46 protein-coding genes (1 of these 46 running past the window's edge) are annotated in these 57,671 nt (G+C 43.8%); 31 read left to right on the forward strand and 15 right to left on the reverse strand.

What is annotated here, in order from left to right; translation table 11 throughout:
- Positions 1-8: 8 nt before the first annotated feature.
- Positions 9-527, reverse strand: coding sequence for a DUF2911 domain-containing protein (locus BGP76_RS19420; RefSeq protein WP_119845891.1), 519 nt, complete (start codon positions 525-527; stop codon positions 9-11).
- 151 nt (positions 528-678) lie between these two features.
- Here BGP76_RS19420 and BGP76_RS19425 point away from each other — a divergent pair, with 151 nt between their 5' ends.
- From BGP76_RS19425 to BGP76_RS19475, 11 genes are all read left to right on the forward strand, one after another.
- A complete protein-coding gene (locus BGP76_RS19425; RefSeq protein ID WP_084190527.1) occupies positions 679-1,095 on the forward strand; it encodes a response regulator in 417 nt (138 codons plus the stop codon).
- A 51-nt stretch (positions 1,096-1,146) separates the two neighbouring features.
- Positions 1,147-1,716: a DUF3109 family protein gene (locus tag BGP76_RS19430; protein ID WP_073122743.1), complete on the forward strand. Its 570-nt coding sequence runs from the start codon at positions 1,147-1,149 to the stop codon at positions 1,714-1,716.
- A 7-nt stretch (positions 1,717-1,723) separates the two neighbouring features.
- A complete protein-coding gene (locus tag BGP76_RS19435) occupies positions 1,724-3,970 on the forward strand; it encodes an ATP-dependent helicase (RefSeq protein WP_073122742.1) in 2,247 nt (748 codons plus the stop codon).
- A gap of 91 nt (positions 3,971-4,061) precedes the next feature.
- A complete protein-coding gene (locus tag BGP76_RS19440) occupies positions 4,062-4,274 on the forward strand; it encodes a hypothetical protein (protein ID WP_147407527.1) in 213 nt (70 codons plus the stop codon).
- Positions 4,250-4,594 (forward strand): hypothetical protein, encoded by a 345-nt coding sequence (locus tag BGP76_RS19445; RefSeq protein WP_119845893.1) that lies wholly within the window; start codon positions 4,250-4,252, stop codon positions 4,592-4,594. The genes BGP76_RS19440 and BGP76_RS19445 overlap by 25 nt, the downstream gene beginning before the upstream one ends.
- A gap of 49 nt (positions 4,595-4,643) precedes the next feature.
- Positions 4,644-5,231, forward strand: a complete 588-nt coding sequence (locus tag BGP76_RS19450; protein ID WP_073122741.1) for a phospholipid scramblase-related protein — start codon at positions 4,644-4,646, stop codon at positions 5,229-5,231.
- Positions 5,232-5,812: 581 nt separating this feature from the next.
- Positions 5,813-6,484, forward strand: a complete 672-nt coding sequence (locus tag BGP76_RS19455) for a hypothetical protein (RefSeq protein ID WP_119845894.1) — start codon at positions 5,813-5,815, stop codon at positions 6,482-6,484.
- Between the two features lie 200 nt (positions 6,485-6,684).
- Positions 6,685-7,707, forward strand: a complete 1,023-nt coding sequence (locus BGP76_RS19460; RefSeq protein WP_119845895.1) for a YARHG domain-containing protein — start codon at positions 6,685-6,687, stop codon at positions 7,705-7,707.
- Positions 7,661-8,356 (forward strand): M15 family metallopeptidase, encoded by a 696-nt coding sequence (locus tag BGP76_RS19465; protein WP_119845896.1) that lies wholly within the window; start codon positions 7,661-7,663, stop codon positions 8,354-8,356. Before BGP76_RS19460 ends, BGP76_RS19465 begins: the two co-directional genes overlap by 47 nt.
- Entirely contained in the window at positions 8,322-8,972 is a 651-nt protein-coding gene (locus BGP76_RS19470; protein WP_221409911.1) for a DUF2306 domain-containing protein, read from the forward strand. The genes BGP76_RS19465 and BGP76_RS19470 overlap by 35 nt, the downstream gene beginning before the upstream one ends.
- A gap of 154 nt (positions 8,973-9,126) precedes the next feature.
- Positions 9,127-9,534 (forward strand): OsmC family protein, encoded by a 408-nt coding sequence (locus BGP76_RS19475; protein WP_119845990.1) that lies wholly within the window; start codon positions 9,127-9,129, stop codon positions 9,532-9,534.
- Positions 9,535-9,540: 6 nt separating this feature from the next.
- Here the strand turns inward: BGP76_RS19475 and BGP76_RS19480 are convergent, their stop codons facing one another.
- On the reverse strand, positions 9,541-11,211 hold the full coding sequence (locus BGP76_RS19480; protein WP_119845897.1) for an NAD(P)/FAD-dependent oxidoreductase: 1,671 nt from the start codon (positions 11,209-11,211) through the stop codon (positions 9,541-9,543).
- Positions 11,212-11,413: 202 nt separating this feature from the next.
- Positions 11,414-11,575, reverse strand: coding sequence for a DUF5522 domain-containing protein (locus tag BGP76_RS20370; protein ID WP_158584345.1), 162 nt, complete (start codon positions 11,573-11,575; stop codon positions 11,414-11,416).
- A gap of 94 nt (positions 11,576-11,669) precedes the next feature.
- On the opposite strand from BGP76_RS20370, the gene rocD reads away from it, so the two are divergent.
- Positions 11,670-12,908: an ornithine--oxo-acid transaminase gene (gene rocD, locus BGP76_RS19485; protein ID WP_185146859.1), complete on the forward strand. Its 1,239-nt coding sequence runs from the start codon at positions 11,670-11,672 to the stop codon at positions 12,906-12,908.
- A gap of 66 nt (positions 12,909-12,974) precedes the next feature.
- Complete coding sequence (locus BGP76_RS19490) at positions 12,975-13,163, forward strand: Lacal_2735 family protein (protein ID WP_119845899.1); 189 nt, start codon at positions 12,975-12,977, stop codon at positions 13,161-13,163.
- Here BGP76_RS19490 and BGP76_RS19495 read toward each other — a convergent pair.
- A complete protein-coding gene (locus BGP76_RS19495; RefSeq protein WP_158584346.1) occupies positions 13,160-15,073 on the reverse strand; it encodes an ATP-binding protein in 1,914 nt (637 codons plus the stop codon). The two genes, BGP76_RS19490 and BGP76_RS19495, sit on opposite strands and share 4 nt — an antisense overlap.
- Positions 15,074-15,558: 485 nt before the next feature.
- On the opposite strand from BGP76_RS19495, the gene BGP76_RS19500 reads away from it, so the two are divergent.
- The 5 genes from BGP76_RS19500 (at position 15,559) to BGP76_RS19520 (ending at position 20,740) form a co-directional block, all read left to right on the forward strand.
- A complete protein-coding gene (locus BGP76_RS19500) occupies positions 15,559-17,760 on the forward strand; it encodes an NADP-dependent isocitrate dehydrogenase (RefSeq protein WP_119845901.1) in 2,202 nt (733 codons plus the stop codon).
- 166 nt (positions 17,761-17,926) lie between these two features.
- A complete protein-coding gene (locus BGP76_RS19505; protein WP_099599777.1) occupies positions 17,927-18,394 on the forward strand; it encodes an NADH-quinone oxidoreductase subunit A in 468 nt (155 codons plus the stop codon).
- A 107-nt stretch (positions 18,395-18,501) separates the two neighbouring features.
- On the forward strand, positions 18,502-19,023 hold the full coding sequence (gene nuoB, locus BGP76_RS19510) for an NADH-quinone oxidoreductase subunit NuoB (RefSeq protein WP_099599776.1): 522 nt from the start codon (positions 18,502-18,504) through the stop codon (positions 19,021-19,023).
- A complete protein-coding gene (locus BGP76_RS19515; protein WP_119845902.1) occupies positions 19,023-19,526 on the forward strand; it encodes an NADH-quinone oxidoreductase subunit C in 504 nt (167 codons plus the stop codon). Before nuoB ends, BGP76_RS19515 begins: the two co-directional genes overlap by 1 nt.
- A complete protein-coding gene (locus tag BGP76_RS19520) occupies positions 19,523-20,740 on the forward strand; it encodes an NADH-quinone oxidoreductase subunit D (RefSeq protein WP_119845903.1) in 1,218 nt (405 codons plus the stop codon). Before BGP76_RS19515 ends, BGP76_RS19520 begins: the two co-directional genes overlap by 4 nt.
- Before the next feature lie 500 nt (positions 20,741-21,240).
- On the opposite strand, the gene BGP76_RS19525 is transcribed toward BGP76_RS19520, so the two are convergent.
- The 4 genes from BGP76_RS19525 to BGP76_RS19540 form a co-directional block, all read right to left on the reverse strand.
- Entirely contained in the window at positions 21,241-22,047 is an 807-nt protein-coding gene (locus BGP76_RS19525; protein ID WP_119845904.1) for a hypothetical protein, read from the reverse strand.
- Positions 22,048-22,655: 608 nt separating this feature from the next.
- Positions 22,656-24,194 (reverse strand): NAD(P)/FAD-dependent oxidoreductase, encoded by a 1,539-nt coding sequence (locus BGP76_RS19530; protein WP_158584347.1) that lies wholly within the window; start codon positions 24,192-24,194, stop codon positions 22,656-22,658.
- On the reverse strand, positions 24,184-24,579 hold the full coding sequence (locus BGP76_RS19535; protein ID WP_073122727.1) for a hypothetical protein: 396 nt from the start codon (positions 24,577-24,579) through the stop codon (positions 24,184-24,186). The genes BGP76_RS19530 and BGP76_RS19535 overlap by 11 nt, the downstream gene beginning before the upstream one ends.
- 283 nt (positions 24,580-24,862) lie before the next feature.
- Positions 24,863-27,196 (reverse strand): carbohydrate-binding protein, encoded by a 2,334-nt coding sequence (locus BGP76_RS19540; protein ID WP_119845906.1) that lies wholly within the window; start codon positions 27,194-27,196, stop codon positions 24,863-24,865.
- A gap of 449 nt (positions 27,197-27,645) precedes the next feature.
- Here BGP76_RS19540 and BGP76_RS19545 point away from each other — a divergent pair, with 449 nt between their 5' ends.
- Positions 27,646-29,169: an NAD(P)H-hydrate dehydratase gene (locus BGP76_RS19545; RefSeq protein ID WP_119845907.1), complete on the forward strand. Its 1,524-nt coding sequence runs from the start codon at positions 27,646-27,648 to the stop codon at positions 29,167-29,169.
- A 142-nt stretch (positions 29,170-29,311) separates the two neighbouring features.
- Positions 29,312-29,701 (forward strand): T9SS type A sorting domain-containing protein, encoded by a 390-nt coding sequence (locus BGP76_RS19550; RefSeq protein ID WP_073122724.1) that lies wholly within the window; start codon positions 29,312-29,314, stop codon positions 29,699-29,701.
- Between the two features lie 184 nt (positions 29,702-29,885).
- Here BGP76_RS19550 and BGP76_RS19555 read toward each other — a convergent pair whose 3' ends face one another.
- Positions 29,886-32,834, reverse strand: coding sequence for a DUF2723 domain-containing protein (locus BGP76_RS19555; protein WP_119845908.1), 2,949 nt, complete (start codon positions 32,832-32,834; stop codon positions 29,886-29,888).
- A gap of 196 nt (positions 32,835-33,030) precedes the next feature.
- Between BGP76_RS19555 and BGP76_RS19560 the strand changes: the two genes are divergently transcribed.
- The 5 genes from BGP76_RS19560 to BGP76_RS19580 all read left to right on the forward strand — a co-directional run bounded on the left by BGP76_RS19560 (position 33,031) and on the right by BGP76_RS19580 (position 42,301).
- Complete coding sequence (locus BGP76_RS19560; protein WP_119845909.1) at positions 33,031-35,520, forward strand: M1 family aminopeptidase; 2,490 nt, start codon at positions 33,031-33,033, stop codon at positions 35,518-35,520.
- A gap of 116 nt (positions 35,521-35,636) precedes the next feature.
- A complete protein-coding gene (locus BGP76_RS19565; RefSeq protein ID WP_073122722.1) occupies positions 35,637-36,167 on the forward strand; it encodes an RNA polymerase sigma-70 factor in 531 nt (176 codons plus the stop codon).
- 124 nt (positions 36,168-36,291) lie between these two features.
- Positions 36,292-37,236: a FecR family protein gene (locus BGP76_RS19570; protein WP_119845910.1), complete on the forward strand. Its 945-nt coding sequence runs from the start codon at positions 36,292-36,294 to the stop codon at positions 37,234-37,236.
- A gap of 73 nt (positions 37,237-37,309) precedes the next feature.
- Complete coding sequence (locus BGP76_RS19575) at positions 37,310-40,546, forward strand: SusC/RagA family TonB-linked outer membrane protein (RefSeq protein WP_221409912.1); 3,237 nt, start codon at positions 37,310-37,312, stop codon at positions 40,544-40,546.
- 6 nt (positions 40,547-40,552) lie between these two features.
- Positions 40,553-42,301: a RagB/SusD family nutrient uptake outer membrane protein gene (locus BGP76_RS19580; RefSeq protein WP_119845911.1), complete on the forward strand. Its 1,749-nt coding sequence runs from the start codon at positions 40,553-40,555 to the stop codon at positions 42,299-42,301.
- Between the two features lie 157 nt (positions 42,302-42,458).
- On the opposite strand, the gene BGP76_RS19585 is transcribed toward BGP76_RS19580, so the two are convergent.
- Positions 42,459-44,363 (reverse strand): metallophosphoesterase, encoded by a 1,905-nt coding sequence (locus BGP76_RS19585; RefSeq protein WP_221409913.1) that lies wholly within the window; start codon positions 44,361-44,363, stop codon positions 42,459-42,461.
- A 418-nt stretch (positions 44,364-44,781) separates the two neighbouring features.
- On the opposite strand from BGP76_RS19585, the gene BGP76_RS19590 reads away from it, so the two are divergent.
- Positions 44,782-45,309: a DUF1697 domain-containing protein gene (locus BGP76_RS19590; RefSeq protein ID WP_119845912.1), complete on the forward strand. Its 528-nt coding sequence runs from the start codon at positions 44,782-44,784 to the stop codon at positions 45,307-45,309.
- Between the two features lie 22 nt (positions 45,310-45,331).
- On the opposite strand, the gene BGP76_RS19595 is transcribed toward BGP76_RS19590, so the two are convergent.
- The 4 genes from BGP76_RS19595 to BGP76_RS19610 are packed head-to-tail and all read right to left on the reverse strand — an operon-like array spanning position 45,332 to position 48,609.
- Positions 45,332-46,045 carry a LytTR family DNA-binding domain-containing protein gene (locus tag BGP76_RS19595; RefSeq protein WP_119845913.1) on the reverse strand — a complete coding sequence of 238 codons (714 nt, stop codon included), beginning with the start codon at positions 46,043-46,045 and terminating at the stop codon, positions 45,332-45,334.
- On the reverse strand, positions 46,042-47,094 hold the full coding sequence (locus BGP76_RS19600; RefSeq protein ID WP_119845914.1) for a sensor histidine kinase: 1,053 nt from the start codon (positions 47,092-47,094) through the stop codon (positions 46,042-46,044). The genes BGP76_RS19595 and BGP76_RS19600 overlap by 4 nt, the downstream gene beginning before the upstream one ends.
- A gap of 39 nt (positions 47,095-47,133) precedes the next feature.
- A complete protein-coding gene (locus BGP76_RS19605; protein ID WP_073122714.1) occupies positions 47,134-47,691 on the reverse strand; it encodes a hypothetical protein in 558 nt (185 codons plus the stop codon).
- A 12-nt stretch (positions 47,692-47,703) separates the two neighbouring features.
- On the reverse strand, positions 47,704-48,609 hold the full coding sequence (locus BGP76_RS19610) for an alpha/beta fold hydrolase (protein WP_119845915.1): 906 nt from the start codon (positions 48,607-48,609) through the stop codon (positions 47,704-47,706).
- A gap of 254 nt (positions 48,610-48,863) precedes the next feature.
- On the opposite strand from BGP76_RS19610, the gene BGP76_RS19615 reads away from it, so the two are divergent.
- From BGP76_RS19615 to BGP76_RS19630, 4 genes are all read left to right on the forward strand, one after another.
- A complete protein-coding gene (locus tag BGP76_RS19615) occupies positions 48,864-50,021 on the forward strand; it encodes a J domain-containing protein (RefSeq protein ID WP_119845916.1) in 1,158 nt (385 codons plus the stop codon).
- A 61-nt stretch (positions 50,022-50,082) separates the two neighbouring features.
- Positions 50,083-51,636 carry a M1 family metallopeptidase gene (locus BGP76_RS19620; protein ID WP_119845917.1) on the forward strand — a complete coding sequence of 518 codons (1,554 nt, stop codon included), beginning with the start codon at positions 50,083-50,085 and terminating at the stop codon, positions 51,634-51,636.
- A 111-nt stretch (positions 51,637-51,747) separates the two neighbouring features.
- A complete protein-coding gene (locus tag BGP76_RS19625; protein ID WP_119845918.1) occupies positions 51,748-53,583 on the forward strand; it encodes a peptidase M61 in 1,836 nt (611 codons plus the stop codon).
- Between the two features lie 230 nt (positions 53,584-53,813).
- Positions 53,814-55,160, forward strand: coding sequence for a PhoH family protein (locus BGP76_RS19630; RefSeq protein WP_073122709.1), 1,347 nt, complete (start codon positions 53,814-53,816; stop codon positions 55,158-55,160).
- Between the two features lie 282 nt (positions 55,161-55,442).
- Here BGP76_RS19630 and BGP76_RS19635 read toward each other — a convergent pair whose 3' ends face one another.
- Entirely contained in the window at positions 55,443-57,167 is a 1,725-nt protein-coding gene (locus tag BGP76_RS19635) for a 7TM diverse intracellular signaling domain-containing protein (RefSeq protein ID WP_119845919.1), read from the reverse strand.
- A gap of 349 nt (positions 57,168-57,516) precedes the next feature.
- On the opposite strand from BGP76_RS19635, the gene BGP76_RS19640 reads away from it, so the two are divergent.
- Positions 57,517-57,671, forward strand: partial view of a LamG-like jellyroll fold domain-containing protein gene (locus BGP76_RS19640; RefSeq protein ID WP_119845920.1) — the beginning only. It continues 10,414 nt past the right edge of the window; the window shows 155 of its 10,569 coding nt (coding positions 1-155); the start codon lies at positions 57,517-57,519; its stop codon lies off the right edge, out of view.

A 57,671-nucleotide genomic window follows, 5' to 3' on the forward strand; every position in this document is an offset into this window, starting at 1 on the left:
TTCGAAGGTTACTCTACCGTGAATTCAACTTTGAGTTTGTCCCACGCGATGGTGACGACTCCTCGGTCTGAAACGTCAATGGTAAACAACTCGGAAAATGCTGCTGATGTAGGCATGACATCAAACCGGAGAACATCTTTGCCTTCTTTGTAGCTATAGGCTCCCCACTGGTTGGCATTGCTGTTGATGATGACAGTCCATTTGCCTTCTCTCGGGATAGTGAATAGGGAGTATTTTCCTTTTTTGAGTGCTTTGCCATTGATTTTAACATCCTCGGAGACCTCTATCGTAGTAGCTTCATTGGCACCAGTTCTCCAGACTTTGTCGTATTTGACCAGATCGCCCCAGATGACTCTGTCTTTTTTGGATGGGCTACTGTAGTTAATGGTGATTGTTTTGCCATTAACTTCTGCACTTGTCTTTTGGGGAGGACTGGCTCTCGGTTTGTCTTGTGCGACGAGAGAAGTTTGAGATAATAGGAGGATGATAGCAACTATTGACGAAAAATTGATTAATTTTTTTAACATGATAATGACTTTGGTGTAGATAGTAAGACGAATTAAAATAGTTTGGGTTGGATTTGCTCGATAAGTTAAAGAGAAAAACCCCAATAATGTATATTTGGGTTTTGGAACAAGACCAGCTCAGAACATAGATAAATAAAGCGCGAGATTGTAAATGAACAAGCCTGTAAAAATACTGATTATAGACGATGATGAAATCAACAATCTGATTTGTACCAAAGTAATCAAAGATTATAATCCAGCGATCATTGTAGAGTCACTCACGAGTTCGACCCGTGGATTGACCTATCTAGAAGAACGTGTCAAAGACAATCCGGAGGACCTACCTGATGTGATCTTATTGGATATCAACATGCCGACTATTAGTGGTTGGGATTTTATCCGCGAGTATCGCAAGATGATGACGGCTGTGGAAGCGGAGAAAATTAAGTTGTTCGTTTTGACTTCTTCACAGTACTACCAAGATGCAGAACTAGCAGATCAGTACCGCGAGGTACAAAAGCTGTTTACCAAACCCCTGACCTCAGAGATATTAGAAGAAGTAGATACCTACCTCGTTAAAAACGCCTAGTGAGGTGCTGCTCAATTATATAAGTTCGATTCTTTTTCAACCATTGGCATTATGATAATATTGGACAATGCGGTTCTTTCAGATGATTTGAAGGAAAGGCATTTTGTGTGTGACCTCAACAAATGTAAAGGCGCATGCTGTGTAGAAGGTGATCTAGGGGCTCCCTTGGACGAAGAAGAGCTTCCGCTGATAGAGGAAGTGATCGATGCAGTGAAGCCTTACTTGTCCAAAGAAGGACTGGAGGTGATCGAGAAAGAAGGAGCATATATCCTAGACGAAGAAGGAGATTATTCTACTACGACGATCGATGGGCGAGAGTGTGCTTTCGCGATCTACGATGAAAAGAATATCCTTAAATGCGCCATTGATCAAGCCTATCGTGATGGTAAGGTTACTTGGCAGAAACCTATTTCTTGTCATTTGTATCCCATACGCATCACCAAATATGACCACTACGATGCACTCAACTATGACCAGTGGGATATATGCGCCCCAGCATGCAATCTGGGCGAACAGCTCAAAGTGCCAGTGTACAAATTCCTCAAAGAGCCATTGGTAAGGAAGTACGGGACAGAATGGTATGGAAAATTAGAGCAAGAGATAGAAGAAGGTAAGGCGTAAACAATCCATGGAAGAGAATTATCTAGAAATACTAAACCCACCTCAGCGAGAAGCAGTACTGAAGACCGAAGGCCCTACGATGATCATTGCAGGAGCTGGATCGGGTAAGACCCGAGTACTGACCTATCGAATTGCACATTTGCTGAAAGAAAAGAACGTCGACCCGTTTTCTATCCTTTCGCTGACCTTTACCAACAAAGCTGCTAAGGAGATGCGTCATCGTATCGAAGAGTTGGTAGGGACTGATGCACGTAACCTTTGGATGGGGACTTTTCACTCCGTGTTTTCAAGAATCTTGCGCTCTGAAGCGGATAAGCTCGGCTATCCTAGTCACTTTACCATTTACGACTCGGATGATTCTAAATCCCTGATCAAGAATATCGTCAAGTACTATGGGTTGGATGATAAACTCTACAAACCCAATGTGGTACTCAACCGCATCTCTAGTGCCAAAAACCGTCTGGTCTCATGGCAAGAATACACCAACAACCCTATCTATCTGGCAGACGATACCGAAAACGGTAAGCCTGAGATGGGTAAGATATACAAGGAGTACGTCAAGCGATGCTTCAAGGCGGATGCCATGGACTTTGATGACTTGCTCTTCAATACCAACGTGCTCTTCAGGGATCACGTCGATGTGCTCAACAAGTACCAGCAGCGTTTCAAGTACGTGATGGTCGATGAGTTTCAGGATACCAATATCTCGCAGTACCTGATTACTAAAAAGCTCGCAGCAGTTCGCCGAAACATCTGTGTCGTGGGAGATGATGCACAGAGTATCTACGCCTTTCGTGGAGCGGATATCCAAAACATCCTCAACTTTGAGAAGGACTATCCAGAGCTGAATATCATCAAGCTGGAGCAAAACTACCGATCGTCTAAGACCATCGTAGGAGCAGCCAACTCTATCATAGGCAAGAACAAGAACCAGCTGCGAAAGAGTGTCTGGACTGACAATGATGAAGGCTCGCTGATCGACCTGATCAAAGCCACGACCGACAATGAGGAAGGCAAACTCGTCGCTTCGGCCATCTTTGAGTCCAAAAACCAAGACCACTATCACAACTCGGATTTTGCGATCCTATACCGGACCAATAGCCAATCCAGAGCACTGGAGGAGGCGCTGCGCCGCAACAACATCAAGTACAAGATAGTGGGCGGGTTGTCTTTCTATCAGCGAAAGGAAATCAAAGATATCTTGGGCTATGTGCGATTCTCTGTCAACCAAAACGACGAACAGGCACTGCGTCGTATCATCAATACGCCCAAACGTGGGATTGGTGCTGCCTCAGTCGAGAAATTGATCGTAGCAGCGGCCGAAAACAATGCAGATCTGTGGACGGCTCTAGAGAACGCTACGCAGATACTGGGAGGTCGGGCTGCCTCTGCAGTCAATGATTTCGTGACGATGATCAAGAGCTTTAAGTTGACCGTGGCGAAGAAAGACGCTTTCGAGGCAGCTTCGCATATCGCCAAAAACTCTGGTCTGCTCAAGGAACTCTACGATGACAAAACCATAGAAGGACGCAACCGCTACGAAAACGTACAGGAACTCTTGAATGGGATCAAGGAGTTCGTCGACAACCCGGAGTCCGAGGATAAATCCATGGCATCTTTCCTGCAAGAGATTGCACTGCTGACGGACGCAGACAATGACAAGGATGAAGACAAAGACTATGTGACCCTGATGACGATACATTCGTCCAAGGGACTGGAGTTCAAGAACGTCTTTGTCGTCGGGATGGAAGAGGATTTGTTTCCGTCACAGATGATGATCAGTTCTAGGCAGGATCTAGAGGAGGAGCGACGCTTGTTTTATGTGGCCATCACCCGTGCTGAGAAGAAACTCTACATGAGTTATGCGCTGACACGCTATCGTTTTGGTAGACTCAAAACCTGCGAACCGAGCCGCTTTCTAGAGGAGATAGACAAAGATTTTCTCAAGATGAATCTCAAATTTAGTGCGCCTAGCTCACCTGCGGGTGACTATGCGAAGAACTTCATCGGGAATACAACGCAACCGGTTCGCAAGCCTGTTAATCAGGCTGTCGTGCACAAGCCGTCTGCCGATTTCAAACCAAGCAACACGTCTAAACTGGCAGAGGGAGACAAGGTCGAACACCCGAAGTTTGGCTTTGGAAAGGTGACCAAGATAGAGATTCAAGGCGCCAATAAGAAAGCCCATATCACGTTCGAGAAGGCTGGAGAGAAGACCCTGTTGCTGAGCTTTGCCAAGCTGAGGATACTGTAAGTAAGTGCTTTGAGAATTGATGAGGCATCATTTGGTCGAATCAGAAATGAATTCGTTAGATTTACGATACACGTCCATGAATAAGAATGCTATGAAAGCAGAAACACTGAAGTTGGGAATAATAGAGCGGTTGATGAAGGTGCAGGACACCTCCACATTGCAGCGGATGGATCAGTTGATCACTCAGGCAGAGATGGAAACGAGAACGCTCGAATCCATGGAGGCCATAGAGCGAAGAGATGTTGTTTCTATTCATGAGATGAGGCGTGAAAATAAGGAATGGATCAAGGGAAATACGAAGTAGTCATTGCCAAAACCGCTCGAGATCGCTACCAGTACAGTGTGTTGCCCTATTTGTTTGAGAATTTTAGTGTTGCTCGAGCTACTGAAATCGACGAACGTATATTGAATACAGCTGCGACCTTATCTTCTAAGCCATTTCGTGGTAGGATAGAAGAACATTTATCGAATCTACCTCATAACTTCAGGTTTATCCTCTACAAAGAAACAAAGCAATTCGAACTAAAAATAGTGTACTACATAGAAGAGAAAAATGACAGGGTCTACGTGACAGATTTTTTTCCTACTAGGATGAATCCAAGTCGAATGGAAGTAATAAAATGATACCTATACTAAACAAATGTGGTACTCGATATAACAAAAACCTATCAATATGAATTCAATATTAAATCGTAACCTGTTCTTTGTGAAGGAGCATGTGGGGATGTTCAAAGCGTCGAACAACTACGATATTTACAATCCTGACAATCAGGAAATGATCATGACTTGTCGTGAAGAGAAGTTGGGCTTTTTGACCAAAATGTTACGCTTTACGGATTACAAGCGAATGACTCCTTTCAATGTAGAGATCAAAACGACCTCAGGAGAAAAAGTCCTTACGGTCAAAAGAGGCATCTCGATCTTTTTGTCTGATGTCGAAGTACTGGATGAAAATGATAATTTGGTCGGGAAGTTCAAACAAAAATTCTTCTCCATAGGCGGGAAGTTTGATGTGCTGGATGCCAATGATAACGTACTCTGTACACTCAAAGGAAAGTGGACGAGTTGGGATTTTAAATTCATCAAGGACCAAGTAGAGTTCGCTTCAGTCAGTAAAAAATGGGATGGATTGGGCAAAGAATTGTTCACCACAGCGGACAATTATATCCTACATATAGATGAGAAAGTCACAGAAAACCACCCCATGCGTCTATTGATCTTGGGTGCAGTGATGTGTATCGATATGGTGCTGAAGGAGTAGGTTTCTACTTTATGATAATATGACCTAGCCCCCATCCTTGATAGCCGAGGATGGGGGTTATTGTTTGGACTAGGTTGTACAGACGTCACCTCAGTTCTGGCCTTGCGCAAGCTCAACTGTCTGCTTGCCCAAGGTAGACCTTCTGCTTGCGCAAGCAGAAACCCGAACTTTTATTACTTTCCTCAAAGTGTTCTGAAAGATGAAAAAGAAGAGCCTTTGATCTACTACCTAGATTTGGGTATATATAGGCTGTACTTTGATCTTAAAGCCCCGCTTGCTTGTCGCTAAGCTAGGGAAAGGGTATTCTTAAGTAAATCAATGATTGACGAGGTGTCGGTAGCCGTAGTTCCTAAGTGTGTAAAATGAATAGTGTGCATCTTGGCTGTCTGTCGTTTTAGGTCTTCCGCAGAGTGACTTAAAACCATCGAAACGAAAAGCAGTGTCCCGACACGGTAGGCGCTAGGGAGCTTTATACACATGTTGCTGATAACGCTATGAAAAACATTCAAAACCCACTAGATTAGCTTGACACCAATAATATATATACGCAATTGCGTATAGCGAAATGTTAGCTATAATTCATGAGTAAAAACAGATTTAATATTAATTGGAATGTTACTAATACAATTATTGCGATTGTGGCAATTCTGACGACATACTTTATATTCAGTAATGACAAAGAAATTGTTGTACTACAAAGCCAACTTCAAATGCTTCAAAAAGAAAATGAAGCTCTAAAAGGAGATGTTGACCCTGAATGGCACAAAAAATTCAATAACCAAACTCAATACTATAAAGACGTTATTAATCAAATAAGTACCAAGACAGCTCATTTAACGTGGTTAAATGATTCATTAAAAAATAAAACAAAATCACTTTATTTGATTGATAGCAATAGAGTTATACTATCGAGGCAAAAATCTAAACAATTTCTAATTAAGTTGATAAATGCTGAAAGAGACTCAATACTGGTTCTCAATTATCAAAAAATAGATTCCATACGGTCCGAGTTAGACGAACATCAATCCGAACAAGACAAACTTCAAAAAGCTATCAATGAGAATTATTTGGCTGAAATTAAGAATATGGAAGAAATAATTGAAATTCAAAAAGAATTTATTAACAACTATCAATCTCCACATAATCGGTTCAGTCAACTTATATTTTTCATTCTTATACCTGTAATTCTTCTGTATATCTTATTATCATATTTCGGCCCTTGGATAAGAAAAAAAGTAGCTAACATGCTGTAATCAAATCATGGCGGTTCAGCTGTTTGCGAATGTGCTATGCATTCTGGAAGCCCCGCCATATCTCAGATTAGCACTATGGTATCAAAAAGGGATAGCGCAAATCAGAGATTTGGCTATCTTGTAGCCGAAACTTAAACTAAATCACACGCCACGCTTGATACAGAGGCGTTGTAGCCAATACCAATAACCAAACCTTTTATATGAAACTTTACAAACTGATTCTTCTAGCTTTATTTTTTTCTTTCAGCTGCACAAGCCAAATCAAAGATGAGAATGCTCAAACAGTTGTTGAAGAAGGCACAAACTTCGATTCAATTCAAACAGACAGAATAGAATCTATTAGCTCAGACATCAAGGAGGAAAAAGACAATAATGCATATGAAGAAATAACATTTTCGAACGAAAAAGTAGACACTAATTCAAACACCTATTGGGTTGGCTTTTTCAACCCCCATAAGGATATCGAAATGGAGGGCAAGCATGTATTCGCGGATGAAGGTTTATACTGGGGACGAAGAAATAAAATTAGTATCTCAATTGATGAAGTAATTGAAGATTCTATCGTAGGGCATAGTGTTGTAGCAGGTAATCACAGGCCTTTTTATGGCAAAATTCAATTAACTGATAAAGGGAAAAAATGCATTGTAAAAGAACCAGGAGATGATAAATATGATGGACAATTTACTTTTGAAATTGTAAATGACCATTTAATTGGAGTTTGGACCGCATATGAAAATATTGAAATTCCTAAACGAGAATATAAACTTAACCAAATGTCATATAAATATGATAAGGATATTATGTTGGAGAGAGCCGGTCGATATGGAAATTGGGACAAATTCATCGACCATGGGACTCAAATTGAAATTTATGATGAAGGAACTCCAGATGAACAAGTTTATGAATGGGTTAAAAGAGAATATGCATCATCCACTGAAAAAATATACGAGATAAACGCTTCTAACAAAGAACTTACAAAAGAAGACGTAGAAAACTTAACCAATAGTGATTTGGTAGTAATAAGAAATACGATTTATGCTCGACATGGTTATTCATTCAAGAATAGACCTTTACGAGTGTTCTTTGACGCTCAAGATTGGTATATCCCAGTGCATGCTGATATAAAGCAGGATTTTACTGAAATTGAAAAAAAGAATATCCAACTTCTATTACGATATGAGAAAAATGCTAAAGAGTATTATGATTATTTCGGTAGGGGTTAGTCTGCTATTAAGTTGTTTTACTTCTCCTGAAACATCCTCAACAGATTCTCTAATTCTAAACGATCAAGACACAATACCTATTAATCAAATTATTGACTTTAACGATTCGTTGTGGACGGAAATAATTTTCAAGAACGATGATGTCTATGAAAGTTTGGCCTATGCAGATTCTAGCAATTTTATTGGCCAAAAAATCTACCCTTGTGCTCGTTGCTTTCTGAGGCCTGAAGCAGCAAAAGCATTATTCGTGGCAAAGAGAATAGCTAAAACCAAAGGGCTAAGACTAATCTTGTTTGACTGTTATCGCCCAGCAATCTACCAGCAAAAAATGTTTGATATTGTACAAGATCCCAGATATGTAGCAGAACCAAAAGAAGGAGGTTCTATGCATAATAAAGGTTTAGCTGTTGATATAGCATTGACTGATTCATCAGGTAACATTCTAGATTTTGGTGGAGATTTTGATGATTTTTCTGAAAGGTCTCATCATTCATATGACAGGTTAGACTCTTTGGCAAACTACAATAGAATCCTTCTGAAAAGTATAATGACAGAAGCGGGTTTCAGCTTTTATCCATTTGAATGGTGGCATTATAGCTATACCAATGTTGATTATGACCAAGATGAATATGTTTGGGGTTGTAACTAACCGAAAAATTATATTAAAAATACTGTTATACGGCTTATTGGGCTATTTCAGTTATTTAATGATATTGATTACTATTCAATATATTCCTATTGATTTTAAAGCGGCATTTTTAGGCATTAAACAAAATGAAATTGAACTACCATATTATCGACTTGCATTCTTTATTCATGTTTATAGCAGCATTTTCACTCTCTTAATTGGCTTTTTTCAGTTCTCAAATACAATTCGAAAAAGGTACCCAAGACTGCATCGAAGCATTGGTAAGTTCTATATTGGAACTATCGTAATCCTTGCAGGACCATCAGGGCTTGTGATGGGTTATCATGCCAATGGAGGAATCTATTCTCAAATATCTTTTTGTCTTCTATCTATTCTATGGATTTACTTTTCTCTAATGGCTTATAAATATGCTCGAGCAAAAAAATGGACTTTACACAAAAACTTTATATATCGCAGCTACGCTCTCACCTTATCTGCTATAAGCCTGAGATTGTTCAAATGGATTATTGTTGGCACTTTTGCCCTACCTCCAATGGATACTTATCAGATAGTTTCATGGTTAGGTTGGATAGTAAACCTAGGTATTGCTGAATTCATAATTAGATTCAGAAAATAAAAAATAACTGACCACAACACGCTGTATAGTGCATTGTGGGTAAGGCGGTTTGGTTAGCTCTTGCCCTATTTGAGGGTCGCAAAATCCACTAGCGGATTTTGTTTTGCTAAGTGCTAAACTGAAAGTGTATGGCATAACCATAAACAACAGCAAAATGAATTATTCTATCAAAGCGGAGGCTTTAGCAGATCATGATGCAGTGAGCCTCATCAAGGATTCTGAAATCAAGTTTGGGACGACAGCAGCGACAGCTGACAGCCTAGCCAATCCTGCGGAACTGTTTCTTTGTTCTTTGGCGGCCTGCGTTCTCAAGAATGTGGAGCGGTTCTCTTCGATACTTAAGTTTGAATATGAGAAGGCAGAGATCAGCGTAGAGGCTACACGGCTGGACAAACCTCCCAGAATGGATGCGATCACCTATGAATTGAAAATCTATAGTCAAGACGATCATATCAACCTTGATTTGCTCAAAAAGAACATTGAGAGTTTCGGGACGATTTATAATACGCTGAAAGCTACCTGTCGGATCTCAGGTCAGATTCATAAAATCACGCAGTTTTAAGACAAACTAAGACTGTACCGTTTTGAGACCTGATCCAGCTCTCGCTCGTTTGACTTTCATCTTTTGTAGCATCCAGTCTGGGTACTCAGTGTCATCTTCTGCATCGTAGATACGCACGTTTTGTGCGTGACTCGATTGGATGAGGTCTTCCTGTCTACAGTTGAGGATTTTGGCGGCTGTTTGTACGCCAGAGTAGGCCGCACCTGCCACACCATGCGAAATGATACTGGCACCACAGAGGTACAAGTTTTCGATTTCGCTCTCCGCTTTGTAGGCAAAGGGGCCTGTTTGCTTGAAGCTCTTTTCTGTGCCATAGACGCTACCGTTCGTAGCGTTGATGTAATACTCATTGGTCATCGGTGTGCCTAGTTCTTGCTGCACGATCTTGTTGGTGACGCCAGGCAATACTTTTTCGAGGCTGGTGATGATCTTTTTGGCTAAGCGCTCTTTGAATTGCTGGTACGCTTCTGATCGTTCGTTCTCTTCTTCATTTAGGTGATTAAATGACTCCCGGTTGATATAGGTGACCACTTCGAGCGTATGATACCTGCCATCAAAACTTGGAGGGTCTTTGAGTGTGGTACAACTGATAAACATCCCTGGGAATTCGTCTCCCTCCGCAATATCGACTTTCATCATCTCAGCAAATAGTTCGTCCGTATCCTTGTCAGCCATCATCCAGATGTTGCCAGAGTCGAGACCTGCCTTGCGTACATCCATGTCCACGGTGAGAAACAGCATGAGTGAGGTGCACGAGTACTTTGTCTTGTCTAGTCTCTCCAATAATTTAGGGCTGAGATTGTCTTTGCCGACCATGTCAAGGTAGGTCACACTAGGGTCAGCGTTCGAAATGATTCGCTTGGCGTATATCTTCTCTCCGTTTTCTAGTTCGACACCTACGGCACGCTTTTTCGTATCTCCTTCGATCAAGATGCTTTTCACACTTTGACTGGTTCGTATTTCACCGCCATTTTGTTTGATGACTTTCGTCATGGCTTTGACAATCGCTCCACCACCACCCATGGGATAAAATCCCCCACTGAAGTAATGATCCATGACCGCACAATGCAAAGGGAAACTGGCCTTGGCAGGAGGCAGGCCATGATCACCACATTGTACGTTCAGTACTTTTTTGAGCAGGGGGTCTTTGATATGCCAGTCCAGTACTTTTTTGAGGCTAAAGAGTCCGTATTTACCGAGGTGTCTTGTGCGCCAAGCGATGGTGACGTTGTCCCAAAAGCCACTCATCTTGGGGATGAGTTGTAGTTGTCGGCTGACATTACGAACCGTAGTGAGGTATTTGAGAATGCGCTTTTTTTCGTGAGGGAAACGCTTCGATAGGGCTTGATTCAATTCGTCAAAGCCAGCAGGTATGTCGACACGCTCATCGCCAATCCAGCAATGCTCATAGGCAGCAGGGTTCATTCTAAAAAACACCAAGTCATTGGCAATCCCTAATCCTTCGTACAACTCGCTGGTTGATTCGCCTTTGCCGAGTAGGCCTATGTAATGAACACCCGGCGTGAACCGGTAGCCATTCAAGTAAAAGCTATGACACCAGCCTCCAGGTATGTCGTGTTGTTCCAGTACCATGACCCGCTGATCTGCACGCGAAAGACAAATAGCAGAGGCAAGTCCACCTGCTCCAGACCCAATAATGATAGTATCTAATTCCATCCTGAATACTAGTGTTTTGATTATCTACCAAGCACTCCTTCAAGAGGTTTGAGAGGTAGGAGCTGGTTATAAGCCTAGTATGTCAAGGATAAGGTATCTAGCTGACAGTGCCAAGAGAGTGGTTGATGTATTTTACTGATTTTGAATGAGTTATTTTCTAAGGGCTTAAATTTTAGCGTCTTGTTTCTTGGGCTTAAGAGCCTTACTTTTTAAACCCATACGGACAGTGCTTGCAGCCATTTTTGCAGCAGTAGCCACGTTTGAGGTGGTATTCTTTGGTGAATACCATGAGTCCCGATGCGTTGAAGTAGTAGTCTTCGGGAGATAGAGGGCTAGGAGGGTTGCCTGTTTCTTTGTCTGACAAAGGGGATGTGATTTAGATTTCCTTTTCGTAATTTTGGACGAATCTAATGGAGTTCTGTATAGGAACTCTTTTTTATTATTTAAATACACGAACGATGGTAAATGAAATGACAAGTGAGCAGGCTATCGCCTTGGAAGATAAGTATGGAGCGCATAATTATCACCCACTGCCAGTGGTGTTGTCCAAGGGAGAAGGCGTCTATGTTTGGGATGTGGAGGGAAAGAAATACTATGATTTTCTATCCGCATACTCTGCCGTCAACCAAGGTCACTGTCACCCCAAAATCGTCGGGGCACTTACTGAACAAGCGAAAAAATTAACGTTAACCTCTAGGGCGTTTTACAACGACACTTTAGGGGAATATGAGAAGTATATCACCGATTACTTTGGCTTTGATAAGGTGCTGCCTATGAATACTGGTGCCGAGGCTGTAGAGACAGCCATCAAGTTGACGCGTAAGTGGGCTTATGAAGTGAAAGGTATTCCAGAGAATGAGGCCAAAATCATCGTGTGCGAAAACAACTTTCACGGACGTACGACGACTATCATTTCGTTTTCTAATGATCCTGATGCACAGAAGAACTTTGGGCCATACACGGCAGGCTTTATCAAGATACCATACAACGACATAGAGGCACTCAAAGAGGCGCTCAAAGACCCTAATGTAGCAGGGCTACTCATGGAGCCGATTCAGGGCGAAGCGGGTGTTTTTGTCCCAGACGAAGGATTCTTGCAGGCGGCTAGCGAAGCGTGTAAGGAAGCGAATGTGCTATTTGTAGCAGACGAAGTGCAAACAGGTATCGCGCGTACAGGTCGTCTGTTGGCATGTGACCATGAGGAGGTCAAGCCAGACGTATTGATTCTCGGTAAGGCGATCTCTGGTGGGGTGTATCCTGTGTCTGTCGTTTTGGCCAATGATGATATCATGGGCGTAATCAAGCCAGGACAGCATGGCTCTACTTTTGGCGGCAACCCGGTCGCTTCGATGGTGGCAATGGCTGCCTTGGATGTGGTACAGGAAGAAAAACTAGCCGCCAATGCAGAGAAGCTCGGGATCAAATTTAGAAAGCGATTGAATACCTACATAGAGGAGAGTAAGTTAGTGTCTCTCGTGAGAGGGAAAGGGCTGCTCAACGCCATCGTGATCAATGATTCGGAAGAAAGCTCTACGGCATGGGATATCTGTGTCGCGCTGAAGGATAATGGTTTGCTCGCTAAACCGACGCATGGCAACATCATTCGGTTTGCACCTCCATTGGTGATGACCGAAGAGCAGTTGGATGAGTGCTGTGACATCATCATCAAAACAGTAAAGGAGTTCGAGAATAAGTAAAGAAATGTAAAAAGGCTGCCATGTGCAGCCTTTTTTGTGTTCCATAAGTTAGAAACCAGAAACGATATGTTTGGATTATTTAAGAAAAAAACGGAGCTGGAGCAGCTTAGTGCACAATACAACGAACTGATGAAACAAGCACATGCCCTTTCCACGCAAGACCGGACAAAGAGCGATGCAAAGCATGCCGAGGCAGAAGCTTTAATCCCTCGTATAGAGGAGCTAAAAAAGGTGAAAGAAGAAAAGTCTAGTTAACCTTGATAAATTGGTAGTGTGAAAGTGAAATTGCTCCCTTGATTGAGGGTACTGTTAACGTAGATGTGTCCACCGTTTTTTTCTACGAACGCTTTGCATAGTACCAGTCCGAGTCCTGTGCCTGACTCGTTTTCAGTCCCTTTGGTGCTAACCTTCTTGTTGACCTGAAATAGGTCTGGAATCGTTTTTTCGTCAATCCCTACGCCTGTGTCGCTGATTGAGACATGAATGAAGTCATCCTGCAGTTTGCACTGTACTGATGTTTCTCCTCCCCTAGGAGTGAATTTCAAAGCATTGGAAATCAAGTTCCTTAAAATAGTATCCACCATCTGCTGGTCAGCCAATACGGGGGGTAGTTCTGTTGGGTGATAGTTGACCTTTATAGATTTGTTGTTTGCAGTGACGGCAAGTAGTTTGATGCTGTCCAAGATGCTATGGTTGAGGTCTATGCTTTCTTGTTCAAAGGTGATGTCTCCAGTTTGTGAGCGTGCCCAAGTCAAAAGATTCTCTAGGAGTTTAGTAGCCTGAAAAGTGCTTTCTCGACACATAGTTAGAAACTTGAGTCTGTCCGCTTCACTTAGAGTAGTATCATTGGCAATTAAGAAATCCAAAGTGCTGGTCAGGGAGTTGAATGGGCTTTTAAGGTCATGTCCTATGATGGAGAAAAAGTCGTCTTTTGTTGCATTGAGTTTGGCTAGCTTTAGTTCGTTTCGAGCCAATTCCAATTCTGTTTTTTTTCGATCATCGATGTTTCTAGTGATACCTGTAATCATGATTTCATTTTGGTTGTTGAAACTGAAATTACAAGAAACCTCTATCCAGATCACTTTTCCTAGTTTTGTTTTTTGTTGTAGTTCAAGTAGTAGAGGTTGATTGTTCTTGGTTTGAGTAAACCGTGCTACGCTTTCATTTAGCCTTTTTTCAATGATTTGTTTGGACTCAGGAGTCAGAGTCTGTCCTAATGTCAGGCCTAGTGTCTCTTGGGTGTTGTAACCAGCATGGGTTTGTATGGATGGGCTCACATAGGTGAATCTTCTCTGAGCAACATTGTAAACCCATATTACATCGGATATGTTTTTGGCAAGTAGTTCATGTTTTCGGACATGAATACGGTTAGCTGTCGAGACTTGCAGTGTATAGATGATGGCAACCCCTAGAACAATCCATAGGCTGCGTCCTAGCCATAGCCAGAAACTAAACGTAGCAAACTCCTCTTGGTCGTCGGGGGATGAAATGGCGTATTCCCATCCCTGGTTGATGAAGTTCGTCTGTAGTTTGAGCGCATTGTTTTGTTCGAAAAGCTGAGGGTCACCGTACAGGCTGATATAAGCGTTTTTGTGCAACCGACGAATGGCCACTTCATAGCCTTTGGAGGTGAGCTCTGTAAAGGCGGCGTTAAAAAAGGGTGAGATTTCTACCACAGTGGATAGGATGCCCCATAGCTCACCGTTGGTATAGATTGGTTTTCGGTAGATAAAAGACTCTCCTCCCTGAACGAGACTGACAGGGCCTAAGAGTAAGCCTTCTCCAGTTTGGATTATTTGGTTGATGTCAGGCCATTGCTCTGGATTTTTTCGATAGTCCATGCCTATGGCTTCTTCATTGCCTTCTATGGGAGCTACGTATTGGATCACAGTACCTCGTGATAGTCCCAAACTCCGTATGAACGGAGATTGTTTCCATGTTTCTGTTAATACTCCTTGAAGTTTTTCCGTGTTTATTTCTTGGTGGTAAACTTTGAGATAAGCTTCTATCCCCATAGAGAGGTAGGCGACTTTGTTGAGCTCACGGTCGAGTCTAGGAATTAATTCTTTCCCAAGAGAGAGTGTTCTTATGTCGAGACTTTTTTGATGTTGCTGTTGCCGATAGTGCATCATCGTTTCAAATAACACGAGCAAGGATATGGACATCAGACTGCCGATAAAGAAAGAAAAGAAAGAGAAATGGGAGGTCTGACCTTTTTTATTCGTTCTGGATCTTATAAAGTTTAGCATGGAAGAATTTTAACCGTAACGAATAACTTAATCTAGCACATCAGGTGAATGGCTTATCAATATAAATATTGGGTTTCCATTACGCAATAATGACCAAGTTTTTTATGAAATAAACTTGGTTAGAACCAGTGGTTTTTGACCAGTCTTTTAAAAAGGGGCTTGCCGTTTTTGTAATCTTATGAATGATTTCTTGCAAATCGTTCATTAATCAGGAGGGTTACTTCTTTATCCATTCAATCAATAAGCCATTACGCTAAGATTTACTAAATTCGCCCTCTCAAAAGAAGGCTTTGTGGACGAATGCCGAAACCCCGTTTTGGAATCCTCATTCCCTCGATTGACCAAGACTATTTATTCAGTAAAACACGCGGGCTACACCGCTACCAAGCAGTTTTAAAAATATGACAAAATCTAAGATCATTTACACCAAGACGGACGAAGCGCCTGCTTTGGCTACTTATTCATTTTTGCCTATCGTTTCAGCTTTTACTTCAGCGGCTGGCGTGGAGGTTGAGACCAGAGACATTTCCTTGGCAGGTCGTATCATCGCCAACCTCTCTGACTACTTGACTGATGATCAAAAAATAGGTGATGCACTGGCAGAGCTCGGTGACTTGGCCAAGCAGCCAGAGGCGAACATCATCAAATTGCCCAACATCTCAGCTTCTATTCCGCAGCTACAAGCAGCCATCAAAGAGCTGCAAGCGCAGGGCTATAAGTTGCCTAACTATCCGTCTGAGCCTAAGACGGACGAAGAAAAAGAAATCAAAGCGAAATATGCCAAAGTACTCGGTAGCGCAGTGAACCCTGTATTGAGAGAAGGGAACTCTGATCGTAGAGCACCCAAGGCTGTAAAAAACTACGCCAAGAAAAACCCACACAGAATGGGCGCTTGGGCCGCTGATTCAGCAACACACGTCGCGTCTATGCCAAATAGCGATTTTTATGGTTCTGAGAAGTCTACGACCGTAGCAGAAGCTACCGAATTCAAAATCGTTTTCAACGGTGAGGAATTGAAAGGATTTGCGCCTTTGTTGGCTGGCGAAGTGATCGATTGTTCAGTGATGAGCATCAACACACTGAAGTCATGGGTAGCAGGTGAGATTGCAGACGCGAAAGCGAAAGGTGTCTTGTTTTCGCTACACATGAAAGCGACAATGATGAAGGTATCTGACCCCATCATCTTCGGCGCAGTAGTAGAAGTATTCTACAAAGACGTATTCGAAAAATATGCAGAGCTCTTCGCAGAGCTGGGTGTGACTGCTACCAACGGTATCGGTGATGTCTATGCCAAAATCGCTGGACATGCGAAAGAAGCGGAAGTAAAAGCGGCCATCGAGGCAGTGTACACCGACAGCCCTGACCTAGCGATGGTCAACTCTGACAAAGGAATCACCAACCTACACGTGCCGTCTGATGTCATCATCGATGCATCTATGCCAGCGATGATTCGTACGTCAGGCCAGATGTGGAACAAAGCAGGAGATCAGCAAGATACCAAAGCGGTCATTCCAGACAGATGTTATGCGGGTGTGTTCCAAGCTACGATCGACTTCTGTAAGAAAAACGGCGCATTCAATCCATCTACGATGGGTTCTGTGTCCAACGTCGGTTTGATGGCACAAAAGGCCGAAGAGTACGGGTCACATGACAAAACCTTCCAATTGGCGGAAGCAGGTACGGTACAGGTGATTGACAAAGCGGGTACAGTATTGCTAGAGCAGACCGTCGAAGCAGGCGATGTATTCAGAATGTGTCAGGTGAAAGATGCGCCGATCCAGGACTGGGTGAAGCTAGCCGTGAACAGAGCGAAAGCGACAGGCGTGCCTGCAGTATTCTGGTTGGATGAGAACAGAGCGCATGACGCACAAATCATCGCTAAGGTGAATACTTACCTAAAAGATCACGATACGGCAGGTTTGGATATCCGAATCCTCGCACCAGTAGATGCGACGAATTTCTCTCTAGAGAGAACGTTGAAAGGGGAAGATACGATCTCTGTGACGGGTAACGTACTGAGAGATTACTTGACAGATTTGTTCCCGATTTTGGAATTGGGTACGTCGGCGAAGATGCTCTCTATCGTGCCGTTGATGAACGGTGGTGGATTGTTCGAGACAGGTGCAGGTGGATCAGCACCGAAGCACGTACAGCAGTTCAACGAAGAGGGATACTTGAGATGGGATTCTTTGGGTGAGTTCTTGGCACTCGCGGTTTCGTTGGAGCACCTTTCGGAGACTTTTGACAACCCCAAGGCCAAAGTTTTGGCAGAAGCACTAGATGCAGCGACTGGGTTGTTCTTGGACAATGACAAGTCTCCTGCGCGTAAGGTAGGCGGTATCGACAACAGAGGGTCACACTTCTACTTGGCGATGTATTGGGCACAAGAATTGGCCGCTCAGGACAAAGACGCTGAGTTGAAAGCACGCTTTGCGGGACTGGCCAAAGCCTTGACAGAAAACGAAGCGAAAATCAACGAAGAGTTGATCGGCGCACAGGGCAAGCCAGAAGACATCGGCGGATACTTCCAGCCCAACGTCAACTTGGCATCAAAAGCCATGAGACCAAGTGCAACACTCAACGAGTCACTGGCTGCACTCTAAGGAGCATAGATAAAATAAAGAGGCTAGCTCGGTTTGGGTTAGCCTCTTTTTGTATAAATGGTATAATTTAGTGAAGGGGTAGTCCAGAGACAATTGATCTGGAATATATGGGCTTAGACCAACTCACCGTAGAGGTCTTCGTTAACTTCACGAAATACAAATGACAATGGAACTAACTAACTACCAAATCATACTATTGTTCGCCGTGGGGGGCTTTGTGGCCATCATGGGGTCACTAGTGACGAGCTGGGTACTCAGACCTCGCAGACCCAACGAGGAGAAACTGACCACCTACGAGTGTGGAGAGGACCCGACGGGCACGGCTTGGGGTAAGTTCAACATCCGATTCTATGTGATTGCACTGGTGTTTGTGTTGTTTGAGACAGAGTTGTTGTTTTTGTTTCCTTGGGCGATCGTCTTTGGGGACGAAGGACTCAATGCCCTCACGCAAGGCAAATGGGGAATGCTCGCATTCGTCGAGATGTCACTGTTTATACTGATTTTAGCATTGGGTCTAGCCTATGTCTGGGGCAAGGGGTTTCTCGAATGGGAAAAGCCAGATGTGAAAGTCACCGACGTAGAGAGCAAAGTCCCAGAAAGCCTCTATGATCAATTGAATACAAAATACCAATAGCGTGGATATGTGTTAGACTCCAGAGACTAGATTGAGACAGAACATGTACATTCTAGTATTCCCAAAGTCTAATGTCTAACATTTAGCATCTAATATCTAAAAAAGAAATGAAAGGTTTACTCGATCAAAAATTCAACAACGGCGGGGTAGTCATCAGCAGCCTCGAAGATATCACCAATTGGGCACGACTGTCCAGTATCTGGCCTATGGGCTTTGGCTTGGCTTGTTGTGCGATCGAGATGATGGGGGCCTATGCGTCGGGCTATGACTTGGATCGCTACGGCGTGATCCCACGTGCCAGTCCTAGACAGTCCGATGTGATGATCGTAGCAGGTACGGTGACCTACAAGATGGCCGACCGAGTCAGACGACTCTACGAGCAAATGGCCGAACCACGCTATGTGATCTCGATGGGCTCTTGCTCTAACTGTGGAGGTCCCTACTGGGAGCATGGCTACCATGTCGTCAAAGGAGTCGACAAAATCATCCCAGTAGATGTCTACGTGCCTGGATGTCCTCCAAGACCCGAGGCACTGATCGGAGGGATATTGAAGCTCCGAGAGAAAATAGAAAATGAAACCTTGAGAGAGCCAGAAGGCCTGCGCGAAATCGTAGAAAATCTAGACTAATGGAAATAGCTGAATTCAAAACCCTCGTACAGGATCGTATCGGCGAAGCAGCTGTGATCGGTGTGGACGAAAATGCAACGCCCAAGGCACTGCTCATCGCGCCAGACTACATCAAGGATGTGTGTCTCTATCTCCGTGACAATGACCAGTCGTATTTCGATATGCTCTCTTGCCTCACAGCCATCGACAATGGGCCAGAGATCAATACCATGGAGGTCGTCTACAACCTGTACTCGATCCCACTGGAGCAATCCCTCATGCTCAAAGTGACCCTTGATAGAGACAAACCAGAAATAGACTCGATGACCGAGCTCTGGAAAACAGCCGATTGGCACGAAAGGGAGGCCTATGATCTATTCGGGGTACAATTCGTCGGGCACCCCGACTTGAGGAGAATCCTGATGCCAGGAGACTGGCAAGGACACCCCATGCGCAAAGACTATGTAGAGCCCGAAGAATACCGAGGCATGAAAACCATCAGAGAGGAGGAGGATCCATCATGAGCCAAGCCATAGAATACAAATACCGTCCAGAAAACCTCAACGAGTCTGCTCCCAACAAATACACCGAGGCAGACCTGACTCGTGAGGAAATGATCATCAACATCGGGCCACAGCACCCTTCTACACATGGTGTATTGCGACTGGAGGTCGTCACCGATGGAGAGATCGTCGTGGATGTGGTGCCGCACATGGGCTACCTGCACCGATGCTTTGAGAAGCACACCGAGTCGGTACCTTTCAACCAAGGGCTACCCTTCGTAGACCGCATGGACTATGTCGCTGCGATGAATTCAGAACATGCCTTTGTGATGGGAGCGGAGCGAATGCTCGGCATAGAAAACGATATTCCAAAGCGGGTAGAGTACATCCGTGTACTGGTCGCGGAGCTCAACCGCATCGCATCGCATTTTGTGGCGATAGGTACTTATGGACTGGATATTGGAGCGTTTACCCCCTTCTTGTGGGTAATGCGTGATCGGGAGCACATCCTGCGTATGCTGGAGTGGATCAGTGGAGCACGTATGCTCTACAACTACATCTGGGTAGGGGGCTTGTTTTACGATCTACCTGTAGGGTTCGAGGAGAAATGCATCGAGTTCATCAGTTACCTGAAACCCAAACTCAAAGAATTGGATGATGTCCTCATCAACAACAAGATATTCGTAGAGCGTACCGCCAACGTCGGCGTATTGCCTCGCAACCTAGCCATTAGCTATGGGGCAACAGGCCCCGTACTACGTGGTTCGGGATTGAAGTACGACTTGCGTCGTGTCGACGGCTACTCGGTCTATCCGGAGCTAGACTTTGATATTCCCGTAGGTACAGGAGCCATGGGACAAGTGGGAGACTGTTGGGACCGAACCTTCGTCAGAGTACAGGAGGTCAAAGAATCTGTCAAGATCATCGAGCAGAGCCTAGAGCAGCTCACCAAAGCGCACAAGCGCACCAAAGATTTTGATCCGAGAGCGGCAGTGCCCAAGAAGATCAGACCCAAATCGCAGGACTTCTACGTCCGTTCTGAAAACCCAAAAGGAGAACTGGGCTTTTTCTTCCGTACAGACGGTCGATCCGACATCCCTGTGCGCTGCAAGGCCAGAGCTTGTAGCTTCTCCAATCTCTCCGTACTGGCAGATATCACACGTGGACACATGATCGCTGACTTGGTCGCCATCATTGGCTCCATTGATATCGTCATGGGCGAAGTGGATAGGTAAGGCTGTGTTTTTGTCTAACATTTCATCAATTCATATCCTTGTCCATCGCATTGTAAATACCAGGAAAATAGAGGCGAGAAGCAACAATTGAAATCAGTTATCTTTAAATCGAGCGGACGCTATGACTAGAGGAGCAGTCTTTTGAGAGTTAAGAAAGAAAAAGGCACCTACTAAGTGCCTTTTTCTTTCCAGTCATTACTGATAATCATAAATTCAAGAATATTTCTACTACTGTTTGAAATTTTATAATCAATATCAGTCAAATCAAAGAGAAGTTTTAGTGCCAAATTGGAAGTTTCGTCTCTTGTATACGTCGGGTGTTGCTATATGCAACAGTCCTGTTTTTACGCACCAACAAAATCTCATCAAAATCAGAAACTATAAAATATTGGATAGCATCGAATTAGATCCCGATGCTATCTAATATTTTATATCCTTAAAAACTGTATCGTTTATTCAGGACTAGAGGTACACAAATTCATGAAAAAATTCACCAATTCTTAAAACGGGACTCCAGGCTGGTACTGACGGTAATCATAAAGCATCGTAACCTCAAGAATATTGCCACTGCTGTCTGAAATTTTATAATCAATATAATTGACACCAGCCTTGGTTATTGCTGTACCGGGAGCTGGCGTCTGCTCTATAACTGTAAGTCCATTGTCACAATTATCAGTCAAATCAAAGAGAAGTTTTAGTGTTGCTAAATTGGATGCCTCGCTTTTTACATACGTCGGGAATTCTGTGTATACAAGTACAACTTCACAAGACCAACCACCAAATAAACCAGTTCTATATTCACATTCACGATTAAAAATAGGCGCTTCTGTATCATTTTCGCATGGATCTACTTCATATATATATGATTTCCATTCCACCCATTCTCCAAAATCATCATGCAAAAACCAAACACTAGCTTTATCATTAGGTTTCCATGTCGGTAAAGCCATACTAAGATCACGAGAATCATCATATATATATAGGAAATCTATACCTTGAAAATAAACTGAAAAAGTCACAACGGTTTCACCCCCTTTCTTTTCTATCACTTGATCCCCTTCGAGATAAAAATATGATGAATTTGGATCATTCGGGTTATCAGAAGGAGACCAAAACGTTGAAGTCTCCGTTGCTAATAATCTACCTTGCTCTATACCATCATTATCATTAATTGATGATTCGAGTAGTTCGATATCCATAGGCTTTATTTGTTGGATATCTTCTTGTAGTAGAACCTCGTCATTACTACAACTAACTGAAATAAATAGCAAACCTATGATTGCTATTTTCTGTATTGTTTTATTCATTTCTTTATTTGTTGTTTAAAACGCAAGAATATAGTCATCACTATACAAATCAATTGTTCGGTAAAAAAAAGATGAGGAGACAGGCAAATACCACTATTTATAGGGGGGGTAATTACCAAATCTTATCACTAAATTTAGTGATAGTGCAATCGCACGATTAATAGTATTGAACCAATCAAAATGAAAATCTATTTAGAATTAACCTGTTTATCATAGTTCCACTGCTAATAAAGATATCAATGTTAGTGGTGCGTTTGGAAGGATGTCTTTCTCGATTTAAAATATTGAAAACTTATCTATATCCAATAGGGTTTTATATGATGATGTTCCTGCTAGGTCGTCATTGAAAGTCTCTTTTTCTTGCCTTGCTCATGTCCTCTAAAAACGACTTGTACACCCAGAAAATGATAAGTCGAGATTAGTAAATAGGCTTTTGTCTCTTCAGATTGCCATATTTCACCTTTATCTATTTTTACTTCCCAGTATAGTCAAAGCATTGATACTAAGAGTACCTTATCCCCAGATCTATATGACAGCTACGATATAGATACAGGGATAAGATTATTCATGACTGATGAGCTAAGCTACATGACAGGCATAAACTAGATCTAAGCATCGACTGGCATGACATGTTTGACTTGGCCTTTGGCTTTTCTCTTTGCACTTTTTGCCAAATACTCTTCTACGACTCCTTTGTAGTCGGTAGGGTCGTAGCGCGCGAATATTTCGGCAGGTACATTGGGGAGCTTTCTCCATTGAGAGATGCCCAAGTCTTGAAGCAGAATATCTAGATGTTGCTGATACCTCGTGCTCACAGCGATGTTGAATGTAGACTCATAGGAGGAGTGCGCTATCTTCCACTGGGAAACGCGCTGAGCAGAGGCGAGCATTTCTGTCTCTGAAGGCAACTGGAGGTCTTTTTGATGTGCGGCTATTTGCCATAGCGTACCCATCTCACATAGTGCGATGTGCATAAACCCATGATTGTACCCCGCAAATCCCAGATCAGGAATCCGAGGGTCTATCTGATGGCGATAGAGTGACGGCCCTCCATGTACTCGGAGGTACTGTGCGTACGTTTCGGGTAAGAAACCGTTGGTAGGTGCCTCATTGCCGCAACAGATACATACCATGTCGGCTTCTATTTTTTGACCATCGGATAAGATGAGTCCATGTTCAAAAAATGAAGCAACCTCCCCTCGGTAAGGGATGATGCGCTGGTGTGCGACGTATTCATAGTAGTGATTCGGAGCTACTGCCGAGGCACTTCTCAAATCCGGAACAAACTGTGATTTGGGAGGGAAAACCAAGTCCAATACGCTTGGGTCAAGTGTGCCTAACTTTGCATCTTTTCGGTGCTGATACTGAAAGAGCGTAGCTATAAAGCCCCAAAAAGACTTGACCACAAAGGTCAGTTTCTTGTGAAGCAAGTTTTGGATCAAGGAGCTATGGCACCAAGACGGCATCATGTCACTGCCAAAGCGAGAGAAAAAAGGCCGAGTGTAGTCAATCCCTAATAAATGATCCGGGATGGTCCATCTTGGTGTCCTAAAGATGTGCTGCGTGCTTTGGGCTACTGCGCCGCTCCATGCTGCAAAATCGAGAGCCGTCTTGCCAAACCCTACGACGGCCACATGCTTGTCCTTGAAGACTTCTTTGGAATTGATGTTGGTAACGACCTCTCCTCGGTATGAATCGATATTTTCAAAACGAGGCTTATGCTTTTTGTCTCCTCCAGGGTATTGGCCTGTCGCTATCATGACATAGGCAAAATCCCCTTGCGTTCCGTTTTCAAAAGTCAATTGCCAACCGATATCCTGCTTGACCATTTGGGTCACTTTGTGATTGAGCTTGACCTCAATACCATATGCTGCAACCGCAGCATGCATGTATTTCAAGACTTGCTCCCCAGTCGGGTGACGATCAGGAGTAAATGGCCAGGGGAAATCGGAGAACTGGTATTGCGGGGCGGTATTTTGCAGCCGGACACCCGGGTAGGTCATGTTCCATTGGCCTCCGATTTGGTCGGAGGCCTCATATATTGTGACTGAATAGCCGCATTTTTGCCAAACTCTTGCTGCCGAGATACCCGATACGCCAGCTCCTATAATGGCAATATGCTGACTCTTTAATGAATTATTTTGCATCTGGGTCGATCTCGTCTTTGATCCAGTTGATACCAGTTGCTTCCCAGTCTTTGTTGTTAGAAGCATCTATGTATCTTTCCCATTGGTAGATTCCCGTAGTTTTTGCGATCCTTTTGAACTGCATGGTAGGAATCGAACTACTTAATACGACGACAGATCGCACCATCCCTTTTTGTTTGTAGTTCTTTTGGCCTTCTTCCATGACGCTCTGGCTTTCTGCAGGGAGGGGTTTCATGTCTCTCAGGTCTGCAAACACACCGAAATGAGCAGGGGCTTTTTCTAGCAAGGCTAGAGATTCTTTGTACCACTCTTCCATTTCTTCTTTTTTGATAAAGCCACTAAAAGTGAGGTAGTACCCAAAATCTTTTTGTTCAATTTTGTACATAATTAATAAGTCTTTTATTGTTCTTTCGATAACTGTTAAATTGTCGTTAAGATACTTTTTTTTGTGAAAAATAGTAATGATTCTATTCCCTACTTATGCGTAGTAGGGAGATTTTGTATCTAACGGTAGGGGGCAAAGCTGCCGTGTGTGAGATCAGGATATCTGGCAAGACTGTTTTTGTGGAGATTACATCAAAAAAAGCCCCCAATCTCTCGGGGGCTTCTAAACTAAGAATGATTAAAACCCAGATGCCATGTGGTATGGAGGGTTTACTTCAGGATTACTATCTTTTGACGAACCGGATGCAGTGTACTCCGGTAGCTCCTTGGATGCGCAGCACAAATACGCCTGGATTCAGTGCCGACACATCGATGCGGAGTTCGGAGGCTCCTGAGAGCGACTGATCCAGCTGCATGCGTCCATCCAGACTGTAGATGCTCAGGTGTGAGTCATCAGCTGTTAACCCCTGTAGTGTCAACTGATCAGCGGTCGGGTTAGGATAGCAGGTGAGGCTCGATTGGCTCAGTATATCTGCTCCTGTATTGGCTGTTCTTGCCCCCGATCCACTTGCGATTTCGAACCAGTTGAGGTTGAATCCACCCGAAGGGAAGGCCAAGGCCAACTGCTGTTGCCCAGCTGTGAGCTGTACACTATGAGAGACGGTCGTCCACGTTTGCCATCCACCTGTGGCGTTGACATTCATCGTACCGTAGACTGCTCCTCCGCCGAATCCTTCGAGCTGGATCTGTCCACCGCCATTTTGCGAGGCGACACGGTAGCTGACGATATAGGTATCCGTCGCTGGGACGTTGACATTGTAGCCTGCCCAGTCGCCTCCATCGATCCAGCCGACGTTTTGTCCACCGTTGGTGTCAGAGGTGTTTTCAGTTTGTAGCCCAGACATTTGGAAGTAGTCTTCTGCTTGGATCAGTAGTGCTGTCGGGTTGGGGTCAGGGTCTGTCGTACCTCCGTCAGGGGAGAATGCCACGTAGTTGACATTGAGTCCCGATACCGGGAAATAGATACGCACCGTCTGACTTCCCGGACTCAGCCAAATGGTGGTAGAGACTGTCGTCCAGTTTTGCCATCCGCCTGTGGCGCTGAAATTGGCCGTGGCGGTAGTGCCTCCGGCTTGCAGCTGTATGCTTTTGCTGCCAGCTCCATCTGCCGCTACTCTGAACTGCACCTGATAGCTACCCGCACTCGTGACATTGACGGAGTAGTCCGCCCAATCCCCTGCGTCTACATAGCCGATGTTTTCTCCTCCCTCGGCGCATGCTTCTGTTTGGATGCCGCTCATGGCACTATAGCTTTCTGCCTGTACCGTTCCGGGCAGATTCACTGTACTGTTGTTGTTTTTAACCGCTTCATACCAGCCTTGATCCCAAGTGAGCCCTGGCGCTCCGTTGGCGATGTTGTTTTGACAAAAGGCAATCATATCGTTGTAGATATTGGCAGGTGGATTGCCTCCGCTGTTGATGAAGTTTTTGAGGTCATTGTATGGGCCGTTAGGATGGATGGTCCAGAGCGTTTTGTCGTGCGACATTTTTTTGAATGACCATGGGAAGTAGTCCACGTCGTTGTTGATGCACCAATCGGTCATGTTTCGCAAGTTGTTGTTGTCACTCTCACCGTATTCCCCCAGTATCATGGGGACATTGAGTTTGTTGCAGATGGCGAGTCGGCCGTTCAGTGCCGAGACGTCATGGGAGTAGTGGTGTGTCTGGTAGACGAGGTTGTTGTCCCAGCGGTAGTTGATGCCACTTTGGTTTTGTGTTTCGGGATCCATCCAGTCTAGTTTTTGCATGTCCGAGCCCCACCAGCTGCCTTCTGCCACGATGATGTGGTTGTTGTCTACTTGGCGGATGGCATTTCGCATGGTGATCATGGAGGCCATCAGTTCGAACTCACGACCGGGCTGGGGGACGGGCTCGTTGATCAAGTCATAGCCCCAGATGACGGGTTCGTTTTGATAGTAGTCCGCAATGTGACGCCATACATCAGCTGCGATGTTGACATTGTTTCCATCCCAGAAGGTCACCGTCTCGCGCGGTTGGCTGGCGTTGGAGTTGACATTGTCCGAGTGGTCGCCGGGATTTTGGTAGCCGGGAGCAGCGTGCATGTCGAGTAGGATGTACATGTCATGTGCACGGCAAAAGTTGACCAAGCGATCGATGTATGCAAAACCTCGGTCTGAGGGTGCGTTGCTGTTGTAGTCCCAAAAGAGGTTGTAGTGAAAGGGCACACGTACCGAGTTGAATCCAAGGCCTTTGAGATCTGCGATGGCCTGCTCGGTGACGTAGTTCATGCGCCACTGGTGCTCAAATTCAATGGCTTGATTGAGATCACCACCGAAGGCATCCTTGACGGAATTGAAAAACTGCGTGTGTGTTCGGTAATTGAAATCACCCATCATGAGGTAACCTTCCCAGAGCAGCCAGTTGCCGAGATTCATGCCGGTGAAGTAGATGTCGTTTCCGTTTTCGTCTACGATCTGTGTGCCATTCGTGTGAATGTACTGCGCGTAGAGACGGGTGCTAGGACACATGACCGCCAGACCGAGTAAGGCCATGACGGTAGCCGTCTTCCAGTTGAGGTTCGTTTTGTTTTTTTTCATAGTAATTAGTTTTAAGTGAAGCCTTGTCGGTTTGTAGATTCACTCTCTCATGCTTTCATAATCAATCAAATAGCCAACCGGTCAAACCTCAGGCATTGTGAATCAAATGTCTCTCGAAGCGAATAAAGAAGCTATTCGTAGTAGTGGATTGGTGGATGAGGATGGAAGTATGATTTTGTTACAGTCTGTAATACAGTTTGTTATGTTTCGTTTGAGGCTAAAATAAGTGGACAGTTGGGAGTGTTATTACCTTGAAAAAGGTGTGATTTGGCAGGAGAATGTTCTTATATATTCCTTATTTTATTGATCAATAAAGAATGACTCAGCTTATAGGTACAAAGTTTAGAGCGTAGTAGTCATGTTAACCGTTGATGTAGTTTTTCTTAATATTAAGGCAATCAGTCAGGGGACATTATTCTTTAAATTGGGCTTTTTTTAATTTGAATTATATGAATAGTAATCTCTGTCTCAAGATTTTTAGTGCCGAACAAACCCGCCAAGCAGATCAATATACGATTACGCATGAACCCATTGCCTCTATTGATTTAATGGAGAGAGCGTCTACGTGTTTTGTTCAGGCTTTTCTGAGAGACTATTCGAAAGATCAATCTGTTAAGGTCTTTTGTGGGACGGGAAATAATGGAGGAGATGGATTGGCTATTGCCCGTTTGTTATTAGACGCAGATTATCACGTGGAGGTGTACCTCCTTGGTGATGTTGAAAAGGGGACGCCTGATTTTCAGTCTAATTTGAAAAAACTCAAAGGGTTGCTAGCGCCTGTATGGGTCAGTGATATGGCCGTTTTTCCTACTATTGAAAATGGAGATTTGGTCATAGATGCTTTGTTTGGGTCGGGCGTATCGAGACCCGTCGAGGGGATTTATGCAGAATGTATCGAAGCAATTAACCGCAGTATGGCGAAAGATGTGATTGCTGTAGATATCGCTTCGGGACTGGGCTGTGAGACGCGATATGGTAAGGGGGCAGTGATGGAGGTGAGTCATACGGTTACATTTCAGTCTCCTAAGTTGACACAATTGTTGCCTGAGAATGATGTGCATACTGGACGGTTGGACGTGATCGATATTGGATTGAGTGAAGAGTTTATTCGTTCGGTCGCTGTGCAGCAGTATTTTTTGACTGAAGCATTCATAAAGTCTCTTTTGATCCCGAGAAAAAAATATGCACACAAAGGAGATGCTGGTCGTAGTTTGATTGTGGCAGGGAGTTTTGGCAAAATGGGAGCAGCGGTGCTGGCCGCACAGGCATGTCTCCGATCTGGTGTGGGGCTATTGACGATGCAGGTACCTGAGTGCGGTGTAGATATATTACAGACGACGACACCTGAGGCAATGGTACGTGCAGATAAGAATAGTAAGGTCAATGAAAAGTTCGATGATTTGGAAGGGTTTGATGCCATAGGTGTGGGGCCAGGTATAGGTACGGAGGACGAAACTGCCAAGCGACTAAAGCTGCTTATAGGGTCGAGTAAAGTCCCGATGGTTTTGGATGCAGATGCATTGAATATATTGAGTCAACATCCGACATGGTTAGAGTATCTGCCTAAGGGCAGTGTGTTGACCCCTCATCCAGGAGAGTTTGCTCGGTTGGTAGGGGAGTGGGATGATGATGCGCATAAATTGGCGTTGCAAATGGAACTGGCACAGCGGTTGGATGCGATTGTATTACTCAAAGGGGCGCATAGTACGGTGGCTACCCCAGATGGGCGTCTGTTTTTTAATTCGACTGGTAATCCAGGTATGGCCACTGGTGGTAGTGGGGATGTATTGACGGGAATGGTCACTGCTTTTTTGGCTCAGGGGTATGATAGTCTGTCGGCTACTTTGGTGGCTTGTTTTGTTCATGGTCGTGCAGGAGATTTGTTTTTAGCAGAGGGGGCGGAGGAGTCTTTGATCGCATCGGATCTTATCACTAAAACCCCATTAGTGCTTAAGTGTCTAAAAAGTAGATAGATAGCTTTTCTGTTTTTTGACAGTTATCTTAGTTTTAGTCTAAGGGGTCTTCGGATATTAATAATAATTTAACTATATTCATTTGAACCATTACGAAAGTATTTCGTAAAATCTGCAGCAGTGTTTTTAGTAAGTAATATATATGGAGTTAAAAGCAGTTATACTATGTTTCGTTTTGAGCAGTGCTGCCTTGGTGACCCAGGGACAGTTAGCTGATACGAGAGCAGTATTTGCTTCCAACTCAGAGGTCATTGTCTACTCAGACGAATTACTAGACCTCACCAATCAAATCGATATTTATCCCAATCCTTCAGTTAATTTCATTGTAGTGAATATCGAAAATTCCAACCTAAAGAAAGTTACTTTCCAGCTTCATAGCGTGATCGGTAATACAGTAGATGTGCAGGCCGAATCTATCGGGAAAGACAAATACAAGATCGACCTGAGAAATTATTCATCAGGTTATTACTTTCTAATCATAGAAGATGAAGAGACCCAGTTCAAAGAAGCTTATAAGTTTTTGAAAAAATAATAATGGTTGGTTATAAAAGCCAAGTACTCGTATGAGTCTTGGCTTTTTGCTTTTAGTACACCACCATCTCCAAGGAACAGGCGCATGAAAAAGCCGAAGAGGTATTTCCCTTCGGCTTAAAATAATTTTCACTAAAATCTGTCAACCCATTTCAGTACTAGCCACAGATGAAACCGTCCTTGGCTTACTCTACCATGCCATAGTAGTTGCGGAATAGTGTTTCATATTTTTGTGCTAGCTCGTTGTTGTCCGCTGATCTGAAGGTTCGGGCTAGCTCGCTTAGCGAAATCAGGTTTTTCTGTAGATCGAATCTATTGGTGATTCCTTTGTCAAACATATAGGCAAGCATTTCATCTGCACGTGTACCGATTTTTTCTGCCATGTCTATAGCAAGTTCTTCTTCTTCGAGTATCATGAGATAGTTAACTTGCTGCACGCTGAAGTGGTCAAATCTAACTGCCTCATCAGGCATGACCTCTAGGCATTTCATCACGGCATTGCGTGCACGATCTTTGTCTCCTTCCAATAACAGTGCGTCTATCAGTGTGTTGAACGTCGCTCTATGGTTGAGGATGAAGTTGCGGTAATCTTCTGAGTAGTATACCTCAGGATTATCCAGCTCTCTCCAGTGGAAGTTGTTCATTAGATTGTCATACATTTTGTCTGTATCGACCATCATTTCGTTACCTGCTGGGTTCTCTACTGGCAATAGTCTGAAAGCATTTCCTTCTTGCATCATGTATTTCTTGATGTTGAAGTTGACACTCGATGCGGAGGTGTTGTTGAAGTAGATCGGGCGTTCCCAGTTGTTGTTGACTATGAGATCGAGTATAGCAAGATCTTTCTTCTCTAGACCACTCCCTTTCATACTCCATGTCATTCTATCTACGAGCATGTTTTGATATTGCTCAGGGACGATTCCTTTAGCTGTTACACTCGCAGTATCTACAGCTAGGAAGAAGTTTTTCGCAGGGACTGAGTTGTACTTGCTGATAGATGTCGGTACCTGAAGAGCAGGGTGCTCATCGTTGATCAGTTTGATGAACTGCTCAGCGTTCATCATACCTCCTTTGATGTTTTGTCTCTCGACTAGCGGTAGGTAGTCATTGAGTCCGCCCTGTGCGTAGCGATCTAGGCTCAGTCCAAATGGCAATGGCTCAGATTCATAGGCGTCACGCATCATCTGCGCGATGTACCAGTCTGTATTGAAATAGCTGAGTACAATCACACGAACGTCTGTTCGGAATCCTTCGACCTCTTGTACATACCACAGTGGGAAGGTGTCATTGTCACCACCAGTGAAGATGATTGCATTTTCCTCGCATGAGGCTAGGAAGTTCTTCGCAGAGTCTACAGAGAAATATCTGTCAGATCTATCGTGATCATCCCATCCTTCACTCGCCATGATCGCAGGAGCGGATAGACATAGTAAGATGGATAAGATCGCAGCGACATTACCCGCTTTGATTATTTTTTTCAACCCTAGCGATAGCGGTATCACAGCTAAACCGATCCAGAAAGCATAAGCATAGTAGGATCCTGCATAGATATAGTCTCTCTCTCTAGGTTCAGTAGGAGGGGAGTTGAGGTAAAGTACCACTGCCACACCTGTGAGGAAAAACAACATCGCGACGAAGGAGAAGTTCCTTGGGTCTTTGTAGTACTGAAAGATCAATCCGATGATGCCCAGAAAGAGTGGGATCATGAAGAAGGCGTTTCTTCCTTTGTTTTCTGCTAGTGAAGAAGGTACCTCTTCGAGTGCATCGAAGATGCCGAGCCAAGTGGCTCCTTGTATGTCGGAGGCTCTACCAGCGAAGTTCCACATAAAGTAGCGGAAGTACATCGTGCCGATCTGATGCCTTAGCATGAAGTAGATGTTATCACTAAAGCTGGGCTTCTCTCCCTGTTTTAGTCCTAAAACTTCACGGTATTTCTGGACATGACCTGGTTGCGAACTGTAGGTTCTCGGTAGGATGGTTGTCTGTTTTGGATCGTATTTGTATTCCAGTTTGTAGTCGGAGATTTCGTATTTTTCTTTGCCTTTTCTATAGACAGCATCTCCCTTTTCTTGCCCCACTAACTCGGCAGTGAAGTATTGCCCATGGAGTAGTGGTCTACTGCCGTATTGCTCACGTTTGAGGTATGATACATAACTGAGTATATCCTCAGGGTTGTTCTCATCAATAGGAGGGTTGTATGTCGAGCGAATCAAGACGATCGAATAGGATGAGTAACCTATGATGATGAAAGCAAAGGCAACCAAAATGGTATTGAGTGTAACTTTTTTTGCTTTGATAGAATAATAGATTCCGTAGATGAGCCCTCCTAAGAACACGACAGCAAAAAAGATAACACCTGAACCAAATGGGAGTCCGAGGTTGTTGACAAAGAAAATTTCTAATACACTGGCCATACTCGGTAGACCAGGGATGACACCACTCATGATGATCATCACGATAGCGCCACTGATGGCGAGGGTAGCGATGATACCATTTCGGGTGACCTTTTCTCTTTTCTTGAAGTAGTAGATCAGGCCGAGTGCAGGTAGTGTGACCAAGTTCAACAAGTGAACACCAATAGATAGACCTACCATATAGGCGATCAAAATAATCCATCTGTTTTCGTCAGAAGGGTCTTTGATGTTCTCCCATTTGAGGATTGCCCAAACCACGAACGCGGTAAAGAACGAAGACATGGCATATACCTCTGCTTCTACAGCGGAGAACCAAAATGAGTCTGAGAAGGTGTAGGCCAATGCGCCTACTACGCCACTACCGATGATTAGTAGGTAGTTGGTTAATGTTTCTTCGCTAGGGACTAGTTTTTTAGCAATGTGCGTGATTGACCAGAAGAGGAACAAAATCGTGAAACCACTACTCAATACACTGAGCATGTTGATCCAGTAGGCCACTTGTTCTCGGTCTCCTCCTGCGAGGAAGGAGAACAATCTACCGAGTAGTAGAAAGAAGGGGGCCCCTGGTGGGTGAGGTACTTCTAGTTTGTAAGACACGGCGATGAATTCTCCGCAATCCCAAAAGCTGGCAGTAGGTTCCACGGTCAATGCGTATACGGTGGTTGCTAGTGCGAATATGAGCCAGCCCGAAATATTGTTAAGTCTGTTGTAATCAATCATTGAATATATATTATTAGACTGGCGAAAATAGTAATTATTGACTAAACACAGGGAGACTTTAACCTTATCTTATCTCTTGTCGTTTTAGGGTCTAAATTTTTAACTTGCTACTACATTGTAGCTAGTTGGGTTGAATGCCCTATTTTCGTTTGAACATCATTACACATGGCTCGGGTTGAGCTTAATTATTACCTCTATGCGAAAGATCTCGTTTCTTTTTATTGTTGTTTTGTTATCTATTGGTCATGCGCAGTTATTTGCGCAAGAGACTGAGTCTGATACAGTCTCTCAGGACTATGCCGTACCTATGTCCTACCGCGCGTCCGAGACGCGGTATTTTGATCTGCTACATACCGATTTGGCCGTTTCTTTTGATTGGGAGAAGGAGCAGTTGATTGGTACGGCTAAACTGAGTCTGAAACCTTATTTTTATGCACAGGAGGATTTGACGCTAGACGCAAAAGCCATGGCAATCCAATCCGTCATGTTACTAGATAGTCAGGGCGGGACTAAAAAACTGACTTATGACTATGACGGATCTGAAATACAGATTCGTTTAGACCGCATCTATGAGCGGACTGACACGTTAGAATTAGCTATAGATTATATCGCCAAACCCAACGAACTACCAGCAGGAGGTAGTGAAGCCATCACTGAGGATAAAGGGCTGTATTTTATCAATGCTGACGGAAAAGATCCTAACAAACCACAGCAGATATGGACACAGGGCGAGACCGAGGCGAGTTCCGTTTGGTTCCCAACCATAGACGCTCCTAACGAGCGTTGTACACAGTCCATCGCGATGACTGTTCAAGACAAATTCAATACACTCTCTAATGGGATTTTGACCAGCCAAAAGGACAATGGTGATGGCACGAGAACGGATAGATGGGTTTTGGATATCCCTCATGCGCCCTACCTATTTATGATGTCGGTAGGAGAATACGCTGTGATTCGTGATCAGTGGAGAGATATTTCGGTTTCTTATCATGTGGAAAAGAAATACGAGGCAGATGCACAAGCGATTTTTGGTCATACGCCAGAGATGATGGAGTTTTTCTCTGAGAAGCTGGGTGTGGACTACCCATGGCCAAAATATGATCAGGTAGTAGTGCGTGACTATGTCTCAGGTGCTATGGAGAACACCACCGCATCAGTGTTCATGGAAGGGCTGCAGGTGCAAGAAAAGGAGTTATTAGATTTTAACTGGGATGATATTATCGCCCATGAGTTGTTTCATCAGTGGTTTGGAGATTATGTGACTTGCGAATCTTGGTCCAACTTGACCCTGAATGAGGGCTTTGCCAGCTACTCTGAATACCTATGGAATGAGTACAAATATGGCGTGGACGAGGCGGATTACAACCTGCTGAATGATCGAGAAGCTTACTTAGACGAAGCGGAGGAGGAATCTAAGGATCTCATCCGGTTCTACTATGAGGATAGAGAAGATATGTTCGATACGCACTCTTATAATAAAGGTGCCGCGGTGATTCACATGCTGAGAAACTATCTAGGAGATGAAGCATTTTTCGCAGGACTCAACCTATACCTGACCCAAAATGCGCTGTCTTCCGTAGAGATTAACGATCTCCGAATGGCTTTTGAGGAGGTGAGTGGAGAGGATCTAAATTGGTTTTTTGACCAATGGTTCTTTTTTCCTGGTCATCCTGAGATCATGGTGAGCGAGACGTACGAAAATGATACGCTGACGTTGCTGGTACAGCAGGTGCAAGGAGATGACTCTCCAGTGTACAAGCTGCCGCTCTTTGTCGAGATTTGGTCTGAGGGAAAAAGCGCCAACTACCCGATTATTTTGGAAGAGGCTGTAGAGACTTATGAGTTTGCATTGACCAAAGAGCCAGAGCTGGTAGTTTTTGATACCGAGCGACAGCTACTGGGTACGGTGACGCATGCTAAGTCTCCTGAAGCTTTGGCTTTTCAGATGACGCATTCTCGGAGTTTTCAGAGTCGACTGGAAGTGGTAGAGTCGTTAGATGAGATCACGGACAAGAAACTGATCCAGCAGATATTGACGCAAGCACTCCAAGACCCGCATTACATTATTCAGGAGTTTGCTTTAGACTATATGATAGAAAAGGAAATCAAACCCAAGAAATATCAAGCACTGCTAGATCAAGCCTATACTCATGAGTCCTCCAATGTACGGAGTTATGTGATTTCCTATTTGGCAGAGACGGATTTTGAAGAGAACCAAGACAAGATCGTAGCAGCCTTGGACGATCCGTCATTCCTGGTACAAAGCACCGCTATGACTTTTCTGCTCCGAAACGGAGAGACGGTAAGTGAGGAATTGGTGCAAAGTTTTTCTAAAGAGACCAATATCAATGTCGTATTGGCCATGTCAGAGTACTATCTGACTCGGACTGGCGAAGCTTCTTTCCAGTGGTTTGCGGACAAAGCCATGGTCGTGGATGACGAAGCGCTTTACTTTTTGCTCCAAGTGTATTCGGAAAAGCTCGTCAATGCCTCGGAGGTTCGTCGCAAAGAAGCGGTCGTTTTGTACAGTGACATTGCACGCAATCACCCGACCTATTTCACCCGATTGGCTGCCTATCAAGGGCTAGTCCTGATGTCGGATCTCGATGGCGTCAATGATCTACTAGACGAAATCAAAGCGGGAGAGAAGGATGAGCGGCTACAGGCGTACTACGAGCAGTTTTAGTTTAGTAGATCGATTTATCAAATTTAGATTTCACGAAAACATAATTTTGACATAAAGAGCTTGTAATAGTATCCAGATAACTTGTGCTGACAACTAATCTGAATATTGTTACCTCTATGCATTCATCGAGTGATACGGCGTTAATCGAGCTACTGAAAAAGGACAGTAAAGTAGCATTTGAGGCGATTTATCGTCGCTATTGGGAGAAATTGTACCTCTACGCTTTTAAGTTATCGGCGGATCGTGAGCTATCTCAGAATATCGTACAGGATTTATTTGTTTCTTTATGGAATAAACGGGCATCACTTTCTATTGAGAAATTGGATACTTATTTGTTTCAATCCGTCAAGTATCAGATTTTCAAAAACTATCGAGATCAAAAGCTCTCTAAAGAAGTTTTGGAGTCTAGGTTCGAGGACTTTGTTATAGAGAACCCTTCGGTAATAGATGATTCGGATCTTACTCAGTCACTTTATACTTCTATCAATAAGCTGCCCAGCAAAAGAAAGGAGATATTCCTGATGAATAAGATTCATGATCTGAGCGTAGAGCAAATTGCCTCTGAACTGGCACTTTCTAATCAAACCGTTAAAAATCAAATCTCTTCAGCGCTCAAACAACTCCGTTTGGATCTGCAAGATGTGTAGCAAGGTTGGTATGATTGATCAGATGTTGCTTTTTTAACTTAATGATTCCTTCATCTTTTCATAATATCTACGCATAGTACGATCGGCCTCCCTTCGGTACTCTCCTTCGAATAAGAGATTTACTATGAAGCAAGGTTCCCACATATTGGAGGTTCTAATTGATAAATTTTTCAAGAAAAGGACAACCGTCAAAGAGGAGAAGTTATTAGATGATTTTTCGGAGGCCTACCGAACGGAAGAGGCGTGGGATAATGCTGTGCTGGGGGACAAGGACGAATTGTCCAACCGGATGTTTGAGACGATCTCCAATCAGATAGAGCATGAAGAGCCTAAGGTGATACAACATTATGCGCTCCAGTGGGGGATGTCCATAGCGGCAAGCATTGTCTTATTGATAGGCGTGTTTTTGTGGTTGGATAGCCATGAGGTAGAAAGCCAAACAATGATGTTTGCCTCAGGAAAGCAAATGGATTCTGTCCGTTTAGTAGATGGCACAATGATATACTTGGGAGCACATTCTGCCCTGTCCTGTGCGCCAGATTTCAATAGCAAGACGCGCCAAGTGACTTTAATCCGAGGCAATGCCTTTTTTGATGTAGCTCGCAATCCCCAAAAACCCTTTGTGATATCATCTGGACAGATTAAGACTACTGTGCTGGGTACATCCTTCAACATAGACTTGAAAGAAGACAACTGTACGGTCACGGTTCATACTGGGAAAGTCAATGTGAAATCCCAAGATCAAAGTGTCGATTTGATCCCCAACCAAGAGGCTTATTTCACTGGAGCAACCTCTAGCCTGAGTAAAAAGACTTTGACAAACAGTCATATGACGCGGTGGTATCGACGAGATCTTCAACTGGAGAATACCTCACTCGGTGAAGTGCTGAGTGTGATTGAGTACAAATTCGGTGTTAAAGCGCAGGTAAAGAATCAAGAGGATTTGAAGACTCCTGTTACGGTATTTATTAGTCATGATGCTACACTCAGTAGCGTGATAGAGCAATTAAATTATATAACAGGTAACCTAAAAATTGAAATGTATGAAGAAATAATCACAGTTAAATAGAAACCAAAAAACCGCAGTTGGTGCAACAACTACGGTCTTAAATCAAAGCATTGTAAAAACAAATACTTAAATAATGTATTCAAATATAATTTTTTATAAAACAAAAGCAACGGCATGCTTGGTATTCATGCTGGTAGTTTTGCTAGCTGCTGGTCCAGTATGGGCCAATAGTGAGTCACCACAGGTCAGTGTAGCGTTAAGAAATGCTACGTTGACTACTATTTTTTCTCATCTGGGAGAACAAACTGGGTACAAGTTCAGCTACGGAGAGAAGGTGATCGAGGATCAAATGACATACTCTATTGTACATAGAGGAAAACAATTACGAGAGGTACTGGACGAGTTGTCAGCAGAGGCGGACTTTAGTTATGCGGTGTCCGATCGGTTGGTTTTGATCCGGAAAAACAACCCGACGGATGCCGTAGTAGGGACGGCAAAAGGTCGAATAGTGGACGAAAATAACGAGCCACTACCAGGAGCCAATGTGCTGCAAATAGGTACTACTAACGGTGTAGTGACTAATATCAATGGAGAGTTTAGCATCGATATGTTAACAGGTGATCAGACATTGGTGTTTTCATTTATTGGTTATGATTCGGAATCGGTGAGTGCTGATGAAAACATGGTGATTCAACTCCTCCCGAGTTTAGAGAGTCTACAGGAAGTTGTCGTGATCGGATATGGTACGACCAATAAGGCTGATGTGACAGGAGCTTTGGATAAAGTGGATAGTGATCATTTCAGAGAGGGAATTAACACTTCTCCAGAACTGTTGTTACAAGGTAAATCTCCTGGGGTACGTGTGATTAGTTCTAGTGGGGAGCCAGGCGCAGGTGTCGATGTGATGATCAGAGGTGCAGGGTCTATTCGTAGTGGTAGTACACCGCTGTTTGTCGTGGATGGTGTGCCACTTAGCAACGCCAGTGTCAGCCCGGGAGGTCCCGATTCGGGAATCGGTAGCTCTAGAGCCAAAAACCCGTTGAATTTTTTGAACCCATCAGATATAGCATCTATCAGTGTGCTAAAGGATGCGTCTGCTGCTGCCATCTATGGCGCCAGAGGGTCTAATGGGGTCATCATCATCACTACCAAAAAGGGGCGAAAGGACGAAGGTACGCTGACTTTGGATAGTTATGTAGGACTATCTACGGTCTCTAAAAAACTGGATCTTTTGGATGCAAAGACCTATGCAGAGAACAATCCTGGCCAAGTCTATGACCCTAATGTCTCTACCGATTGGCAAGATGAGGTATTTAGAACAGCGATGACGACTAGCAATAGCTTGTCATTTTCCAAAGGAACAGATTCGGGCAATTACTATGCGTCTATTAGTCAGATGGATCAAGAGGGAGTTATCGAGCAGAGTGAGTTTGAAAGAATCTCTGGACGTATCAATGTGATGGAGTCATTCATGGATAACCAGCGGTTGAAATTGAAGGTGAATTTGACGGCTTCTCAAACGATCGACAATGCAGTACCGACTAGTGAAACTGCTGGTGCGACAGGAGAACTAATCACGCATACACTCAAGGCTAACCCTACGAGACCAGTCTATGATGAAAATGGGGACCTCTTCGATTTTGATACAGAGGGTAGTTACAATCCTATCTATATGTTAGACTTTCATGAGGATGAGACGCGGACACTCAGAGTTTTGGGCAATGTGGAGGCCAACTTTAGAATCATCAATGGGCTAGAGTATCAGCTTAATTATGGAATAGATCGCTCATTTTCGGAACGAAATACTACTTTCTATCCTAATACAACCGAGATCGAATCTTCTGGAGCCTACTACCAGCAGAACTTTGAGAACTATAGTCGTTTGCTAGAGCAGTACCTGACCTATAGCAAACTCATTGGTAATTCTAAACTGGATGTATTGGGAGGGTTTTCGTATCAAAAATTTGAGCGATCAGGAACCACTTTTGGGCTCAGGGAACTAGATGACGACAGAGTCGATCCTGCCAACAACCCGAGCGTAGCATCTAACCAAGAGGCAATCGAGACGACAGGCTTTGCGGAGATCAATGAATTGCAGTCGTATTTCGGACGGTTAAACTATACCTACAAAGGAAAATATTTAGTCACGGCATCTATTCGGGCTGACGGTTCGACCCGTTTCGGGGACAACAACAAGTATGGTTACTTTCCATCATTTGCCCTAGGATGGAATATCGGTGATGAAGGCTTTCTAGCAGGTTCTTATATCGTGAATGAGCTGAAACTAAGAACGAGCTGGGGACAGACTGGTAATCAAGAAGTGCCTAACAAGGTGACACAGGAGACTTATTCTACGACTTCTAGCAATGGCTATTTTCTCAATGGCGAGGATAGCGAATTAGTCAATGGAGTGACATATACTCGTACAGCAAACCCTGATCTGAAGTGGGAAGTTGTTACGCAGTTTGATCTTGGTTTGGATTTTCAACTTTATGGAGGAGTACTTTACGGTAGCATTGACTATTATAACAAGGCAACTACAGATGCGATTCTTTTGCTCCCAGCCATACAGCCTAACTTCTCTAGTGTATGGACAAATATGGATGGAGAAATTGTCAACTCAGGTATTGAGTTCATGTTGGGTAGCCAAATCATCCAGAGTAATGATGTGTCCTGGTCCGTAGATTTTAATGGAGCGACACTCAAAAATGAGGTCAAAAATCTGCCAGTCACAGAGATATTATCAGGCAATGTGTCTGGTTCTGGAGTGTCCGGCGAGACAGTCAATATCTACAAAAATGGCTATGCCGCAGGATCATTCAATTTGTATGAGCATCTAGGTTTTGATGAAAATGGAATCTCTCAATACTCGGATGAAAAGAAGGTTACTGAGAGTGCATTGCCGACTTTTACCTATGGGTTTAATACCATGTTTAGGTATAAGAATATTGATTTGTCTATGTCCGTTGTTGGGCAGACTGGAGCTTATATTTTCAACAATACCAAGCTGGCGACAGATCACATGTCCAATTTCTTGTCTAGCAAAAACGTGACGAATGACGAGCTGAATTCTGGACAGTCTGTGAATGATGCACTTCGTGTGTCTGATTATTATCTCGAGAGTTCAGATTATATCCGTCTCAACAATCTCCGAATAGGCTACACGTTCAATACAGCCAATATCAAATGGTTGAAGAATTTGACCCTCTATGCGACAGGTCAAAATTTGGTAACTATTACGGATTATTCGGGTTTTGATCCATCTGTCAATACCAGCAAAAATGTAGGAGGTAATACGTCTCTAGGAATAGACTATGCCAGCTACCCGAGTTCAAGAAGTTATTTATTAGGTGCAACTATTAAATTCTAAGAAACCATGAAGTTTAATAAAATGTTTAAATCAACTACCCTGTTGGGTTTGAGTTTTCTTTTGGTCGCTACGAGCTGTACTGACTTGGAAGAAATCGTGATAGACGAAATCGTCCCTAAAGACATCGAAACTGTCGAGGGCATAGAGGCCTCTTTGTTAGCAGCTACGTATGCCAAGCAGGAAAATGTATTTGCTGATTATGGTGGCGTATGGGCATTGCAGGAGTTTAGCACCGATGAGGCACTGTTGCCTGTGAGAGGTGAAGATTGGAGAGATGGTGGCAAATGGAAAGAGCTACATGAGTTTGGATGGAGTGCTGCCAGTGTAGTGCCTGAGGGTATATGGATTAGACTGAATCAAGCGGTGGCTCAGGCAGCCAGTTCGATTGAGGTTATCAAGGATAGCAAAACCGAAGAGGCTAGTTTGTACTTGGCAGAGTCAAGAGCACTTTGGGTACTGTATACCTTCAATATAGTTGACTTGTTTGGTCAGGTACCATACAGAGACCCGTATGATTTGAGTTTTGGTAGCGCACCACGTATTTTGACGAGTGAGGAGGCGATAGATATATGTATCGAGACCCTAGAAGAAGCAATTCCTGATTTGGCTAGTTATGGTACTAGGGGTACTGATTCTGGCAGGTTTTCTAAGGAAGCGGCTTATGCACTTTTGGCCAAAATCTACCTGAATAAAGCGGTGTATGAGGATCGATACAACCCTAACTCTAGTTTTGATTTTGTAAGTAGTGGGTATATGGATAAAGTGATAGAGTATACCGATTTGGTCATCAACTCAGGGGCTTTTTCACTGGAGGGAGACTACTTCGAAATTTTTGATGTCAGTAATAACAATAACCCAGAGCATATCTTAGCCTACATCCAAAGCAATAGTGGAGGGAATACGGGTCAGAATGATTTTACGTATTTGTCAATGGGTAGAAATCAGAAAGCTAACCCTGACAATAACCGAGGATCAAATGCTTCATGTACTACACCTGACTTTTTCGCAACATGGGATGACAACCGTGATGATCCTCGATTTCATAAGCACACGATGAATAATGGAGGAGAAGTGTTTAGAAACGATGGGACAGATGTGAGCCTTCCGTATGATGGTGTTTTTCACTTCAATAGAGGTTTTATAGAAGGACAACAGTACGGCCCCATCATTAGTGATGGAGCCTTCGAGTTTGATCCCGTAGATGCTTCTCGTGTATTGGTACAGGCACTTTATACTGAGAAGACACCTGACTTGTTGATGGACTTTACAGCAGGTTTAAACTTTGATGTAGCGGGTGATGCAGCATTTTCTCAAGACCAAATTAATCGTGGTGTCCGAGTATTCAAGCAGGAGTATGATGCAGAGAACGAGCGAGGGACAGGAGGTGTTAATATCCCATTGTTTAGGCTTGGGGGCATATATACTATGCGAGCAGAGGCGAAATTTAGAAAAGGTGATTTGACTGCTGCACTAGCGGATATCAATTTGCTACGTACCTCTCGGTGGAGTATTGATATAGATGGAAACCAGTTTTTTGGAACAGCTTTGACGAATATAGATGAGGCGGTGCTATATGAAGAGATCAGTCATGAGATGTACTGGGAAGGAGAACGTAGACAGCAGATGATTCGGTTTGGTACTTTTGAGGATGCTTATACTGCCAAGCCAGTGTCTCAGCCTTTTCGTCGCGTGTTTGCTATTCCTCAGTCAGAGATGGACGTCAACAAGGATTTTGTCCAAAACCTAGATTATTGATTTACAGATGAGTCATTTCTAGTGTATAGTTGTGAAGCGCTACCAAAAAATGGTAGCGCTTTTTTTGTATGGACTTTTTGAGGTTCGGTCGGAACTAACCCTATGTTGTGTCACACGGTGTGTTCAAGCAAATACTAAGTTCTCTTAGTTTATAGGACTAGTTGTCGACCCTAGATAGGACACCAGTCTTTAGGTCAATATTAAAGTGATCCGCAGGAGCTCCATGCGCGAATGAGTGAAGTATCCGAAGTATACCATGTATGGATTTTTGTAGAGGGTGTCTGGGATCAGTAATTATGGATGTAGAATAGAGTAGCTCATATTGAGCCAGCCTATTTTGACCGATATCCATAAAAGCCAATTCGTCCGCACTTCGAAGACGGTAAAAGTCTAATATAAGATCATATCCAGTCCAAGCTTCTAGTTGTGCTGGAATGATTGATTGATTGCGGATGAGGGAGTCGTAACGCTGTATCGACTCTTCGGATAGGTTTCTGGATGAAACAAAATCGTCGAATTCAGACGCGTGCTGTATCAGTGTAGCACGCAATAGATCCAATCCATTCATGCTTAAAAGTTGATCCTTTAGATCCTTAGGCCAGTCCTGCATAAACCGAAATCGGATGAGTTCCTTGAGGTGCCATTCAGTGTATTCATGGTAGCTCTTGGATTTTAATATTTCGTCATTCCAGAGGTTTTTGTGGTTTTGTGATTGTAGATAGTCATGTTCCATTTGATAGAGAGGAAACAACTCGTTGAATCTTGGAACCTTGTCTAACTTGACAGTTTCTACTTCGAACCGATCAGTATGAATTGTTGCTATTTTATAGCCTGGGATATAAGCGGCCAAGGATGGGACTTGTACATTGGTTAGATGATTCCCTTGTTCTGTCGTCCTCTCTCCGGTATCGTTGATGTGCATATGTCCACCAAAGTGTACTTTCAGTCCAGCGTCCGCAAAGGTTTGTGCGACAATTTCTGAAGGCACACGATGTAATTGGAGTTTGTTCTCCCCTAATACTTGCGCAATGTCTGCCGTCGCATCATCATTGAAGTCTATCATGGGGTAATGACTAAATGGGATCAGTGTTTTATCTAATCTTTTGGCGTTCTTTATAACTTCTTTGATCCATGGGATTAAGTGAGACTTGTGATGCATCACATTGTTAAATCCCGTACTAGCTCCTTCATAGCTATTTGGGTCATGCGGAGCATTTATGGCTTGTTGTTTTGGAACATAGACGTTGGCGTCTATTGACAGGAACCAAACTCCCTCGATAGGTTCTGAGAGATAACTAACGTCGGGAATTCGAAAAGGCTGAGCCCCGATGGTGTATTGTCGGACATCAAGAACTGCTTCTTGCTTAGCCAAATCAAAATCATAGTCTTCATAACTATAGCTAGAGTAGGGACTAGCCCAGTAGAGATCAGATGACTTAGGAAAGAAACCAAAATCTGCCAGTTCATTTGTAATGTCTCGATACCCTGATTTTTGTATATCGGAGGTGATCACCACGGGTAGATCATCCATAGATGAGCTGTTGTATAAGTCGGCTTGACTCATGATGACTTGCTCTTTTCCTCCTAGCCCCATAAAATCCGTTTTGCCAGCAGGCAGATTGAAAGGTCGTACAGGATCATGGTTGCCTGTCGCCATTAAGAAAAAGATACCATGTTTTGTCCTGTACTCCTCCAAAATCCGCTTTAGCGCACGAATATTTATGGGTTGACCATCGTCACTAAAGTCACCTGGCATGACTACATACTTGATTTTTCTTGATACTATGTCATCTAATGCAGCGATGAATGCGAAGTAATTTTCGTTAAATATCCGTGTGGAGTGGAGCTGAGCATCCATTGTCCGGATTGTATTATACTTACCGTTTGCCGGGTTTTTTATACCTCTGTAATCTGTGTCGCCCCATTGAGCATAGATGTCCTGTAGATGAATATCTGCTAAGAAGGCTATGGATAGGGGGTCGTTATGTTGTGTACAGCCTAAGTGGCTTATAGCGGCTGCTAATATGATACTAAGGAGTGTTATGCGATTAAAAATCATCATGGAGACGGGTTGAAAGAGTCTTTTGTAAAGTGCAAAATACTTGAAAGTCTATTTTTAATCTGCTTAAAGCAGAGTTATCAAACTGTTACTAATTATTGATTGTCAGAGGAGAGGAACCGCTCTCTCATCTACAAGTTGTGACTCTTTGTAGAAAATTGAATGAAGGAGAGCGCCAACTACCCGATTATTTTGGAGGACATTTCAGGCGTACTGCGTGCAGTTTTAAATGCCTCACTGACACATGCTTGATTTGGCTGAAATACCTATGGTTATTCGAAATTGATTCAGAGTGGAGTGAATATATTTTGCCTATGCTATGAGTTGAAAATGAACCGAGTCTGCCAGGTGTTTGTTGTAGGTTTAATTGCTAATTCTGTCTGCCTTGTGAAGTCTAGTTACTAATCTCTATCTTCATCCCATGAAAAAATACGTCGCACTGCTGAGAGGAATCAATGTCAGCGGACAAAAGAAAATCAAAATGGCTGAGCTGAAGGTCGCTCTGGAAGCAGTGGGCTTGCAGTCGGTGCAGACCTATATCCAAAGTGGCAATATAGTGTTCGAGAGCGAGGAGTCGGAGGAGCAGGCCGCTGCCTGCATCGAAGGGGCGATCTATGGAGCATACAATTTTGAGGTGCCGACGGTGGTGTTTGAGCAGTCGACTTTGGAGGGAATTAGAGCGGCGCATCCTTTTCGGACACAGGTAGAAGATACCAAAGGCCTTTATGTCTGCTGGATGCTGGACGAGCCTGCCGAGGATAGATTACAGCTTTTGGCGGATGCCGATCTAGGTGGAGATGAATATCAGATCATAGACCACCTCATCTATACGTGCTACCACCGGGGGATGGGGAAGTCCAAAATGGACATTAGTTTCTTAGAAAAGAAGCTGAAAGTCCGTGCCACCTCGCGCAACTGGAACACAGTGAGCAAACTCATCGAGATGTAATTCGATCAGCTGATGTGCTGAATCAAAAACTCATCAGCTCCTTGAACTTGAGGGTCTGTCGACGGGAAACCTCTACGATGGAGCCATCACGGAGGTGGATGCGTATGCTCCCACTAAACCAAGGTTCGACACGATCGATCCATTTGAGGTTGATGATTTGTTGGCGGTTGGCTCGGAAGAATGTCTGAGGGTCAAGGCGCGTCTCCATATAATTGAGCGTCTTGGGGATCATAGGGGTCTGCTCTTCGAAGTAGATTTTGGTGTAGTTGTCATAGATTTCGAAGATACGGATGTGCTTTAGTTCGACGAACCAGCAGTTCTCCCCGTCCTTGACGAATACTTGGCTGTTTTCAGAAAGTAGTTCTTTGGGTTGCTCTTGTTTGTCACTGAGTTTACTCCTGACTTTGTCCAGTGCTGTTTTGAGACGCTCTTCTTTGACGGGTTTTTGGAGGTAATCTAGGGCGTTGTAGTCAAAGGCCTTCATGGCGTACTCGTTGTAGGCGGTGACGAAGATCACTTCAGGTACTTCGTCGAGTAGCTCTAGTAGCTGGAACCCGTCCTTGCCCGGCATCTGGATGTCTAGGAAGATCAGGTCTGGGTGTACTTGTTCGATGAGGGCTTTGGCTTCATCGACGTTGGCCGCCTCGCCGACTATATCTAAACCCTTCGTGTTTTGGAGTAAAAACTGTAGCTCCTGTCGTGCCAGTTTGGTGTCATCTACTAGTATTGCTCTCATTGTCTTGCGGGGAATTGTAAGGTTGCGGTGACTAAATTATCCTTTTCTGTCAAATCAAAAGAAGGGGATACATCGAAAAGTAGCCTGATGCGTTCTTGCGCATTTTTGACGCCTATGCCTGTGCCTGTTTTGGAATGCTCGAGGCTGCCCGTATTGGATGCTGCGATGACGAGCTGGTCGCCTTGTTGCTGGATCGAGATGCGTATTTGTCCTCCGTCTTTGATTTGTGAGATGCCATGCTTGACGGCATTTTCGGCCATGGTTTGGATGATCATGGGAGGGATGATGCAGCTCAAGGTGTTTTCGTCCGCATCGACGTTGTAATCTAGACGTCCGTCGTACTGGATGCTTTCGAGATCGAGGTAGTTTTTGACGATATCGACTTCCTCAGCGATGGTGACCTGTGCCCGCTGACTAAAGGCGATGGAGTAGCGAAGCAAGTCGGAGAGGTTGGTCACCATGTCGCGGGCGATCATCGGTTGGTCGAGGATGAGTGCCCGGATGTTGTTGAGCGAGTTGAAAAGGAAGTGTGGGTTGATTTGTGCCTTGAGGGCAATGAGTTCGGCTTCCTTGAGCGAAGATTGAGTCTCTAGTTTCTCGATTTTATTCTTTCGGGCGCTTTCGGCGTATTTGTATCCCACATAGATAACACTCCAAAACATCAGCATGAAAAACAGGTTGGCAGTGTATAGAGGTATGCTCGACCACTCGATAGGGTGCACGGTGTTGTGCCAATCCAGTAAGCCGACCATCATCAAGTGTATCGCCGCGATCGCCAGTACCGAACCTGCAATCGTGAGTCCTAAAATTCGCAAGGCTAGTGCTCCAGTTCCTAGTTCGATCCATCCTTTGCGCAGAATGACGATTCTGATCGCGTGGGAGGTCAACAGTACACATAGCCCGATGATGACTTGTAGCGCGATGACTTTGGGGAGCTTGTCATCCTCGGTGTTGTAATTGACAGCATTGTAGATGAGTAACCCCACATATATGCCCCAGCCGATGAGTTGGCAGCTCCAGTAGAGGGTGGCTTTGGTGATGTTTTGCATGGGACGTAAAGATAATAGGTTCTTGTTTTCTCCTGTTTCTTATGACGTAACGATACTCGGCAGTTGTTTCTTTCTGTTTCGGAAGATGATGAGAGTTACGATGTAGATCGCTACGATGGCGAAAGGAATCGTGACGAAGCGGTCGTCGGGAAAGATATACCAAAGCGCAAGCAGTCCAAGGGTGCGTGTGACAGCATGAAATATCCCCACCCAGTGCTGAATGATCCAGGTGAAGGGGAGCCACATCGTCCCCGTGAGTATCCCAACAGCGAGCGGGAGCGAGCTGATGTCCTGACGAAAAAATGGGATGGCTATCGCATAGACAAGGAAGGATTGCCCTACGGCGAATAAAAATAGTTGGTCAAAGGGGTTCTTTTTCTTTCTCTGTTCGGAGAAGTTCTCCCCTGTGAATCGGGAGAGGAACATCGCCAAATAGACGATACTACCCGTACCGATGAATAGGATCCAGACGGTGGCCTCAGTAGAGAGAAAAATGCCTGACAAGCCGATGAATAGCCAGATGATTAGTCCCGCTAGAGGAGTAGCGATGAACGGGCGGTTAGAAAATTCGATTCTGTGTTGCTCTAGTGTTTTCATGGTTTGGGGAGATTATTGTTTGGAGAGGAAATCGGTCGTCTGCTGCATGAAGAAGTCCAGATCGTCCCACATGATGAAGTGCTTGCCTTTGTCAGAGAGTGAAATTTGCACGCCTTTCAGTTCGCTGTATTGATTTTGGAAGTTGGTTAGGGTCATTTCTTTGGTGACGCCATATTGGAGGTAGGCGATGTATGCGCCTAGTACGAGTACGGGCTTGTTGATCTGAGCGATATCGTCTCGTAGGTCGGTCGTGTAGAGATCGTACATGGCTTGCCCTACCGTGGACCGGTCACTGGCAGCACCCCACTGCATGGCAGTATCGATATTTGCTTCGTCAGTGATCATGGAGCGCAGGTACATGCGCTGTTGTTCGGCGTATTGTTCTGGCGGTGTGTTTTGTTGTGCAGCGATCATATTTTTAGCTGCGGGCTTCATGGATTCTTCGGTGGCTTGGGGGGTTTGGATCTTAGCGAGGAAGGGGAGTGCATCTACAATCACGGCTTTGCTGAATAGCTCTGGTTCTTGCGACAGCATATCCAAAGCAAGAAATCCGCCCAGACTGTGTCCGATGACGATGGGTTGATTGAGTTGGTTTTCCTGCACATAGCGAATTAGTTCGCTAGACATCTGGGGAGTGAAACCCTCTGATACATCGATAGCAGGTTGCCCCGCGAAACCTGGTAGTGTGATCACATGACAAGTGTAGTTTTGCTGGAGTTCGCTGACTGTAGCATCCCATACCGCTCCGTCGCAGGTGAGTCCAGGGATGAGAAGGATGTCTTGTCCCTGCCCAGATTGGTCGATGCGAAAGGAGTAGTCCTGTGCCTTGGAGATGGTTGAGAGTGCTGTGAAGATGCCGATGAGTACGGCGATCCATGGTGTGAGTGGGTTTTTGGATTGGCAAATTAGATTTTTCATGGCGTGTTTGTTTTTGTTGATGAATCAAAATTAGAGGGAGCACCTTTCGAATCATATCAACTTGTAGGGAGCGGTCGAGCAGGTCGCTGAGTGGTTTGATGTATCTATTAGGCTAGGTTAGTTTCTATGAATTGTAGTTTAGAGAGGAGTAATGTGTAAGTCATAAACGGGTTTTCAGTGGTAGGATAGTGAGATGCACTTGTGTTCGGTTTGATTTAGATTTATCTTGAATAGAGATGGATTAATACTGCGCAATGCAAAATCACTATGATATACTCGGGGTACTTATCTCTGCGACCAAGGCTGAGATTCGGGTCGCTTACAAGCGAAAAGCATTGGTATGTCACCCTGATAGATATTTTGGTGATCCCGCCAAAGAGGAGCAGTTCAAACAGATCAATGAAGCCCATCAAGTCCTGACTAACGACTATGCGCGAGCCAAATATGATATGGAGTTGCGCTATGGACAGATATCCGTACCGAGCTATAGCTCACCGCGTCCTACTAGTTATCATCGTGGGGCTAGACCTGTGCGACGTAGTACATCCATTACTTCCAAAGATAATATCCGTGCCACAGGCTATGCCTTTTTGTTCTCTATGATCATCGCAGTGATCATCAAACTGAGTATTTATTTCTATCAGGAGCAAAAAACGGCAGAATTAGCGGAGGTACTGGGTCAGCGTCGTGAGGTGTTCGAACGGGCACGTTCCGCCCGTGATTCGGGACAGTGGGTGAGTAGCTTGGAGATGTTGGCAGGTATGGGATATTTTTATGTTCAGGAGAACGACATCAAGGCGTTCAAGACAGACTTGTTGTCGGATATCAAACGGCAAGGAGATCAATACTTGGCAGAGGAGGAATATGCGGAGGCGTTGGTGCTGTATCAGTCACTTAAGGACTATTCTGTGGGCAACTCTATGGATTATATGAAGAAATTGGCTTTTGCGCACAAAGGGGTTGGCGAGATCAAAGAAGCACTTGATATCTATCGCACTTTGCACCTGTATGGTTATGAGTCTTTAGATTTCTATTACGAAATGGGGGAGTTGTACGAAACAGGAGTAGGCGATTTGACGCAGGCACTGCGCTACTATCAGATTTGTGCTGACAAAGCCATTGCTAGTTATGAAATCACCATTGGCAAAGCATACCCTATCATAATACATGCAGGATTGGTGCCAGATAGACATTATGATGTGTACATGAAGGTGGCCGAATTGCAATATCATACAGCGCAATATGATGCGGTGATCAGATCAGTGGCTTGGACCAAAGATATATGGCCAGACAGTACGCAGCAGTATGTTTGGGAGGCAAAGAGTTACGATGCGATAGGTGATCAAGGTGCGGTACGCCGTATAGTTGGGCTAGCTAAAACCAAAAAATCAGACTTTACCCTTGATCAATAGGAGTGTATGTTTTGACATGACGCAAATAAGCTTATTTTTGATGCATCATTAAACTCAACCTATGTTTCCTCGTTCCCAACTGCTTTTCCTCGTTCTAGTTTTATCTTTTCACCTTCAGGCACAGAATTCACAAGTAGATGCGCAGCATTATCGTTTTGATGTGACACTGAGCGATGCTTCGGACACGATACAGTGTGACGCACAGTTGACATTGCGAGTTGCTGAAGAGGTGGCCGTAGTGAGGGTGGATCTCGCACGGACGATGCATGTCTTAACCGTTACTCAGGGAGGAGATACGATCGGTTTTGAACACGATTTGGATGTACTGAAGTTGCCGACGGGAGGAGTGTCCGGAGAATTAACCTACTCAGTGCACTATCGTGGCGTGCCAGAGGATGGTCTGATCATCTCTCACAATAAGTTCGGAGATCGAACTTTCTTTTCGGATCATTGGCCTGACCGAGCGCGTGAGTGGTTGGCGGTAATAGATACGCCTGCCGACAAGGCTACTTGTGAGTTTGTGGTGACAGCCCCCATCCAGTACGACGTAGTTTCCAATGGTCATTTGCTATCCATCGATACCTTGTCTGTCGAGACCAAAATTACCCACTGGAAGATGGATTATTTGATTCCAACCAAAGTCATGGCGATGGGTGCTGCTGCATTTGAGACGCAGCAGTTGGATAGTATGTCGAGGGCTTGGTTGTACGCTCGCTCTGATGAGCAGGGACAGAATTATGATTTTGAAGAGGCACCAGAAGTATTGGCTTTCATGGTGGAGCAGCTCGGGGATTATCCTTTTGGGAAACTAGATCACGTAGAGTCTACGACCAAGTTTGGTGGGATGGAGAATGCCAGTTGTATATTTTATAGCGAAAAGCATATTATTGGTAACCAGGATGTTAATGGGCTAATTGCACATGAGGTGGCCCACCAGTGGTTTGGCAACAGTGCCAGCGAATCTAGCTGGGTGGATGTTTGGCTCAGTGAAGGGTTTGCCACCTACTACGAATATCTCTATATCCAGACCCAGTATGGGCTAGATAGTATGAGAGCACTATCAGACGAAAATGAAGAGCGTATTCGTAACTATGAGGAAAAGTATCCAGATCGTGCTATCCTTTACCCAAACTATGATCATATTTTCGAACTACTCAATCCGCTGAGCTATGACAAGGCAGCTTGGATGCTTCGTTTATTATCCTATCAGGTGGGGCAGGATGTTTTTGCTGAGATAGTGAAAACGTACTATCAGAGCCATACTTATGGCAATGCCACCACAGATGAGTTTATTGCAGTGGCGGAGGAAGTGTCAGGCAAGGATCTCAAGTACTTTTTTCATCAGTGGCTTAGTGTACCCGGCGCTCCCGATGTACGCTATACCTGGAAGTATAAACGAAATACACTAGAACTAAGCTTTGAGCAACAGACAACATTTACTTATCAGTTGATGATAGATGTCCCTGTGCAGACTAGCAACAATCAGGTGGAGATTAGGCAAGTGTTTTTGACTCAAAAGAAACAAACTTTTAAACTAGAAGAGGTGATGATCCACAATGCGCCGGATCTTGACCCTCTCAATATTATTTACGGCCGAATCCAAGAGAAAGAATAGATTTCGATGTGAGAAAGGGATTGTGATGGTATGGTTTTGACCATTCATCATAAAGTCATTTTGACCAATAGACGAATTCATTAGCTTGTCATTCCATTATCTTAACTAAGTATGAAAAAGAAAATATCCTCAATATTAGTATGCCTACTAGCGCTGTCCGTACAAGTGATCGGGCAGGAAAAGTACCAAGTCAACATCGATCTTGCTCATGTCGTGGATGACAAAGTACAGGTGACTTACACGCTCCCCAAAGTGACCACAGATACGATAGAGTTTCATGTTCCTAAAATTGTACCCGGCACTTATTCGATCTATGATTTTGGTCGTTTTTTGATGGAAATCGAAGCGAAAGATTCAGAAGGGAATGTACTGCCTACTGCAAAGTTGACCGACAATAGAACGCAGATCACGGGAGCGACTGGATTGACGACATTGTCTTATTGGGTAGAGGATACATATGACACGAGTCAGGGCAATAAGATTTTCGAACCAGCAGGGTCTAACATCGAAGAAGATACTTGTTTCGTACTTAACACTTTTGCGATGGTCGGGTATCTAGAGGGAATGAAAGATTTGCCATACGAGGTGACCGTGACCAAGCCCGTTAGCCTTTTTGGCGCATCAGCACTGAACAAAACAGTGATCAATGATTCTACCGACGTGTTTACTACCTCGGATTATTTTAATCTGGCCGATGGCCCGATCATGTACAGTGTACCAGATACTGCGACTTTTGTGGTAGGAGGGGCAGAAGTACTGATCTCTGTCTACTCGCCAGGAGGTATATTGGAGTCTTCATTTGTAAAAGAGCAACTGATCCCCACGTTGGAGGCACAGAAACAATATATGGGTGGTGAGTTGCCCGTGGATAAGTATGCTTTTTTGATTTACCTCTTTCAGGGAGCGTCAGCATCAGGAGGGTATGGTGCGTTGGAGCATTCGTATTCATCGATGTATTCTTTGCCAGAGGCTGACCCGAGTTATCTTGCGCAAGTGGTGAGAGATGTAGCTGCACATGAGTTCTTTCACATCGTGACCCCACTCAATATTCACTCAGAAGAAATTGGCGATTTTGATTTTATCAATCCTAAAATGTCAAAGCATCTATGGTTATACGAGGGTATGACGGAGTATGCTGCGGGATTGGCTCAGGCCAAATATGGAGAGATGAGTCTAGATGCGTACTTAGATGGTCTGAAAGGGAAAATAAAAAATGCAGAACGTTATAAGGATGATTTGCCATTCACCGAGATGAGCCTTCATTGCCTAGATGAGACCAAAGATCAGTATGGTAATGTGTACCAAAAAGGAGCGTTGATAGGGATGTCGCTAGATATCGAACTTCGTGACCTCTCGGATGGAGCCTATGGTGTGGAGCAGATGATGATCGACCTGTCTAAGAAGTTTGGTAAGGAAAAGTCTTTTCAGGACGATCAGCTTTTTGACATCATCACAGAGATGACGTACCCAGAGATTAGAGAATTTTTTGCGGAGTATGTAGAAGGGAAATCGGCTATCCCATATGAGGATTATTTGGCGAAAGTGGGGGTGGATTTTACTTATGGAATTTCGAAAGATGAGCTATCGTTGGGGCATATTAGTTTTGGTGTGCATGATTCGCTGTTGATGATCAATTCCGTCTCTCAGGTCAATGCCTTCGGAGAGGAAATGGGTTATGAAGAAGGAGATATACTCTACGAGTTTGATGGTAAAGTCGTGGATATTAGTAACTACGAAGAGGTTTTTTCTACTTTCAAAGAAGAACACCAGGCAGGAGATAAAATCACTGCGGTGGTATTGAGGAAAAATAAGAAAGGGAAATACAAAGAAGAGAAACTAAAGGCGTCGGCATTGGAAGTGAAAGTCAAAACTGCTGGTGAAATTAAACTGATAGAGGAGCCCACAGAGGAGCAATTGTCCCTGCGCAAGGCATGGGTCAACAAGTGATAGTAGTCACAAAAGGGAGTTGAAATACTGTCTTTGTCAGTAGCTATTCGCTTTTAGCCCCCACAATATTTATGAGATGTTAGATGCCATATCAATTTACCCAACGGACTGGTATGGTGTCTAACAATCTAAAGTCTTGATTCTAGGTTTTTGTCTGAAACCAGTAGTGGTTTTTGTTGTAGTTGTTCTGTTTTTTATACAGTTTAACGATAGGAAAAACCACCACTCTTATGGCGAAAAAAAACAGCGTAAAAAAGATTTTTGTTCTTGATACCTCTGTAATCCTCTTCTCTCATGATTCGATCATGAATTTTGCCGAGCATGACGTAGGCATCCCCATCACAGTACTAGAAGAGCTCGATAATTTCAAAAAAGGTAACGATACACTCAACTTCGAAGCACGTGAGTTCACGAGACTGTTAGATAATCTAGCAGCGGATCACATGCTACAGGATTGGATCCCACTCAATGGGCATGGGCGAGGTAGACTAAAGGTCCTCATGTACTCAGATACCAAGACAGACTTGGATGCAGAGCGGATTTTTGGTGAGAAAAAAAATGATCACAAAATCATCAATGCAGCACTGAAACTCCAAAAAGAAGAGCCTAAGAAAAAGGTAATTCTAGTATCAAAGGATATCAATCTGAGACTAAAAGCTAAGTCTCTAGATCTGTCAGCGGAGGATTACGAAACGGGTAAGATCAAGAACGTCGATTCGATGGCAGCACTGGGCAAAAGTGAAGTCAATCGTGTGGCAGCCACGACCATCGATGAGTTGTATAAGAATATGGAGGTTTCGGCGAAAAAAGCACTAGGAAAACTAGAACCTATCAACAACTGCTATTACATTCTGAAGAGTTCTAAGAACTCTGCCCTATCGTTTTACAACCCTGTGTCAGAAAAAATAGCACATGTAGAAAAACGATCGGTCTACGGGATAAAACCTAAAAATGCTGAACAGGCTTTTGCGATCCATGCGATGATGAATCCCGAGGTAAAACTCGTAGCGATTACAGGGATAGCAGGGACAGGAAAGACACTGATGGCACTGGCCTCTGCACTGCAGCAGCGTAGGGACTTCAAGCAGATCTACATTGCTAGACCCATCGTGCCATTGAGCAACAAAGATATCGGTTATCTGCCAGGTGATATTAAATCCAAGCTAAATCCCTATATGGAACCGCTCTGGGATAACCTAAAATTCATCCAAAACCAGTGGAAAGAAACTGAAAAGGAGAACAAGCAACTGACCGAGATGGTCAATCAGGAGAAATTACTGATTACACCACTAGCATATATCAGAGGGCGTAGTTTGTCGAATATCTATTTTATAGTGGATGAGGCACAGAACTTGACACCTCATGAGGTGAAGACGATCATTACCCGAGCGGGCGAAAACTGCAAGATTGTATTTACAGGTGACGTGAATCAGATCGATACGCCATACCTTGACTCTCAGAGTAATGGACTGTCCTATCTAGTAGATCGTCTACAGGGACAGTCAATCTTTGCGCACATCACTTTGGAGAAAGGGGAGCGTTCGGAATTGGCAAATATTGCAAACGAACTACTGTAGAAGCAGCATTTACTGGAGGAGTACTGCAGTTAGTGTGACTTTGTGCATCATGACTGGAGTACTCTTTTTTATTGCTACTGTACTCTAACAGTGAAAGAACTTCTTCTGGGGTATGAGCTACGATCTTAGACTGGAGGAAGCCCAGTTGTACAATTACTAGGAGCAATATCATTGCTGCGATTAACTTTTTCATCGTGATAGGTTTTGGAATCTATCTAGTAGATGACTGTCGTTAGCGCATAGTTGCACACAGCATTGGTTATTTTAGAAAGTTGAGATTGGTTAGATGACCATTTCGGGTTTTAGAGATTGTTCAAGATATTCCAGTAGGTCACAGTCGGATTCTAGTCCTATTTTTTTTCTCATTCTACGTTTACTTTGTTCGATGGCTTTTTTTGTAACGTTGAGTATCTGTGCCATTTCTTTGTTGGATAGCTTCATTTTCATGAATGCGCATATTTTGAGATCATTTTGAGACAACATCGGGTAGTTTTTTTCTATCCGTTCAAAAAAGCCCCTGTAGACATTTTCGAAGTGGAGTTTGAAGCTGTTCCATTGGTCTTCAAAATTCTCAATTTCTTCGATTTGCTTTAAAATTTCTTTATAGAGCTTTTCATCGGTCTCTTTGAGCTCCTTTTTAAGTTTTTTCTTGAGAGATGTGAGCTGGTCGGTCAGATTGAGCCACTGGACGGAGGAAGAGGTCAGTGTTCGAGATTTTTTTTCTATTTCTATTTCTAGTTTTTGTTTCAGGTCTAGTTCGTATTCGATACGTTCTCTTTGGAGTTGATTTTTTACTTGCATGAGATAGAGTTCTTTTTTGGTTACTTTTTGTTTGATTGCGACCGCAAAGGAGAATAGTATGACCTCTAACATCAGCGCTATGATTGTTAGAGAGGACATGTGTACTACGGATATCAGGCCGTAGAGTGATAGCAGCTGTAGCAGCCCCACTGATATGAGAAGTATATTGCCTGCCAGAAAATACCGGGCGTAAGAAAGAGAACGCGCTCGGCACCAAGAAGCATAGAGTATGCTCATAAATAAGGGAGGCATCAGGGCTGTAAATACAATAAAAACTAGGGTAAAGTAGGAGAGGAAAATGCCTAGGAGCATGATCGGAAAGATCCAAAACAAATGCCAGAGTATTTGATATAAACGGAAATTTAGTTTTTTCAAATCCAGAAAGGATATAGAAAATAGCAGGTATACAGCTATTCCTATGATCGCTGGTGTGAAACGGAGGTTCCTTTCGAGATCGAAAGGAGTGACCCAGTCTAGCTCTATATGTAGGTTGGAAAAATTGATACCCAATAGGACAAAGCAGAAGTTGTAAATGGAAAAGAGAATGTACTCTCTATAGTGTGTGCTCAAAGCAATGCCTAGGTTGTACAGAGACATCATGAGAATGCCGCCGAAAAAAAAGAATAGCAGGGGCTGTGGTAATCGATATTGACTTCTGAACCCGTGGTCCGAATAGATCTTGGCACAGTTGGACGTGAAGTAGCTAGACAGCATTTTAGAATTTCTAGTATGAGAAATCAGTGCCAATAAGTAGGTCTTTCGAGTCTGCTTAGGATGGTGAAAACTTATGATTGAATTCCATTTTTTGGATTTAAAGTACTGTGGGAGGTATCCCGTAGTATTGAGTAGATGGCTACTACTGTCTTGATATATTTCATACAGCCTCACCTCATCATAAAATTTACAATTGATATGCAGCGAATCACCAGAGGATTGCTCACTTTCTATTTCAAAAATCATCCATATAGCCTGGGTTTTAGAATCGGGTGAGATATACTCATACGGTTCGAACTTTCCTTGTGATAAAATGGACCGGACATCTGTGAGCGTATCTGTCCTGAGTTGGTAGAGACTATTGTTCTCTAGGCAGCTCCACCCTTGGATGTCGCTTAGCTGGACAGGAGGTATAGACTCAAGACTCCAACATGGATTGGGTAGAATTAAAACAAATAGGAAATACATCCATCTTGAAAAGGTGAAAATCATCTCTTAGGCATTACTGATAAGCGGTTCGGTAAGGGTAGCGAAGCTATGTTGGAGACTGTGAAATATGTTGTCCTCTGCGTTAATATACTATTAAATAATCGAGAATAATCTATGACTGATTCGAGGTGTGGGAGGATTAGGGTGATCGTTTGGATCGTATACAGGTGGTTTGAATTTTGGAGGTTTTGAGGGTTTTCTGCGTGTTAGAAGTATGATTTAGGATAGTGTAGGGTGTTTGAAGCTATGAGATAAGTAGATGTAGGGTGTTTGAAGCTTGAAGTTTTGAGTACAGGGTGTGGAGCCGTTATAGGTTTGTGGTGGTAATACTACAACCATATCAACGAACATCATGAGAACAATATTCAACAGCCTAGCAGTTATACTCTTTATTTTGCTGAGTCATTGGCAAGCAGTGGCTGGCGGAGGAGTGTCTAACTTTAACTACGACTTCTGTAAAAATCAAGTTTCCTTTAGAGTTCATATTGAGGAAGTTTATAATGGAGG

Origin of the sequence: Reichenbachiella sp. MSK19-1 (assembly GCF_003590315.1) — a bacterium.
GTDB classification, from domain to species: Bacteria; Bacteroidota; Bacteroidia; order Cytophagales; family Cyclobacteriaceae; genus Reichenbachiella; species Reichenbachiella agariperforans.

Coding starts and splice junctions, on each gene's coding strand:
- BGP76_RS19420 (WP_119845891.1), bottom strand. CDS start 527: ATGTTAAAAAAATTAATCAATTTTTCGTCAATAGTTGCTATCATCCTC.
- BGP76_RS19425 (WP_084190527.1), top strand. CDS start 679: ATGAACAAGCCTGTAAAAATACTGATTATAGACGATGATGAAATCAAC.
- BGP76_RS19430 (WP_073122743.1), top strand. CDS start 1,147: ATGATAATATTGGACAATGCGGTTCTTTCAGATGATTTGAAGGAAAGG.
- BGP76_RS19435 (WP_073122742.1), top strand. CDS start 1,724: ATGGAAGAGAATTATCTAGAAATACTAAACCCACCTCAGCGAGAAGCA.
- BGP76_RS19440 (WP_147407527.1), top strand. CDS start 4,062: ATGAAAGCAGAAACACTGAAGTTGGGAATAATAGAGCGGTTGATGAAG.
- BGP76_RS19445 (WP_119845893.1), top strand. CDS start 4,250: ATGGATCAAGGGAAATACGAAGTAGTCATTGCCAAAACCGCTCGAGAT.
- BGP76_RS19450 (WP_073122741.1), top strand. CDS start 4,644: ATGAATTCAATATTAAATCGTAACCTGTTCTTTGTGAAGGAGCATGTG.
- BGP76_RS19455 (WP_119845894.1), top strand. CDS start 5,813: ATGAGTAAAAACAGATTTAATATTAATTGGAATGTTACTAATACAATT.
- BGP76_RS19460 (WP_119845895.1), top strand. CDS start 6,685: ATGAAACTTTACAAACTGATTCTTCTAGCTTTATTTTTTTCTTTCAGC.
- BGP76_RS19465 (WP_119845896.1), top strand. CDS start 7,661: ATGAGAAAAATGCTAAAGAGTATTATGATTATTTCGGTAGGGGTTAGT.
- BGP76_RS19470 (WP_221409911.1), top strand. CDS start 8,322: ATGACCAAGATGAATATGTTTGGGGTTGTAACTAACCGAAAAATTATA.
- BGP76_RS19475 (WP_119845990.1), top strand. CDS start 9,127: ATGAATTATTCTATCAAAGCGGAGGCTTTAGCAGATCATGATGCAGTG.
- BGP76_RS19480 (WP_119845897.1), bottom strand. CDS start 11,211: ATGGAATTAGATACTATCATTATTGGGTCTGGAGCAGGTGGACTTGCC.
- rocD (WP_185146859.1), top strand. CDS start 11,670: ATGGTAAATGAAATGACAAGTGAGCAGGCTATCGCCTTGGAAGATAAG.
- BGP76_RS19490 (WP_119845899.1), top strand. CDS start 12,975: ATGTTTGGATTATTTAAGAAAAAAACGGAGCTGGAGCAGCTTAGTGCA.
- BGP76_RS19495 (WP_158584346.1), bottom strand. CDS start 15,073: ATGTCCATATCCTTGCTCGTGTTATTTGAAACGATGATGCACTATCGG.
- BGP76_RS19500 (WP_119845901.1), top strand. CDS start 15,559: ATGACAAAATCTAAGATCATTTACACCAAGACGGACGAAGCGCCTGCT.
- BGP76_RS19505 (WP_099599777.1), top strand. CDS start 17,927: ATGGAACTAACTAACTACCAAATCATACTATTGTTCGCCGTGGGGGGC.
- nuoB (WP_099599776.1), top strand. CDS start 18,502: ATGAAAGGTTTACTCGATCAAAAATTCAACAACGGCGGGGTAGTCATC.
- BGP76_RS19515 (WP_119845902.1), top strand. CDS start 19,023: ATGGAAATAGCTGAATTCAAAACCCTCGTACAGGATCGTATCGGCGAA.
- BGP76_RS19520 (WP_119845903.1), top strand. CDS start 19,523: ATGAGCCAAGCCATAGAATACAAATACCGTCCAGAAAACCTCAACGAG.
- BGP76_RS19525 (WP_119845904.1), bottom strand. CDS start 22,047: ATGAATAAAACAATACAGAAAATAGCAATCATAGGTTTGCTATTTATT.
- BGP76_RS19530 (WP_158584347.1), bottom strand. CDS start 24,194: ATGCAAAATAATTCATTAAAGAGTCAGCATATTGCCATTATAGGAGCT.
- BGP76_RS19535 (WP_073122727.1), bottom strand. CDS start 24,579: ATGTACAAAATTGAACAAAAAGATTTTGGGTACTACCTCACTTTTAGT.
- BGP76_RS19540 (WP_119845906.1), bottom strand. CDS start 27,196: ATGAAAAAAAACAAAACGAACCTCAACTGGAAGACGGCTACCGTCATG.
- BGP76_RS19545 (WP_119845907.1), top strand. CDS start 27,646: ATGAATAGTAATCTCTGTCTCAAGATTTTTAGTGCCGAACAAACCCGC.
- BGP76_RS19550 (WP_073122724.1), top strand. CDS start 29,312: ATGGAGTTAAAAGCAGTTATACTATGTTTCGTTTTGAGCAGTGCTGCC.
- BGP76_RS19555 (WP_119845908.1), bottom strand. CDS start 32,834: ATGATTGATTACAACAGACTTAACAATATTTCGGGCTGGCTCATATTC.
- BGP76_RS19560 (WP_119845909.1), top strand. CDS start 33,031: ATGCGAAAGATCTCGTTTCTTTTTATTGTTGTTTTGTTATCTATTGGT.
- BGP76_RS19565 (WP_073122722.1), top strand. CDS start 35,637: ATGCATTCATCGAGTGATACGGCGTTAATCGAGCTACTGAAAAAGGAC.
- BGP76_RS19570 (WP_119845910.1), top strand. CDS start 36,292: ATGAAGCAAGGTTCCCACATATTGGAGGTTCTAATTGATAAATTTTTC.
- BGP76_RS19575 (WP_221409912.1), top strand. CDS start 37,310: ATGTATTCAAATATAATTTTTTATAAAACAAAAGCAACGGCATGCTTG.
- BGP76_RS19580 (WP_119845911.1), top strand. CDS start 40,553: ATGAAGTTTAATAAAATGTTTAAATCAACTACCCTGTTGGGTTTGAGT.
- BGP76_RS19585 (WP_221409913.1), bottom strand. CDS start 44,363: ATGATGATTTTTAATCGCATAACACTCCTTAGTATCATATTAGCAGCC.
- BGP76_RS19590 (WP_119845912.1), top strand. CDS start 44,782: ATGAAAAAATACGTCGCACTGCTGAGAGGAATCAATGTCAGCGGACAA.
- BGP76_RS19595 (WP_119845913.1), bottom strand. CDS start 46,045: ATGAGAGCAATACTAGTAGATGACACCAAACTGGCACGACAGGAGCTA.
- BGP76_RS19600 (WP_119845914.1), bottom strand. CDS start 47,094: ATGCAAAACATCACCAAAGCCACCCTCTACTGGAGCTGCCAACTCATC.
- BGP76_RS19605 (WP_073122714.1), bottom strand. CDS start 47,691: ATGAAAACACTAGAGCAACACAGAATCGAATTTTCTAACCGCCCGTTC.
- BGP76_RS19610 (WP_119845915.1), bottom strand. CDS start 48,609: ATGAAAAATCTAATTTGCCAATCCAAAAACCCACTCACACCATGGATC.
- BGP76_RS19615 (WP_119845916.1), top strand. CDS start 48,864: ATGCAAAATCACTATGATATACTCGGGGTACTTATCTCTGCGACCAAG.
- BGP76_RS19620 (WP_119845917.1), top strand. CDS start 50,083: ATGTTTCCTCGTTCCCAACTGCTTTTCCTCGTTCTAGTTTTATCTTTT.
- BGP76_RS19625 (WP_119845918.1), top strand. CDS start 51,748: ATGAAAAAGAAAATATCCTCAATATTAGTATGCCTACTAGCGCTGTCC.
- BGP76_RS19630 (WP_073122709.1), top strand. CDS start 53,814: ATGGCGAAAAAAAACAGCGTAAAAAAGATTTTTGTTCTTGATACCTCT.
- BGP76_RS19635 (WP_119845919.1), bottom strand. CDS start 57,167: ATGATTTTCACCTTTTCAAGATGGATGTATTTCCTATTTGTTTTAATT.